A 44,367-nucleotide genomic window follows, 5' to 3' on the forward strand; every position below is an offset into this window, starting at 1 on the left:
TGCCAGTTCCACGTATCTGCCGTCATTTCCGCAACACTGCGCGTCGCTTTCCAACCGAGGTCTCGCTCCGCTTTATCTGTACTTGCCCAGCATTCTGCAATGTCACCCGGGCGACGAGGACAAAGCTCGTAAGGCACTGGATTACCACAAGCCATTGCGAACGCTTCTACCATCTCAAGCACGCTAGAGCCTTTGCCCGTGCCTAGGTTGTAAATGTGCAAGCCGGCTTTTTCACCTACCGATTTCAGCGCTGCGATATGGCCATCAGCCAAATCCATCACGTGGATGTAATCACGCACGCCTGTGCCATCCGGCGTTGGGTAGTCATTGCCAAATACCGACAGTTTTTCGCGGCGGCCTACTGCCACTTGCGCGATAAACGGCATCAAGTTGTTCGGGATGCCCTGAGGGTCTTCACCCATGGTGCCCGATGGGTGCGCACCAACTGGGTTGAAATAGCGCAGCAAAGTCACGCTCCAGTCGTTTTCTGCATTGAACAGATCACTCAAGCACTCTTCCACCGTGTACTTGCTGCGACCGTATGGGTTAGTGGTCGCCCCCGTTGGAGAGTCTTCCGTAATCGGCACAATGTCAGGATCGCCGTAAACCGTTGCCGATGAGCTAAATACAATGCTTTTCACGCCCGCTTTACGCATGCTGCGCGCCAACACCAGTGATCCATTAACGTTGTTGTCGTAGTACTCCAATGGTTTCGCGACGGATTCGCCCACCGCTTTCAGACCAGCAAAGTGAATCACAGCTTGAATGTCATGTTTGGCAAATACTGAGTCCAAAAAGGCTTCATCACGAATGTCGCCTTGGTAGAAAGTTGGTTGCTTACCGGTTAGCGCTTCAATGCGGCTTAACACTTCCACTTTGGCATTACACAAATTGTCGACAATGATTGGCTCCATACCCGCTTCAATCATCTGTACACATGTGTGACTGCCGATGTACCCCATACCGCCTGTGACAAGAACTTTCACTATTGCTTCTCCACGATTGCTGCTTATGCTCAGTTAGATGCCCATGGTTAGCAAAGCCTAATTAACCAACCACTAGCAAAACCGTCCATTTCTTAACTGGCTAGAAGTCTACCAATCAAATCCGATCTAATTCCGTGATCAGTTTCAAATAGTGTAAACGTTTCCACCAAATAATAAAGAAACGTAGCAAGAAGGAATGAGTTTAGTAAAACCCCCTTCTGTTAGACCAAACTCGGCTCTTGAAAGGCGATGAGATTTCGACGAAGGACCAGAGTAAACCGTTTTACTAAACGTTTGTGCATTCGTAACTAGCTGTTTAAAATAGTTGAATTTCTCACTGGGACAGTGAGGCCTGCCTACGGGAAGTACACATGGCAACATTAAAAGATATCGCTACCGAAGCGGGCGTTTCACTTGCAACCGTATCACGCGTGTTGAATGACGACCCGACGCTAAGCGTAAAAGATGCAACGAAACACCGAATCTTAGAAATTGCTAGAAAGCTCGAATACCGTACCAGCAGTTCCAAGAAAGCCACCAAAGAGGCGAAGCAAAACCACCACTTTTTGGCCTTGTACAACTACAAGCAAGAAGCGGAAGTGAATGACCCATACTACTTATCAATTCGCCACGGAATTGAAACCCAATGTGACAAACTGGGGATCACGCTAACGAATTGCTACAACAGTGACATTGACGTTGAAACACAAAAGATCACCGGGGTCCTATTAGTCGGCAAAATCGAAAATGCCATCATCAGCAAACTGCCAAAGCGTCTTGCTGACAGCATTTGCTACATCGACTTCTCGGATGATAACAGCACTTACGACTGCATTGATGTCGATCTTGACCATATCAGTAAGCAAGTGATCACATTTTATATCCAGCAAGGCTATGAACGGATTGGTTTTATCGGTGGTCAACGTGAGACTGGCACAACAGACATGCGTGAAAACGCATTTGTTGAATATGGCAAACTAAAAGGTGTGGTATCTGAAACCGATATTTATCGTGGTGACTTATCCAGTTTATCGGGTTACAACTTAACAAAAGCAATGCTCGCCAAAGGTGATTTCCCGAAAGCGCTATTCATTGCTTCTGATCCAATAGCGATTGGCGTGTTGCGCGCTATTCATGAATTTGGTTTAAACATCCCACAAGATATTGCGTTGATCAGTCTCAATGACATTCCAACAGCACGCTTTACTTTCCCTCCTCTTTCCACGGTCCGTATTCACTCTGAAATGATGGGCGCACAGGGCGTGAACTTATTGGTCGAAAAGTATCGAGACAAAAGAGAAGTACCACTTAAAGTTTACGTATCAAGTAAATTAAAGCTGAGAGGCACGACCAAGCCACAATAAAGACTGGAATACTCTTTTCTTTAACGCACTGTAATTTCAGTGCTTTTTAACATTTCATTTTCAACGTCTCATTTATTCCGCGCAGCTATCTCGATATACAATTTGACTACGCTTAAGTTAAACGTTTTCACAACATTTGTATGAGAGAAGCATTTACGATCCGAACTATTTGGAGGTCACAATTTCTGCGACTAATTCCCGCAGCCATAATCCTTTATCTTCATTATTTCGACTGGTGTGCCACAACATCGCAATGTCAAAATCAGCGACAGCAATAGGTGGCTTCACAGTAACTAAATCGTCAGAAAAACCATCCGACAACGCCATTTTCTCTGGAACAATCGCAATCAGTTCACGCTGTTTGAGTAAATTTCGAATAGTAAGAAAATTGCGCGAGGCAACCGTTACCTTGCGGCTCAAACCATGTTCGGCGAGCTTTTTGTCTACTTGTGTACTTAAACTGCCGTCAGGGCTCACTAAGGCTTGTTCAATATTGGCAAAAGCCGAAATCGACAACTCGCTTTCTCCTTTCAATACCCGCTTGTCACACAAGCAGACATGCTTTTCTGTGTACAGGTACTGGCTATCAAAGTTGTCATCAAGCACTGGCATGCTGCCAATGATGACGTCCAACTTGTCGTTCTCAGTAATCGTGACATAGTTACTGCGGTTGACATTGATAAAACTGATTTGCGCTTCTGGTGCGCGTTTGCGGATCTCATCATAAAGCTGTGGGGCGAAGATGAACTCGGCGTAATCCGTCAGACCAACCCGACACACTCCAGTGTAGTTTTCTGGCTGAAATACCGACTTAGTCAGTAAGTCTTTGGCAATCGAGTCGAGCAAATGATGCACGGTCGGAGCAATGTGATGCGCATGCTCGGTCGGATCCATCTTGTGGCCCTTGCGCTCAAACAACGGATCATCAAACAACAATCTCAAACGCGATAAACTATGGCTCATTGCCGACTGACTCACGAAACTCATTTCTGCCGCTAAACTGACGCTGCGATAACGATAAAGATAAGAGAACGTCACCAACAAATTTAAATCGATATTGCGCCACTGGATATCATCTTTCACTCAACACACCTAATCCCATTTCATTCATAGATGAAATTAAAACTATTAATTTGAGTCATTTTAGAGCATTCGATAAATTAGCAACAATGCTTTTAGATAATCAGGCTCAACATGTTTACCATTTTTAAAACCTTTTTTTGGCTTGGTTGGATCAGTTTCGGTGGCCCTGCGGCGCACATCGGTTACTTCCGCCAAACGTTCGTTGAAAAACTCAAATGGATCGAAGACAGCGAATACGCTCAAATCGTGGCGTTAAGTCAATTTCTACCAGGCCCTGGCTCAAGCCAAGTTGGCTTTGCGCTAGGCTACAAGCGTGGTGGTCTGGGTGGCGCGTGCATGGCGTTTCTTGGTTTCACGCTGCCTTCAGTGATGATTATGTTGGCGCTTGCGATGGTGAGTAGCCAAATTACCGATACCGCACTGTTCCAAAACATCGTTCACGGCTTGAAATTGCTTGCGGTTGTGGTTGTGGCTGATGCCACTTGGGGGATGTACAAAAACTTCTGCCAAAGCAAGCTGACCGCTGGTTTATGTGTGGCAACCGCCATTGCCCTTTTGCTGGCACCAAGCATCATGACGCAAATGCTCGTGTTGGTTGTGGCCGGTTTGATTGGTACTCAATACCTAAAGAAAGAATCAGCAGCACCGGTTGAACCGTTTAAACCAACCATCGCCCCACTCGCTCTGTTCGCGGTCCTATTGATTGGTCTGCCGTTTGTGGCGCACACCATGCCGATGCTCGGTTTGTTCAGTGATTTCTTCCAGGCAGGCAGTTTGGTATTTGGTGGCGGTCATGTGGTGCTTCCGCTGCTGCAGAATATCGTTGGTGACCAACTCAGCCAAGATGCCTTTCTAACGGGGTACGCAGCTGCGCAGGCGGTACCAGGGCCGATGTTTACCTTCGCCACTTACATTGGTTACGAACTCTCCGATGCGCCAATTCTAGGTGCACTAGTGGCAACGTTAGGGGTTTTCCTGCCAGGCTTCTTGTTACTGCTTGGCGTACTAAAGAACTGGCAAGCACTGGCGGGTAAACCGGTCATCTCTGGCGCAATTAATGGCGTCAACGCATCGGTGGTGGGCCTGCTACTAGCAGCACTTTACCAACCCGTATTCAGCAGCGCGGTTATCGCCCCCATCGACATCGCCCTAGTCATTGCGGGTTTCTATCTGCATAAGAAGCTCAACTTGTCTGTGCTGTGGATGATTGTTTTCTTTGTTGGTGCTGGCATTGCTCAAGGCATGATGTAAAAGGATTTGCAGCAAAAAAAGCGCACACGGGTATTCCCTTGTGCGCTTTTTTATTCTTGATAGCTTTTTGCTCATTATTTAGTATAAAAATGAAAGACCGAAAGCAAGCTATAGATAAACTTGACATAGCACACAGTTACCAAAAATAGTTCCAAACATTTACATCAAACAATGGAAAAAAACAAACATAACAATAAAATAGTTAGAAGATATGAGGTTGTAGAAGCTACTATCAAAACACAAAAAAGATAAAATGCAGCCTAACTATTTATCGATAAAGTAGCTTAATTTAACTTTATCAAACCTTAAAGAACAGTCACCAACCAGATTAATTCACACCATATTTAACAGAAATGAATTCTTGAGTACAGAACCACTATGAAAAATTATAACAAGGTTGATATTAGAATATTGGTCGGTATGTTTCTAGCAGCATTCATCAACTTCAACAAGCCATTTTATGGATCCTTATTTTTACTTTTCTTTGAGCTATCAATTCTTCATATCATTTACTCTAACCCAAAATTAATAAAACAACGTGTAAGCACTGCATTTAACAAAAATCAACTCATCGCACCTACTGCATTTGTCTTGCTTGCAACCATATCAACTCTCATTCTATTAATGAGCAATGCAAGTAATACTCAACAAATTCTTGGTATCATAAGGTACTTCAGTATTATTGCTCATATATTTTTTACTCTCACACTTTCGGTATACTTCCTTACTCAAGAACAAAACAGAAAAATATTCACGCCTCTACCAGCATCCATTATTACAGTAGTGATATTCATCTTCATTGATTACCACTTTAATCCTTACAGTGTAATGTTTAGCGAACCAAATAGAGTAATCGTTGCTTATAACATCAGATACTTAGGATATATTGCAATGTTGGGTTGCCTCTACTGTGCAATAAAAATGCTTCAATGCCGAATTATGAGCAAGAAACATTTATGGATTAGTATCGTATTTTCTATCAATTTCTCCCTATTAATTTGGTTAGGAGGGAGGGGGGCTATCGTTGCCTTCATCTTTTCATTTTTAGTATCACTTATAGTTATAAACCAAAATTCACTTGATAAATATAAGCACTTAACCGCTATTTTGGCTCTTATAGCTTTATCATACTTAATCTCGATTCCGCTTAGTGTTTTTCCTTGGAATGGTCCAAATCGCTTCATGTTTTTATCTCAAGTACATGATGCATCAATAAATCAGGTATCTAGTGGTCGTATAGCCTTATGGCTAGAATCAATTAGCCTTATCATTCAAAAGCCTTTATTCGGTTATGGGCCAGAGGCTCATGTATTCGAAACAAAGATCGGCTTTCTACAACCCCACAACTTCCTACTTCAATCGCTATTAGAGTTTGGCCTTCTAGGCACAGCACCGATTTTACTTATGCTCTACTACATTACAAAAAGCGCTATCATCAATGCATTAATAGACTCTACAGCTAATAACCTATATGCCTGTGGTCTAATTATCGCAATAATTTCCCATAGCTTTTATGATGGAACTCTTTACCATGCCCCACCTTTACTCATAATGTGTATCGCATCTTCTTACGTTCTTTCCGTGACGTTGAAACGCAATATCCCTTTAACAAACCACCAAATCGCTAACGTTGCGAAAAATGAGACATAACCTAAAGAAAGAATCAGCAGCACCAGTTGAACCGTTTAAACCAACCATCGCCCCACTCGCTCTGTTCGCGGCCCTATTGATTGGTCTGCCGTTTGTGGCGCACACCATGCCGATGCTCGGTTTGTTCAGCGATTTCTTCCAGGCAGGCAGTTTGGTATTTGGTGGCGGCCATGTGGTACTTCCGCTGCTGCAGAATATCGTTGGTGACCAACTCAGCCAAGATGCCTTTCTAACAGGATACGCAGCGGCGCAGCCGGTACCAGGGCCGATGTTTACCTTCGCCACTTACATTGGTTACGAACTCTCCGATGCGCCAATTCTAGGTGCATTAGTGGCAACGTTAGGGGTTTTCCTGCCAGGCTTCTTGTTACTGCTTGGCGTACTAAAGAACTGGCAAGCACTGGCGGGTAAACCGGTCATCTCTGGCGCAATTAATGGCGTCAACGCATCGGTGGTGGGCCTGCTACTAGCAGCACTTTACCAACCCGTATTCAGCAGTGCGGTTATCGCCCCCATCGACATCGCCCTTGTCATTGCAGGTTTCTATCTGCATAAGAAGCTCAACTTGTCTGTGCTGTGGATGATTGTTTTCTTTGTTGGTGCAGGTCTGCTATTAGGCAGTCTATAAGCCCCTATCCATTAAAAAAGAAGAGGAGCTTTTTAACAAAGCTCCTCTACTTTTATAGACTAAAGACTAACGTCCATTTTTAATCACTGACTGCCTATCTCGTGATAGGCATGGACTCTGAGTCTGTTCTTAGTTGCATCAATGCTCGTTCCAAGTTTTCATTGGCCACTTTGTAGTAGTACGGCTTTTTATCGATGGCTTGCTGGAAATAGGTGACGGCTTGTGCCGACTTTCCTTGTAGCATCATGAAATAGCCAACATTATTAAGGGCTTCTGGTGCTTCCATAATTCGCATGAACACATTTAAAGCGCTCTTATCATCGTTTTGTGCTAGGTATATTAACGCTAAATTATTCTGAGCTTTATCATTGTTTGCATCTAGCTTAATGGCTTGTAGGGTATAATGCCTAGCTTTTGCATAATTTCCTTCCATATAGTAGGAATAGCCCATATTCATCATCGCTTTGCTTGATCTTGGCTTAATTTCCAAGGCATAACGATAAAGTGCCTGTGCTATTGAATGCTGAGCATCTAAGTCGTAGAGGATGCCTAGCCCTAAATAAGCTAATGCTGGAGAGTTCTCATCACGTTTTAAACTCTCCAACTGTTTTATTGATGTGTCGTAGCTAAATGAAAAACGGCTATTTAAACGAACCTGATCCGCATTAATCGCTCGAGAAAAATAAATAAGCCCATTTTCCACATCGCCTTTCTTACTATAGTCTCGACCAAGCTTTTCTAAAACTTCAACATTATTGGGGTTCGTTTCAAGAGCTAAAAGTAGCGCTTTCTCGGCGAGTTCATGATTACCACGAGCCGAGTGTATTTGACCAACCTTTAATAACGCTTTATCTCGATATACGCCATTAACAAACTCCAGAGCCGATATATAGTGATACAGAGCCAAATCGGTGTTTTTTAGGCTTAATGCTGCATCGCCACGTTTAATCGCATCTAGCTCGGATAAAGGTTTCTCCTCAATATTTAGAGTATCAATCGGCCTTCCTTGATAGAGTTCACTATAAAAAGGCGCTTTATGCTCACTGCTAGAGCACGCCGCCAAAAAAAACAAAAAGGAAATAATAATACTTTTTTGCATAATACCTCTTCCTTATAAATTAATAGACTTAAAAGCATCGAAGATAGCTAGTAATGCAGGTCCAACGACAACAATAAAAAACGATGGCCAAATGCAAACGATCATAGGAAAAATCATCTTCGTCGGTATCTTAGCTGCAATTTCTTCAAGCTCTTGATTACGTTTATCTCTGTAATCTTCAGTATAATCACGCAAAGTTTGCGCAATGCTACCACCAAGCTTAGCTGCATGAGAAAGCATGCTGACCAACCCGGTTAGCTCAATAACTCCCGTGCGTTCTACAAAGTCTCTGAACGCTAGCGGCATTTCATAACCTGATTTGATTTTTACACACACAATATCTAGTTCTTCCGCTAAATCGGGATGAGATAAACTTAACTCTTGACTCACTCGGTTTAGCGCCATATTCAGCCCTAACCCAGATTCGGTACACACCACTAATAAATCAAGCGCATCAGGGACGCCTCGTTTAATTCTTTTCTGACGGTCATTTACCAATCTATCCAATACGATATTAGGTATGAACATACCTACCCCAGCGCCAAGGGTACCAATAATAAACACGTTTTGTTCAGTTCCTGAATACAGATAGTAAAGTGCAGCACATAGTAAACCAAAGAACATAACCACTATTTTTATTGCGTAATAAAACGAAATGGCGCTTTCATGGTGAAAGCCTGCTCGAATCAAACGCAAACGGGTACCTTCACGCTCCTTACTATTACTGGGGACGAGTAATGGTGAAACAGCCTCTAACTTTTTGTGAAAGTTACTATATTTTCTTTCTGGCTTAAGGCCGTCTATTGATAAGGTATCAAGTCTTTTTTGTAGCGAACGCTGGCTGCCCGTAATGACAAAGAAAATGGCCGATACTACACAAATGGTCGACACCAAAACCATTAGCAGTATAAGGTTTTCTGAGCCAAACCAACTCTCAATTAATGGGGAAAGCGTCTCCATGCTCTACACCTCTATATTAATAATTTTCTTTATCCACAACGCACCTAGAGTGATACCACCTATCCCATACATAATAAGTTCAATACCCCTAGGATCACTTATCAAAGGTTTGGTAAAGTCAGGATCAACAATATTTAGCATTACAAACACTACAAAAGGAACTAATATCAAAATCCACGCTGACATGCGGCTCTCTGCTGATAGCGTTCTAATTTTACGCGCCAATTTAAAACGGGCACGAAGCACGGAAGATACTTTATCTAAGTTTTCAGCTAAATTACCCCCGGTCTCTTTTTGCAATAATAGTGCACTCGAAAAAGCGAGCATTGATACGGTAGGGTTGCGCTCAACCATTTGTATAATCGCCAACCGGATGTCATAGCCAAAGTTTAATAAATTGAATGTTTGGCGAAACTCACTGGCAATAGGATCACTAAGCTCATTGCCTACTTCATAGAAAGCTTGATTAATTGGATGACCCGTCAGCAACATTCGTTTCATCACATCCAATGCATCAGGGAATTGCTCTTCAAAAGCAGACAAGCGCTGTGCGGCGCGCTTTTCAATCACAAAATACCCAATAGGCCACCAAATGAATGGAAGGAAAATGATCATATAAACAGGCTGTTTAAGAAATAACATCACGAACATTGTCATTAACTGGATCAACATGACAACTATCAAGACCTTACCTAACGTCCAGTTAATCGATGCTAACTCGAGCTTTTTCTTTATCTTGGCCAAGAAACTAATCTGAACAAGTTTACGATCCAATGGTGAAAGTGACGTTAAATAATGCTCATTGAGCAAATTAACACTTTCTGGGTCTAAATTGGCTTGACTTTGCTTTAAGCGCTCAGCGATCGCAGAGTGCTTGGCTTTCTTTCCGGCTGAGGGCAGTAGCAAAGCCTGAGAGATAAGAAATACCGCGACGAACAACAAACCAAGAAAATAAAAATAGTGCTCTTGCATAACGCCTCCTAGCGGTTAGACTCGTTAAACAACTCAAATGGCAAGTGATAACCGCGTTTTGATAGAGCATCATGACATTGGGGAATGACTCCCGTTGCAGTGAAATAACCTTGAACATTGCCATCCTGATCAACACCGAGACGTTGAAATTTAAAAATTTCCGACATGGTGATCACTTCTCCTTCCATGCCATTAATCTCTGTCACGCTAACCATACGACGTCGACCATCTTCTTGACGCTCCATCTGAACCACCAAATGAATCGCAGAACAAATTTGCGCTCGGAGGTTTTTAGTGGAGATATTCCAACCCGCCATAGAAAACATATTCTCAACTCGGCTCAACGCATCCCTAGGCGTATTCGCGTGAATGGTGGCCAACGAACCATCATGACCCGTGTTCATCGCTGCCAGCATATCCACCGCTTCGCTTCCCCTCACCTCACCAAGCACTATTCGGTCAGGTCGCATCCGCAGTGAGTTTTTGACTAGCTCTCTTTGGGTGATCTCACCTTTGCCCTCTAAATTCGCCGGGCGAGTTTCTAACCTCACAACATGGGGTTGCTGAAGTTGCAGTTCTGCTGAATCTTCAATGGTAATGATTCGGTCTTCCGCTGGAATAAACCCCGAGAAAATATTTAATGTTGTGGTTTTCCCTGATCCGGTTCCTCCAGAAATGAGAATATTGAGCTCACCTTTCACGGCCGCCTCCACAAAACGCGCCATAGGTTCAGAAACCGATTCAAACGCCAGCAGGTTTTCCATGGTTAATTTATCAACAGCAAAACGACGAATCGATACCGAAGGGCCATCGAGTGCAAGGGGGGGAATGATGGCATTGACACGCGATCCATCGGCTAAACGAGCATCAACCATAGGTGACGCTTCATCAATGCGTCGTCCTACTTGGCTGACAATTCGGTCGATAATATTGCGCAAGTGACGATCATCAAGAAACGTATACGGCGTGCGTTCTAGTTTCCCTTTACGCTCAACATACACGCTTTTAGGGCCATTCACGAGAATGTCCGAGACGGTAGGATCATGCAACAAAGGCTCTAATGGGCCTAAGCCGAAGACTTCATCTTCGATCTGCTTAATGACTCTTTTACGCCCCTCTACGCTTAAAGCATGCGTGCCATCTTCCGCCATCAACTGCAAAACGGCTTCGTTAAGATCTCTTTTTGCACGCTCGTGTTCAAGGCTAGACAACAACGTTAAGTCAACGGTTTCTAACAAGCGTTGATGGTAATAGTGTTTCACGCTTAACTCGCTTTCTAACTGTTTGCGAGCCTGTTCCATCTCCCGTTGTTTCTGTTCCAACCTTACATCAACGTCCGTCTTTTCTCGGTCTGCCGACAATGAATCGCTAGTCCCTACAGCTGAGCTAAGAGGCTGCTGCTCATTCTTAACTTCCTGAAGTTGAAAGTCTGAATGTAAATTTTTTCTTTTGAAGAACATACCCACTCCTAACTCTAAGGACACTCTTAATTCTTGGAAAACAGACTCTTAAACCAACCTTGCGGTGCGTCCGTTTGAGGTAATAATTGTTGTGTGAGTTGAACGATCCCTTTCGACATTGCACTGCGTTTCTTCCCAACCACAAAAGGTTTGCCTAAATTGGCACTATCAATCGCCGCCTTAAAGTCATTCGGTATGCTGTGGATTTTTTTATGTGGGAAGGTCTTTTCGATATCACTCAATTTGATTTGCTGTTTTTTATCAAATCGATTCACAATTAATTCGATTTGATCCTTTGTAACACCATAATCAAAAGTGAGAGCCTTCAATATACGAGTGGTATTTTTCACGCTGACTAAATTTTGCTGCAGAGTGATAAACACCTTAGAGGCTTGGAAAAGTACCGGTAATACGTTGCGATCCACACCTGTCGACAAATCGACATACACATAGGGGTAAAATTGACGCAGTGTGGGAAGTAACTTGCCAAGTTGACCAAGTTTGTCAAAGTTATCGTTATTATTATCTTGCTTAAATGTCAGAATATCTAATCCCGTTGCATGCTTAGTGACTAAAGAATTTAACGACATCTCATCAAGGTCTGATAAATTATCTATGATATCAGTAATGCTATGCTTTGGCACAACATTCAAGTAGTCCGCCACTACACCATAGTGAATATCGAGATCAAGCAACAAAACTCGATGCTGACGTTGCGCCACTTCAACTGCAGAATTTAACGCTAACGTCGTCGCCCCCGCCCCCCCTTTCGCATTGACGAATACAAATAACTCACCAACCTGGCTTGTGGCTTGTTTTTCGTTCGCACATTGGTGTAACAAGGGCAAAAACTCATCTAACGGAGCATAACGAGAAAAGAAGTCTGTTGCGCCTAACCGCAATGAGGTTTTAAGCGCAGCGCTATCTGTCTCATCCCCGAACACCACTAATGACGTGCGATTTTCAGCATTAGACTCTACGGAGATTTGTTGCTGCAGCAATTGCTGAGCCTGAGTGATGATCTCTACCCACTGTGGTCCTGTTTCAACAAAGATCAAGTCCGGCATTGGCATTGGGGTTTGCTCCAACTGCTTAAGTTGACCAACACTCATCACTTGGAGCTGAACGCTTAGACAAGACATTAACTCTGTTTGTATATGTTGCTTAAAGATTTCATTCGCATGCAGTAACCAGACAACCAGTGTGCTCTCAAGCTGCGTATTGCCTCTTATTCCTCGCGGCATTGGGATGGCTTCACCCATAGTCTACCTCCTGTAAAGTTTGCTCTCTTTTCACCTACATCCATCTTGATTCCCTATTACTTGGATCAATTACTGCTTTAGATACTTTCAAGGCGCGTTTTTGATGTCACTTCACGCAATGCGACTAACAGGCCGTTTTTTCATCTGGGTCATCGGATCTAAGCACCCCTAATGACTCAGCGGGCAACACTGTTCTAAAGTCTTGTATCGGCACGATGCCGTTTTCCCCTAAAAATTTTAATAACGGTGTAAACCCATAATTAAAATCAATAATTCTTGCCTGCACGTATCGAATATCTGCGTGGTTACCCACCGGATCCAATATTGCTAAACCGTTTTTATTTAAGTAATCCAGTTTAATATTTTCAGCCGTAAATCCAGGAGGAGCCCCCTCACTTAATGCTAACGGCTTTATATCTGTATCATTCACCACGCATACAGCGGCTATTCTTGCGGTTCGTCGGCTAATATCGTTCATCGACTGAAGATGAAACACAAAAATGGCCAACTCCAATATCGCGAACAGTAATAATAAAAACAGTGAACCAACGATGGAGAATTCCACCATGGTAATACCCGTTTGGTGACGCTTTAATTTATTCATGGTGCCACCCTCATCACCGAAGAGGCTTTTAACGTAAGCGTTGAAGTCAGGATGTTATCGAGTAAAGGCGCGAGAAGTGCTTGGTAAGGGTACTCGGCAGTAACCGTCACTGAATTACCATCCTGAGAGATAGTAATGGTTATGGCATCTAATACTGGCTGCGCCGAATCAAGTGGGGCGGTGCTGCCATAAATAACCGCATTGGAAATGGCTAAGTCTGATGCAATCGCGTCGGGGTTGGCGGTTCCATACACTTCAGTCACCGCAATGCGGGCACCATTTTGCACCGCTTTGCTTAAGGTATTGTATTTAATAAGAATATTTCCAAACTCTCCTACCGCCGCGATAAAAAACAGCAACAGCGGTAATAGCAACGTAAATTCAACCGCAGCAATTCCTGCTTGTTTACTACGCTTACTCGTGCGATCCACACCACCTTCCTGAAGTCGAGAATGATGTGGATATACCAAATGACAATAATGTTGGGCTCTTTTCATTTAGGAATCCTCATTAAAAGGATCTTTATAAAGCACAATACGATAAGGACCATTTCTGGAACTTTGGCCATGATTAAAGCTATTATCGACACTGCACTCGCTGACGTATTCTCCGGTCACATCTTCTCTACCAGAATTATCGGTCGGTGCTTTATTGACCATGAAAAAACACCCTAAAGAGGCGACCGGAAACTCCGACTTACCATTGGCGTTGGTCACGGGGTTCTCACAGTCAAGCATAGGGATAACCAACATACGGCGATTGTTATGCTCCCCCGCGGTATAGTCTGAATGGGTGATATCCTCTGTTATATTGAGGTCTGATTTGTACTCACCTTTAAGTGCGTTACTAAAATCACCGAAGCGCGTATTTAACCCCTTAGCAACAGAGCCAACAGTATTACCGGGCTTAGTAAAAATAGTCCCTCCTAAAGATGAACAACCAACATAGCCACCAGCGAGTTGTTCACGCAAATGGTCATTTTTTTCGTTCTGAGTTGAGCCTTCCAGCTCATCATCAAAGTCAACCAGTTGAAAATTCCCTGGCCCTATATCTTCGCTAGTTGAAGCCACCTTGATTGGATATTGCTCTCCATCAACAAAACCACCATGCTGATTATCCGGATCATTTGTACACACCGTCAAAGGGGCCAGATTACATACCATCCCCGCCCCCGCACTAGGCCCCGCTACCGCACTGGCGGCGATCTGCTTAGTATCGGTAAATAGCTGCATAAAAAAGCTTTGCAGATCAAGGTTATTAACGACCACCCTGACATAACAATCACCTCCGGAAGTGCATGCGCCCCCGTCAAACGTTGAGTTACTGTTATAAGTGACACTCACCGAAGCCGATGCGATATCTAATTCCGCATTACCCCCAGCAACTACCAGTTTTTCCAAGGTGTCATTGACGGCCGTTGTGGCATTGGCTTGTGAGCCACTATTATCCAATATGACCGCTGCGGCTAAGGCGGCCGCATCGACACCATTTTGCAACTTAGTGCGATTCATATACATATGATTGACATCGATCGCCAATGCGGTTACTGCTAACAATGAAAGCATGGCGACCGTCATAATGATCGCCACTATACCTCTCTGCTTGCGCATACTCGTATTCATACATTGTGTGCTCATAATAACCTCGGAATCTTAAAATCCGTTCAAGACTTGGCTTTGCCCTGTCCCCTGCAAAGTTTCGTTCTTCTTGCCCGTGTAAATGCTATAAGCGTCTTCCATACGCTCACCGTTGCCATCGGGAATAAAATCTTGGTTTTCTTGCGTAGCATCCGGGTTATAGGTTTGTAAGCGCTTCATCTTCGCCACGTGATGGCCAAGAGCAGGCTCGTTGGCGCAGCCCGCTAGCATCAAAGCCAAGCCCAATATCCCTGCCGTTAAGTTCACTTTCATTGCAGCTATCCTTTCATCATGAGTTAAGTCAGGTTAGAGACCATGACCAAATGTGCCTTCTGCCCCACCTCGCTCAGAGAACGTGACCTGATCTTCAAACGCGGTATTTGCTCGCATGGCGTTTCCATGTTCCGCGATGGATGCGCCGACCCCTAGCAAGTAATAACTCACATCATTAGGCTCTACAAACGCATCCGTTGGTAATGAAACCTTATCTCGGTCAATAGGCTTGGCTAAGCGCGGCGTCACCAAGATAACTAACTCGGTTTCTCCCGAAATATAGGACTGACTACTAAACAGTTGCCCTAGAACGGGGATGTCCCCAAACCCGGGTAAAGTAGAGACCGAATCGCGAACATTTTCACTAAGTAACCCGGCAATACCTATGGTTTGACCATCCGCCAACTCTAGTGTTGAAGAAGCACTTCGACGGGTAATGGGGGGAATAAAGTACGCTGCATTAGATCCTGAAGGCGTGATATTTAACGTTGTAGAAGCCGCAACCTCACTAACATCCACTGCTAGATTCAGATTGATTTTTTTATCACTAAGCACGGTCGGAATAAATTTCAGTCCCACGCCATAAGATTTATACTCAACAGTAACACCGTCTTCACTCGGCACAGGGATTGGAAATTCCCCACCTGCAAGAAACTCCGCTTTCGCACCACTCAATGAGGTTAGATTCGGTTCTGCCAAAATTTTTGCTACGCCATTTTCTTTCGCGATGTCCAATGCCAAGGTAAATAGAGTATTGCTATCAATGAACGTTGCAAGAAGACCAGTGCTTTCTATCGTTGGAGGGGTAAATATTGGACCAATAACCCCATCGGTAATCCCATCAATTACCCCACCAGCTGATGTGCCTCCTAGCCCCCAATTGCCATCCACATTAAAGAAGTGGAAATTGGAATCGAAACGACGCACCAAACTACGCTGAACTTCTGCCACCGTCACTTCAAGCATCACTTGCTGAGCACCACCAATGCTCATCATGTTGATGACGCCGGTTTCTTGTGCTTCTTCATTGCGAGAGCCTGTTTCATCATCCGCTGCTTCTCCCGCGGCAAAAGTTTCCGCTAAACGCAATGCGAGATTCATATTTAACTGTGAGCTCACTTGGCCACTTAGAATCAAACGATTTTGCGAACTGTGAACCGCAATTGACTCGTCAGGTAAAAATTCATGCAGTTTCACTTTCAAACTATTGAGGTCGTGAGTCACCTCAATATTGATCGATTCGAGCAAGTTTCCGCTACGATCCCACGCCATTAAATTGGTTGAACCCAATTTTTTACCGATCAGAAACAGCTGATCAGATTTGATCATCACGATATCCAATACTTCTGGATCACCAAGGGAAACGCGTTTCGCCTTGCCTTGCAATTGAACAAAAGCCGATTTATGTTGCGCAACAGTGACCGTTTTACCGCTCTGGACAGCAGCCGTCGCCAAAGTGCTAGAGACAAAAAACAGTACCCACAATGTCATTAATCTTTTAATCATGTTCTTCACTCCCTAACACGAACACTAGAGGTATCCGTACCTCGAATAACCGTCACCCTCGGTTGAGGCACGTATTTACGTACGACTTTTTGCTCAATCGCATGTGGGTTACGCAAAGCCAGTTGAATATCCCCTTTGCTTTTTGCCGTCAGTAATTTCTCCGCATCCTTTGGCGACACCTCTAACGTTACCGCTCGAACAATAACCGGTTTGTTGTCATTGGTGCGCGCAGTTTGATCGACTGCGAGCACTTTTATCTCTTTCAAAACGGTGCTGGTGTTCGCGGAATTTTTGCCATACTTAACCGTATTCAACACATCTACCTTATTACCCGGCAGCAAGAACCCCGCAACACCGATCACATCATTAACCCGAATGGTGATGGCTCGCTTATCTTCAGGAATCAGTGCGGCAAGGGTTGCCCCTTCACCAGGAATACTCAAACGTTGTTCAAGAAGAATTTCATTAAGAAAAACGGTGGTTGAAGCCACTCGCCCAATCGCCAATTCTGTTTCAGAAAAATGATTTTCATCCACCCAATCTTTTTCTAATAATCGCGTCGTTAAGTGTTTGTCTTCAATCACGGTTCCGGGCAGGATTTCCTGCGCTGCGACCACGACTGGAAAACGCTCAACCACTTCCACTTCAGTGGTTGGTTGTGTTTGGTTATCTATCCATTGCTTGGCAAAAAACACCGCGCCTAAACCAAATAGGGCGGATAACAATACGAGTAATAAAACTTTTCCACTGCTCATCGAGCACCTCCTCCTGTTCCATCTGCTGTGAAGTACACTTCCCACGACCGTTGCAGTATTTCCGGATTCACTTCGCTGGTTGACTGCTCAAATGCAATGATGTCTCGACAGATCCCGGTTAAATCCTTTGGTAAACATGGGAAAAATCCAACCTGATGCATTTGATGCAAGCGGTATAAGTGCTCAAACGTTTCATCTTGTAATGTGATGCCCTTGCTTTGTGCCATCTCTTGCCACAAAGCGTGATACTCACTTTGCTGCAAAGGGTGGAACTGAATTTTGTAACCAAGACGCCGCAAAAAAGCCGGGTCACTGATTTTTTCTGGGTTTAAGTTGGTTGAAAAAGCCAGAGTAAGAATAAATGGCACCGTAACTTGCTGGCCGTTAGGCAATGACAAGTGATCCATACTGTACTCCATGGGAACGATCCAACGGTTTAAAATACTGTCTACCGGCATTTTCTGGCGGCCTAAGTCATCGATAATGAGCACGCCGTTGTTGGCCATCATTTGCAATGGCGCCATCCACACGCGGCTATGCTCACTATGGTTGACCTCCAACATATCCATGGTCAGCTCACCGCCAACCTGAATGCTTGGCCTTTCACATAGCACCCAACGTTTATCACATTGCGACTTGTATTCGAGTATTGGGCCAAACTCTTCTCTCGCCACCGGTTTATGGTGCTGCTTGGACATCACTTGAATAATGTTACCCGAGGTATACACCGCATGAGGAATGTAAACAGCGGTGTTTAAGGCATTATTCAGACGAGTTGCGACATAGGTTTTACCGGTTCCGGCATCGCCATAAAGCAGTAGTGCGCGGCCAGAGTTAATCGCCGGGCCAAGCACATCAATCATGCGATCTGCGCCATACACATCCGTCATTGCTTTGGTGACGTCTTGGCGGGTGATGAGCCGCGCGCGCACATCTTGCGCCTCGATCATCGCATTGTAGTCACTTAATGCGATGGGCACTGGGCCTAAATAGGCATCGCGCTTAAATGCCGCTTCCGCCTGTTGGTTTCCTGCCTCGGACAAGCCATAGCGCACCCTTGCGCCGATATTAGTCGCCTGAAAACTGCTGGTTTCCGCTTGATACACCTCGACCAATGATTTTTGACGCAGTGTCGCAATCACCTCCTCGACCAAATGGCTACTGATTGCCATCAGTCGCGTAAGGTGCAACACATCGGTTTTGGGTAACACAGAAAGGTGCTTAAGAAGCAGATGCTCCAGCACCGCGTAGGGAACGTTCAGCGCTTCAACAGAAGTAGGGACCTGAGGCGCAAACACCTGAGAGGTTAAATCTGAATTGTTGGGTGCTACTTGCCGCTTGCCATCCATAGCCAACTCCTTTGTTGATCGCTCAACTTGTTTATCGTTATTCATTTTTAGTGATTCGGAGTCATTTGAGTTAACGCTTGTCACTCAAGTTTTGTCATTCCTTCTTCATCAACACTTTACTCTTTTGCCCTCAGAGTAAGAGAAAATTACGCATAATATTGCTGCAGCGCTAACCCCATGATTAATATTGGTGCAAAGGGCATATAGGTTAAGCCTTTCCCTGTGGATACAGTGTGCTTTAACTGCTGTTTGCCGATCTCCATCTGCACCGCCATGCCCGCGAGACTATAAACACTGGAACCCATCGGTTCGGCACTGATATGCACTTGCTTTGCTTTTTCGAGCCGATTCAGCGCCCAATACATAGGCCCAACAAATACAATCATCAAACAGACATAAAATAGGTAATCCGTCAGTTGGGCGGTTCCTAACCAAAAGCCCAACACCGCGATGAGTTTGACATCCCCCGGAGCCATGACCCGAATAAGATACAAACCTAAGCTCACCAAAAAACAGATGAAAAAAGCGGCACTCTTATTCAGTAACACTGGAATAAGTAATTCGCTCGGGCTATCAGTAATACAACTGACTAAGATGGCAACTAATAGTACCAGTAACCACTGATTAGGTATCCGATGCGCCTTGGCATCGGATACACATATCATTACTAGTCCAACCCAAATGGGAGTACTTGTTAACATGACTTACGCTTAAGGCTTAGCTGCTGATGTAATGTTGGTTTTTAATTTATCGAGAAGTGTTGAAGCTGCTCCTCCAATATCGCCAAACAACGCTACCAATCCAGCAGTTACCACACCACCAGCTACCGCATATTCCACCGCCGTCAAGCCTTCTTCATCATTCCAAAAATCTTTGAGTACTTGTGTGAACTTTTCCATTTGAATTCCCCTATAATCCTGTACAAAGGTTTAATAACGCAAATTACATCACCCGAAAGAGTGATGCTCCTTCTTGAGCTTAAGTCAGTAAAGTGCCAACTCGTTAGGACTTTTTTGCCTTTAATTGAGACTTTTTTGACAAACTGATATACATAACATTAACAACCATCAAAACAGTGACTACATTCACAAATCAAATGGTTACTTTCCTTTTCATTTCTTACCAGTCATCTAAACTAAAAGTGCTACTCATTTATTAGATTAGAGTTCTAAGCAGTAATAAAAATATCAACATGTGTGCTTATAAGCTTGATGACGTAGCTTTCTCTTTTATAACGCTGCAATCTGGTAAGAATTATCATGAAGACAAGGATGGTTTGGCTAGGAAAGCCTGTAAGTGATTTGCCTGTAAGTTGCGCGAAGCAACTCACCGACGTATTCGACGTACAGGAATGTTTTGAAGACATCTCAATTATCAGTGAGCCTGATGTGGATATGTGCGTATTATTTCTCGGCAATAGGGAAACACGCTACTTAGGCACGTTGGGCAAGCTTTGTGATAACCTCGGGAAAAAGCTGTTCGTTCTTCTACAAAGCCCACTTCATGAATCTTTACCCGCTTCGTGCGATAGCTTGGAATTAAGCCTTTTGGATGAATCCTTTTTTCCAGCTTGGCTGGAACGCCTCAAGTTACGGTATTTGATCTCAGCAAAAGCAAGTTCCAAGGCGATTATTATTCCTCGCCCATTAACGATGCCTTCGCCCTCAGCCTCTATTTCCGACGAGTTGAAAAGCGTCATTCGCTTTATCGACGACAATTTTCACCAAGAAGTAAGAGAAGAAGAGGTCGCAAGTTTATGCCATTACTCTCCGAACTATTTTTCTAAATACTTTCATCGGGAGATGGGGATATCGTTTCGGAACTATCTGACATCCAAGCGGCTGTCCCAAGCTCAACGTCTACTCAAAGAGCAACCGAAATCGAAAATTGCTTACATCGCGTATCAGTGTGGGTATCACGATGTGTCCTATTTTTCTCGGATCTTCAAAAAGAAAGTCGGTATTTCTCCTGCTACTTATCGGCATCAAGTTTAAGTCGTACTCGCCGTGCGAAATTTGTTTCATGAACGCTATCTTCGCCACAGAATTGTGCAAAATTCATTCACACCGAATGGATTAATATGCTAAGTTTTACAATAGGTTAACAACTATAAGTACAGCAAGATAACACATGGAGTCACTGACAATGAATCAGCCGAATATCAATAGTACTGCAGGTTGCGCTCTCCCGCCGCCAAATGAAATGATTCTTAAGTGGGCCGAAGTGCGCCCAAATGAGGTTTATTTAAAGCAAATTATCGACCGACAGTTTGTCGAATTCACCTTTGCTGAGGTGGCCGATCAAGCCCTCAGACTCGTCAGTGCGTTGCGCAGTTTGGGGCTTAAACCCGGCGATAAGGTGGCGTTGGTATCGAAAAACTGTGCAGAATGGTTTATCTGCGATCTCGCCATGATGTTGGGTGATTATGTCAGCGTGCCAATCTTTCCGACGGCAGGTACCGATACCATTGAGTACTGTATTACACACAGCGAAAGTAAGGCCCTGATTGGGGGTAAATTAGATGACCCTACCGCCACGCAAAAAGTCATTGATGGGCTAGCCGATATTATCAGCATCTCACTGCCTTATGACTCGGCTCCACAGTGCCAATATCAATACAAGCAATTGATTGCGAGCGCCGCACCTAGTGAAGAGCGCCCGCAGCATTACGATGACAAGTTGATGTCCCTTGTCTATACCTCTGGGACATCCGGTTTACCAAAAGGGGCAATGCTCACTTACGGCGCCTTCAGTTGGTCTGCACAGCAACTCATTGACCACATCGGTATTCAAGAAGGTGACCGCCTGTTCTCATACCTCCCACTCGCTCACATTACTGAACGAGTGTACATTTTTGGTTCCTCTATCATGGGAGGTGTGCAGACGGCATTTCCTGAGTCTTTGGATACCTTTATCGAAGATGTAAAAATGTACCGCCCAACGTTGTTTATCTCGGTTCCTCGCCTTTGGACCCTATTCCAACAACGCATTCAGGATAAACTGCCACAGAAAAGGCTCAATATTCTGCTGAAAATTCCATTTGTGAACACCTTGATCAAGAAAAAACTGGCAGAAGGACTTGGTTTAGATCAAGCGCGTGTTTTAGGCTGTGGTTCTGCCCCTGTCTCTCCCGCTTTACTCAAATGGTATCATTCCGTCGGCTTAAATATCACCGAGGCGTGGGGAATGACCGAGTCTTTCGCGTACAGCACGCTCAATTATCCATTTAACGCTGAAAAAATTGGGTCGGTTGGTAAAGCAGGGCCAGGCATCGAACTGAAGATCGCCGACGACGATGAGATCATGGTTAAAGGCAAGGGGTTGTTCTCTGGCTATTATAAAAATGATATCGCAACGCAAGAATCATTTGATTCCGAAGGCTGGCTGCATACTGGCGACATTGGAGCTATCGATGCAGAAGGTTATCTGACGATCCAAGGTCGTAAAAAAGACACATTTAAAACCGCCAAAGGTAAATTTGTTGCGCCAGTACCTATCGAGAAAAAGCTTTTCGAATACAGCCGTGTTGAGATGATGTGTTTGATTGGTTTAGGTTTGCCTGCACCGATTCTCTTGGTGGTTCCGCATAATTTCCCGAACTTCGATAAAGAACGCTATGCACGTACGACTAGCAAAGTCATTGCAAAAATGAATCAGGAGTTAGAATCACATGAGCAGATCAAAGGAGTGCTCATGATCCAAGATCCTTGGAGTATCGAAAATGGAGTGCTCACGCCAACGTTGAAGATAAAGCGCCACGTGCTTGAGCAGAAATACCATGATATTGGCCACAATTGGCCGAAAGGGAAGTTAGTATTGTGGGAAGGTGATCTTGCCTCAAAATAACATGGTGGCCAATGAAAAATAGTCAAAACCACTCTTATATTAATTAGATAACAGGGCTTATAAAAAACCAACGCTTTCATTAGCGTTGGTTTTTTTATCGCAGAATTTCTATTGACTCGGCGTAAATCAGTTACAAATTAATTACCAATATTTCTTTCAATTTTAATTTCTAACGTCTTGACACTTCTTAAACCAAAAACAACATTACTAGCTTATTTGAGATTCAAACTGCCTTTGAGTAATCATCAGGGACATTTTCCATATCAATACCGTTAGTACTATGCTCACTAAACCATCACTAAAATAGTGCCAGCCTAAAGCAACAGAACCTACAAGTATCACTCCACCATAAAGGCCAAAAACTAGTCCTAGCGTTCGGTTTACAGAATTCATCCCCAAAGCCATAAGCACAGACATCGACACATGCATACTTGGCATCGCAGATATCCCACCCCCTAACATTTCTTTACCATTGGCGTAGGAGTCCCAAAGTTCATCTTGTGTGTCTAACGCAAAAAGTCCATGGTAGCCGTTGGCTATCAACCAATCATGCTGTTGATGTAGCAAATTCATCAACTCATCATAATCATGGATATTTGAGTCGAGTCTAGAAAGAAATGCAGGTCCTGCACTAGACAATATAGTCGCAGCAATCATGCCCAACAGCAACCAACACAATATCCAACTGACCAGATAGCAACTTCTCTGCTTCGAGCGTGAAGCGAGTATGAAGTAGCATAAAATTCCCCATTGGAGCAAGAACCATATATTGTAACAGTAATTTATAATCATGGTTAAGAATGGGGAGTCTAATACTCTATGCACTATAGTCCACGGTGCTTGACCTCCAAAAATCCATGCATCAATATCATGAAATAGTGCATCATATTTAAATGGATTCACTAATGGGATCATAGATTTGGCTGTAGTGAAACTTGATATAAATAAACTCAATGCGGTTAATAGCATAAATGCAGAAATGATTTTTGCTCGATAATTAAAAACTCTTTTTATTTGATACCAATAACACAATAGCGGACGGGGTTCTTTATTCTTGATCAGAATAAAAAAATAAATAGTCGCGAGCAAAACTACCGTAAGCCAAATGATAATTGGTAATGCATTAGCGTAAGCAAAAAATGAGACCTTATTCTTATAGCCATGAAAGTAAGAATATGATGTAACTGACAAGCAAATAATGCTTATTATCGCATAAATCAAGCTGTCTTCTTGTATATGCTTGAGAATATTAGTTGCTTCTTGCCTTAGAAGCCCAGGTATACAAAGTAAATTTCTATATAGTATTACTAGCATATTGTACAACCATTCATTTTTCATCACATATCAATTTACAATAACAACAAACACCCAGCAATTAATAAGTATTTTTTCACGATATTTTCCAATCAAAGTGTTACCTATCCCTCTAATTACCCATTCAGATTGACTAATTCATTTTAAATGTATTTTTTGTAAGGATTCTATCACCATAAATCTTCATCACTGCTAATCTTCAGGCATAAAAAAGCCCCGCACTAGGCGGGGCTTTGATGTCTTAGCGTTAACTTAAGAATTACTTCTTAGCGTTGCGCTCTTTAACTTCTGCAATCACTTGTTCTGCCACGTTGTTTGGACATGGGTTGTAGTGAGAGAATTCCATAGAGAATTGACCACGGCCAGAAGTCATCGTACGTAGAGTACCGATGTAACCAAACATTTCTGATAGAGGTACATCACCCTTGATACGTACGCCAGTAGTACCCGCTTGTTGATCTTTGATCATACCGCGACGACGGTTAAGGTCACCGATTACGTCACCAACGTGGTCTTCTGGAGTGAACACGTCAACTTTCATGATTGGCTCAAGAAGTTGCGCGCCAGCTTTAGGCATAGACTGACGGAATGCGCCTTTAGCCGCGATTTCGTAAGCGATAGCTGAAGAGTCAACTGCGTGGAAGCCACCGTCGAATAGTTCAACTTCTACGTCTAGAGTTGGGAAGCCAGCTAGAACACCGTTGTCCATCATGCTAGCGAAGCCTTTCTCTACTGCAGGCCAGAATTCTTTAGGTACGTTACCACCAACAACTGTTGATTTGAACGTGAAGCCAGAACCAGCTTCCCCTGGGCGGATGCGGTAGTCGATCTTACCGAACTGACCAGAACCACCAGACTGTTTCTTATGCGTGTAGCTATCTTCAACTGCTTGAGTGATAGTTTCACGGTAAGCTACCTGTGGAGCACCTACTTCTAGCTCAACGCCGTAAGTACGCTTCAGGATGTCTACTTTGATGTCTAGGTGAAGTTCGCCCATACCTTTAAGGATGGTTTCGCCTGAATCTTCGTCAGTTTCAACTTGGAATGATGGATCTTCTGCAACCATTTTACCGATCGCGATACCCATTTTCTCAGAACCGTTTTTATCTTTAGGCTTAACAGCGATAGAGATTACTGGTTCTGGGAAGATCATTGGCTCAAGAGTACATTCGTGCTTAGGATCACATAGAGTGTGACCAGTCTTCACGTTCTTCATACCAACAACTGCGATGATGTCACCAGCTTGTGCTGAATCGATCTCGTTACGCTCGTTCGCGTGCATCTCAACCATACGGCCGATACGCTCAGTCTTACCAGTAGCAGAGTTAAGGATCGTGTCACCTTTCTTCATCTTACCAGCGTAGATACGGATGAACGTTAGTGCACCGAAGCGGTCGTCCATGATCTTGAACGCAAGCGCTTTTAGTGACTCGTCTGCAGATACTGTTGCAACTTCGCCAGTTGGCTCACCAGTTTCTGGGTTAGTTAGTGGTTGAGGATCTACTTCTGTTGGAGAAGGTAGGTAGTCAACTACTGCGTCAAGAATAAGTTGGATACCTTTGTTCTTGTACGCTGAACCACAGTAAGTTGGGAAGAATGCTAGGTCACGTGTACCTTTACGGATACAACGTTTGATGTCTTCTAGAGAAGGCTCTTCGCCGTCCATGTAAGCCATCATTAGGTCATCGTCTTGCTCAACAGCAGTTTCGATTAGCATTTCACGGTATTCAGCAGCTTGGTCTACTAGATCAGCTGGAATATCTTGAACTTCGTAGTTCTCTGGAAGACCTGAGTCATCCCAGATGTAAGCTTTTTGGCTTAGTACGTCAACAACACCACAGAAGTCATCTTCGATACCGATTGGTAGAGTCATAACTAGTGGAGTAGCACCTAGAACGTTTTGTACTTGATCAACAACTTTGAAGAAGTCAGCACCCATACGGTCTAGTTTGTTAACGAAGATTAGACGAGATACGTGAGACTCGTCCGCGTAACGCCAGTTAGTTTCAGACTGAGGCTCAACACCACCTGAACCACAGAATACACCGATACCACCGTCAAGTACTTTTAGAGAACGGTAAACTTCGATTGTGAAGTCAACGTGTCCAGGAGTATCGATGATGTTTAGGCGGTGATCGTTCCAGAAACAAGTAGTAGCAGCAGACTGGATTGTGATACCACGTTCAGCTTCCTGCTCCATGAAGTCAGTAGTAGTTGAACCGTCGTGAGTGTCACCGATCTTGTGGATTTTACCAGTTAGCTTAAGGATACGCTCTGTAGAGGTAGTTTTACCCGCGTCTACGTGAGCAAAAATACCAATGTTTCTGTATTTTGATAAATCAGTCATTGTCTTACTCTGTTAATAAGGTATAAAGTGCGCGCAGAGTATATCACATTCTGTCAAGACTGATACCCTTGCGTGCGGCTATGGATAAAAAATATTTAGCGGGGGAATCTACCCCAAAACAATAGCCAAGTGTAGTATTTTGCGGTGAAAAATCCCAGTTTTTCGCCATCCAACGGTTACGAGTGCCCAACTTGATAGCAACTCACAACTCATCAAACGCTTCTATCGCCTCTGAAAGCTTCTTCACGCCGTGGATTTGCATTCCTAGGATGCCACCTTTCGGCATATTGGCGGCTGGTACGATGGCTTTCTTGAAACCGTGCTTAAAGGCTTCATTCAAACGTTCTTGACCGCTTGGTACCGGACGAATTTCACCCGCCAAACCAACTTCACCGAATACCACTACATCTTTGGGTAATGGGCGATCGCGGAAGCTGGATAAAAGCGCCATGACCAACGCAAGGTCTGCACTGGTCTCTGTCACCTTCACACCACCAACCACATTCACAAACACATCTTGGTCTGCCATTTGTAAACCGCCGTGCTTATGCAGGACCGCTAATAATAAAGAGAGGCGGTTTTGTTCCAGACCTACTGCAACTCGACGTGGGTTTGCTAATTGAGAATAATCCACCAGCGCCTGAATTTCTACGAGTAGAGGGCGAGTCCCTTCCCATACCACCATAACCGAAGAGCCTGACGTTTCTTCTTCACCACGTGATAGGAAAATAGCGGATGGGTTACTGACTTCTTTTAGCCCTTGTCCTGTCATGGCAAACACGCCTAACTCATTCACCGCACCAAAACGGTTTTTATGGCTGCGTAGCGTTCGGAATCGACTGTCTGTTCCGCCATCTAATAAGACGGAACAGTCAATGATGTGTTCAAGTACTTTAGGCCCCGCCAGCGTACCGTCTTTCGTTACATGACCAACAATAAAGACGGCAACGTTATTCTGCTTTGCGTAACGAGTTAGCGCGGTTGCGGATTCACGGACCTGCGCGACACTCCCTGGAGAGGATTGAACGTCAGAAACATGCATAACCTGAATCGAGTCAATCACCATAATGCGAGGCTGTTCTTTCTCTGCGATTTGGCAAATGCTATCTACATTGGTTTCCGATAGCATTTTTAAATGCTCTTTTGGCAACCCTAAACGAGACGCTCGCATCGCTACCTGCTGCAATGATTCCTCACCCGTGACATATAACGTCGGCATTTGTGACGATAATAAACACATGGTTTGTAATAGTAAGGTCGACTTACCGGCCCCCGGACTACCACCAATCAAAATGGCCGCTCCTGGGACAACACCGCCGCCAAGTACTCGATCTAACTCTTTAAAGCCGCTGGTAAATCTAGGCACTTCTTGCAAGTCAATCTCAGATAGCGTCTGTACTTTTGACTCGGTTGCAGAACCTGCGTAACCACTCAAGCGCTCATTGCGAGCAACGGTTGGCGACGCTGCAATTCGAACTTCAGTAATCGTGTTCCACGCGCCACACGCATTACATTGCCCCTGCCAACGTGGAAAGTCTGCGCCACAATCATTACAAACATACGCTCGTTTTGCTTTCGCCATGATGCCTCGATTTTTAAACACTCAATATTTTCAACAAATGTGACCAAACACTGTTACGCCAGTGCCTACCTAACGATAACTATTGATATACTCAAGCTTTGCTAGGTTTAGCCGATACAAATTAAATAACGACATACTCTAACAGAAATCATGCAGCAATCTGAAATACTCTCGCTCGCTGAACGACTGATTCCCACTTACGGTGCCGATGACTTCGATTTCGTTCTCAGCCAACTGACAGAAGGCGAACCACCATCAACAAAGTTACTGGTGAAAATGGAACTCAATCGTGTGATGGCGCCGTGCACCAAAAGCATCGACCTTCGAGGCCGCGTGAATGGTGAGTGTCGTAAATATCTTTTAGATGGCATCTCGCATTGGCTAGATGACGTTGCCTTTAATGCCTATCACAGAAACATCGAGAAGTTCGGTGGTTACACTGAAGGTATGTGGGAAGCGCTAATCAATACACGTAATAGCTTTCGCGCATTGAATAAGAACGACGACATAGATGACGCCAAATCACTTACCGACCCCAACAGTCCCTTTTTGGCAGAGCCTATTCATCTAGGCTACGATTTAAAGCGTCAGGAAAAGCGTCTCAAGGTTCAGTCTCAAGTCGAAATTATTCGCTCAAATGGCCAAACTCTCCATGCCCTAAGCATCGACCTTTCCTGTTCGGGTGCCAAATTTAAAGTTCCTAGCGCATTCAATTACAGTTTGGGCGAGGTGCTTCAGGTGACCTTTACTGAATTGGCCAATAAATCCCAAGTCATCGGCATAGAGAAGGCGCTTGCGTACCGCGTACTCGCAGTGGACGATTGCTATGAAAATAACGCTGTCCGTTATCTGCGCACTATTCGTCTAACCAAAACGAACATTGTTGCACAAGTCATTGATGAAGCTTTAAATAGTGCGACGAAGCGCGCTCGCCATGATAATCAGGACAAAATCATTCGATTACGCACTCGCGGCTACGAAAACATTTCATTAAAACACACCAGTAATTTACCGCTGTTCTTTGAAGGCAGCGAGCTGAAGCTGGCCATGTTGACAGAAAATAACCAAAAGTTATGGCAATACTGGCATGATGAACGTAACCAACAGGTATTTGGTTCCTTATTTCATGAACAAAGAATGGCATCACTGATTACTCCTGGTGTAAAAGGCACCACCAATGTCATTTACTCTTTCACGCACGAGCACGAAAACAAAACGTATTTCTATTCGATGCTGAGGCCTGAAGCAAGCAGAGAGCAACGCCAGCTGTTTTGGCATCTTGGCGCAAAAAGACCAAGCTGGCGGGCATTTTGCCTCTCCATTTTTGAATTATCCGAACAAGAGAAGCATGACCTCGCGACATTCTCGGCAGAGCTGGCAGACCGTTCACACTCATTGACTCACATCGGTATTTTACAAGAAATAGCCGATCAGGAATCGGGGCAAGATTACCTATTGACCGAGAAGCCTCGCTTACTGGCGAATACACTCAATGTATTTCGTCATCCTCGCAAAATCATCGGAAATCCAAAAGGGATCTATTTTGACGCAAAGTCACGTCGAAAGGAGCCCCGCTACCGATTTAAAACTCCATTGGAGTTCAAATACGACACGATAAAAACGGCTGGTTTTACTGCTGATATCTCTAAGCGCGGCCTAAACATCAGGTTAGATGAACCCGCATTATTGCGCTCCGGACAAGAAGTACTGATTAACTTTCGTGAGCTTCAGCTTTATGACAAAAAGTTACCTTTAAGCGCTGTACCTTATCGCGTAGTCCGAGTGAGCCCTGACGGCCTCAATGTTCAATTGGTGATTGACGAATATAGCAAAACCATGCGAATCATTGCGTTTCTTAACAGTATCATTGAGCACAACCAAGATAAGCTTATTCCACAAAAAGAAGTGCTGCCAAACCATGATCTTTTAGAGAGGTTGCATAGCCTGCTTCTATCACGCACGTTGAGTACGCCTATCTTTATCGGTAAGAGCGCCGCGTCTTCCGTGAGTACACCAGTCATTGGGGTAAATTTTCCGTTACCAAAGCACCTCGAACTCTATGCTCGCTTAGGTCACAACCAAATGTTTTCATTGGAACCTCTGTTTAAAGGCCGCTCGAACACGTTAATTGCAGATCCAATCAAGCGTATTGACGGAGCGGAAGCAAAACATCAGGATATCTATACGAGCGTGACAAAAATCGGTACGACAATCACCGCCGTGGAGTCAAAGTTACCGCAAGAGTTTGCCAATTTGAAAGAGCGTATCCTCTTCATCAAAAAAGCTCGTATGATGGGCGATTTTTATGCCACAAGGATATCAACCGCACCAATCTTTGATCCTATCACTAGCTTGTTGCGTCAGGATTTAGAGGACTTATCCCAATTTAGTATCCACCAAGCAAATAAACTCGAAAAAGAGTTAACCGCATTAGTCGGCTATAGTGAGTTTGAAGACATCACCGAAGAAGTCATCGTGAGATTAGAATTGACCGAATAGCAAAACACCGCCAACTTGGCGGTGTTTTATTATCTTACTGTCCATTCCATTATGGCTTCGACTTCCAGCTGATTTTTTGCTGCTTCACCAACGCCCCCGAAAGAATACACAACACGCCACCTAACCCAGCGAATCGCACCGAAGCTTGAGCCTGCTCCTCCACCTTTGGTTTCGCGTGGTAGGCAATACCTAACCCAGCAACGGACATCATCAGCAAGTCATTTGCGCCATCGCCAACAGCGACGGTATTGTGCAATTCAATATCGTACTCTTGGGCCAACTCGACCAAAATATCCGCTTTAGTCTGGGCATTCACCACATCGCCTAATACTTCACCGGTGAGCTTGCCTTTAACAATATCCAGTTGATTCGAACGCGCAAAATCCAGCCCTACGCACTCTTTTATATGGTCAGAGAAATAAGTAAAACCACCTGATGCAATCGCTGTTTTCCAGCCTAACGCTTTCAATGTGGCGATCAAAGATTCAAAGTCTGGCATGAATGGCAATTGACTACGCACTTGTTCGAGAATGACTTCATCCGCCCCTTTCAACTTCCCAACGCGCTGACGCAAACTTTGTTCAAAATCTAGCTCACCTAGCATGGCGCGCTCTGTCACCTCAGCCACTTCCTCTCCGACACCGGCTAGCTTGGCAATTTCATCAATACATTCGATTTGAATCGCCGTGGAATCCATATCAAATACGATAAGCCCGGGAGCAGAGAGATCCGGTACTTCATTCAGCGAGGCATAATCAAGGTTGAGGCTTTTCAGAATAGTTTGATGCTCCGTGGTGAGTTCTCCCCCCATCAGAGCCACTTCATACTGCCCCACTTTCCAAGTATCTAAAACTGGAGTGTAAAGGCCTGTAAAAAAGTCGATATCTTCAAACAGGCCGGGAGTAAGGCACGGTGCAAAAACAATCCAGTTCGCTTTGGCTTTATCCCGCTGAGTCGCAAATCGAGTTTCAGGTAGTCGTTTTAAAAGAGTCGTGTGCCTTCTGATAGGCAAGCTTTTTGACGCATCCATGTATATAATCCCTTATGACTTTGCTAAAACGTTACCTCAACAAACTAAAAAGGCAAGTCTTTGTTTTATTTTGAATGGACGAGTAAAGTGCATGAGTGAATCTTTGTTCTCAGTAAAGAATGCCTTACGAATTTTAGCGTTAATCTTGCTGGGTTTGATGCTATTTTTCACATTTAAAAATAGCGTAGTGATAAGTAAAGGCAACGAAAAGATTCAAGCACAGCAGCTTGAGACTCTGAGTCGAGTGTTGATCTCTCAGGCTTCGTTATCTGCCAGCGAAATGATTTTGAATAAAGATCAAGAGCGGCTTCTTAAGCTGACCAACCAACTCGCGCAAGATCGCTTAGTATTCGATGCGACCATTTATAATGCACAGGGCGTAAGATTAGCATCGAGTGAAGGCGCACTATCCGTGCGAGAAGTCTTGGGGCTAGATACGCCACTGGCTACCGCATCAATTGGCCGCCAACAATTGGTTGAACCAGTATTTTCAGATGACGCGATCATCGGTTTTGTCCGCGTCACGTTTGAAACTGGTCGCGTAACCGCCATCTCCGATCATCACTATCGCAAAAGCGATCGTTACATGTACATGATGGTATTGATGAGCTTTGTGTGCGGCATGTTGTTTATTATGATTTTACGTAGACAGTCGATCCGCCGTAAGAAAGGTGAGAACCTGCTTTTGACCAAATAATAGCAATCGTAACAAAGAGCTGGTCATTATTTCGAATAAAAAAACAGCCCGCTTTGTGCGGGCTGTTTTATTTACGTATTGCTTTAACTAAAAAGATGACTCTACGTCGCTTATTCTTCGTCACCAAGCAGTACAGAATCTAGTGCGATCAACATCATGTCGTTGAACGTATTTTGACGCTCTTCCGATGTGGTTTGCTCACCTGTTTTAATATGGTCAGAAACCGTACAGATCGTCAGTGCTTTTGCACCGTACTCTGCTGCAACGCCGTAGATGCCCGCCGCTTCCATTTCCACACCAACGATGCCGTACTTGTCCATTACGTCGAACATGTCTGGATCTGGCGTGTAGAACAGTTCAGCTGAGAATAGGTTACCTACTTTTACGTCTACGCCGCGCGCTTTTGCTGCTTCTTCTGCTGCGCGAACCATTTTGTAGTCAGCGATGGCTGCGAAATCATGACCTTTGAAGCGGATACGGTTGACTTTAGAGTCCGTACACGCGCCCATACCGATCACAACATCACGTACTTTAATGTCTTCGTTTACTGCACCACAGCTACCTACACGGATTACTTTCTTCACGCCGAAATCTTTGATCAGCTCAGTCACGTAGATTGAACATGATGGGATGCCCATACCGTGGCCCATTACAGAGATCTTACGGCCTTTGTAAGTACCTGTGTAACCAAACATATTACGAACATCACATACTTGAACAACATCATCTAAGAAAGTTTCAGCGATGTATTTTGCACGTAGCGGGTCACCTGGCATTAGAACGACGTCTGCGAAAGCACCCATTTCTGCGTTGATATGTGGAGTTGCCATGTTTTATTCCTTAACCTGTCTCTAGCGTTCTCCTCTGATGGAGGAATGGACTAGATTGATATGATTTTGACAAGCAGTATTCTAATGCCTATCTAGATAAGTAAATGGTCCAATTATTTAGATAGGTTTAGCACTGCGAACATAAAACGAGGAGCTATCATGCTCCCTGTTTTCAATAGTTTATCTATTATAGAAAGTTCTTACCGTATTCCATTGGAGAAGTACCGAAGTACGTTGCCAATGTTTGGCCGATATCTGCAAAGCTATCACGACGACCTAATGAGCCTGCTGGCACTTTCTTACCGTAAACGACCACTGGAATGTGCTCTCGTGTATGGTCAGTACCTGGCCATGTTGGGTCACAACCGTGGTCCGCCGTTAGGATAAGTACGTCGTCTTCTTCCATTATATCGAGAACTTCGTTGATACGGCCATCAAAGTATTCAAGTGCCGCAGCATAACCAGCCACGTCACGGCGGTGGCCATAAGCTGAGTCGAAATCTACGAAGTTCGTAAATACGATGGTGTTATCACCCGCCTCTTTGATTTGCTCTAGCGTTGCTTCAAACAATGCTGGAATACCTGTCGCTTTCACTTTCTTAGTGATACCACAGTTTGCGTAAATATCTGCGATCTTACCTATAGAGACGACGTTACCTTGCTTCTCTTCTACTAGCTTTTGGAGAACCGTTGTCGCCGGTGGCTCAACAGACAAATCACGACGGTTACCAGTACGCTCAAACTGACCTTTACCCGGGCCAATAAATGGACGCGCAATCACACGGCCGATGTTGTAATCTTCCAGCTCTTCACGCGCAATTTGGCACAGCTCAAGTAGACGCTCTAGACCGAATGTCTCTTCGTGACACGCGATTTGGAATACTGAATCTGCAGAGGTGTAGAAGATCGGCTTACCCGTCTTCATGTGCTCTTCACCCAGATCATTCAGTACTTGCGTACCAGATGCGTGGCAGTTACCTAGGAAACCGTCTAGGCCAGCACGCTCAAGGATGCGGTCAGTCAGCTCTTTCGGGAAGCTGTTCGCTTTATCAGTGAAGTAACCCCAATCAAAAAGAACAGGTACACCTGCGATTTCCCAGTGGCCTGAAGGCGTGTCTTTACCTGATGAAAGCTCAGCCGCATGACCATAAGCACCGATGATTTCAGCTTCTGCGTCTAAGCCCGGTGCGAAGCGACCAGTTGACTCTTTGTGTGCCATTGCCAGACCGAGTTTCGATAGGTTTGGAAGACGAAGTGCGCCTTGACGCTGCTCGTTATCCGCTAAGCCTTGCTCACACTGGTCAGCGATATGACCTAGCGTGTCTGAACCTACATCACCAAATTGCTCAGCATCTGCGCTTGCACCAATGCCGAATGAGTCTAGTACTAAAATAAATGCTCTTTTCATTGCTCGTTCCTTAGGCCCACTCGGTGTCTTAGCTATAATTGAGCAGGCCTACGTAATTACTTAATCGATTAGATGTCTTCTGCACGGATTTGGCGGTAAACCTCTGGCGTTGGTGTGTATTCCCCCCCCACCTTAATGGCGTTACGAAGGGCTTTAGCGGCCTCTTCCCACTGCACTTCGGTGCGAGCGTGGATAACAGCAAGAGGCTTATCACCGTCTGCGACTTCACCCAAACGAATGAAGTTGTCGAAACCAACCGCATAGTCGATTTCGTCCGTCGCAACGCGGCGACCACCACCCATAGAAACCACAGCCATACCGATAGCACGCGTATCCATTGCTGAAACGATGCCCGTTTCTGTGGCGTAAACAGGCTTGATGATTTCGGCTTTCTCTAGGTAGTTATCGTAGTTTTCTACGAAGTCTGCCGGTCCGCCAAGTCCAGCAACCATCTTACCAAAGCATTCAGCCGCTTTACCGTTATCAAGTACTTCCATCAGTTTCGCACGAGCATCTTCCGTATTCTCAGCAAGCTTGCCAAGTACCAGCATTTCTGCACATGATGCCATGGTCACTTCAAGTAGACGTGGATTGCGGTATTCACCCGTTAGGAAGCGAACCGCCTCACGTACCTCTACTGCATTACCCGCAGAAGAAGCCAGCACTTGGTTCATGTCTGTCAGGATAGCGGTTGTCGTTGTACCAGCACCATTTGCTACCGCAACGATAGATTTTGCTAGCTCTTCAGACGCTTCGTAAGTTGGCATAAATGCACCAGAACCTACTTTTACATCCATCACTAAAGACTCAAGACCTGCAGCAAGCTTCTTCGATAAAATCGACGCCGTGATCAGTGAAATGTTATCGACCGTTGCCGTGATATCGCGAGTTGCGTAAACGCGCTTATCCGCTGGCGCTAGATCACCCGTTTGACCAATGATCGCCACACCTGCGTCTTTGGTTACTTGACCAAAGACGTCATTGGTTGGTGTGATGTTGTAGCCAGGAATTGACTCAAGCTTGTCCAGTGTACCGCCAGTGTGGCCAAGGCCACGGCCAGAAATCATGGGTACGAAACCGCCACATGCTGCCACCATAGGGCCAAGCATCAGAGAAGTCACGTCACCCACGCCACCTGTTGAGTGTTTATCGACAATTGGACCACCAAAGTTCATGTGGCTCCAGTCGATGACCATGCCCGAATCACGCATTGCACAAGTCAGTGCGATACGCTCTGGCATCGTCATTTCATTGAAGAAGATAGCCATAGCAAATGCCGCGATCTGACCTTCAGATACGCTGTTATCTGCTACGCCTTGAATGAAGAAATTGATTTCGTCAGCAGTAAGAACTTCGCCGTCACGTTTTTTACGAATGATCTCTTGAGGTAAATACATTAGTTCCTCCCAAGCTCTTTATGAGCCATGGTAATAGTAGGGTAGAAGAGGTTGGTAGCACCGAAGCTGGTGCTACCATTCAGACGCTTTATTTGGAATTAGTACGCTGATGGATCAGCGACTTGGTCCGATACTTCTAATGTATTTAGTAGATTTGTTAGCAGGCTAGACGCACCAAAACGGTAGTGACGAGCATCAACCCAATTGTCACCTAGGATTTCATCAGCCATTGCTAGGTATGCAGCCGCATCTTCAGCCGTACGCACACCACCTGCTGGTTTGAAACCAACTGTCTCAGCAACACCCATGTCACGAATAACTTCAAGCATCATGCGTGCGTATTCTGGTGTTGCGTTAACTGGCACTTTACCCGTTGAAGTTTTAATGAAGTCAGCACCTGCTTCGATACAGATTTGAGATGCTTTCTTGATTAGCGCTTCTTCTTTTAATTCACCCGTTTCGATGATCACTTTAAGAAGGATGTCACCACAAGCTTCTTTACATTGCTTAACAAGTTCAAAGCCCACTTTCTCATCACCAGCCATTAGAGCGCGGTATGGGAAAACCACGTCTACTTCGTCTGCACCGTAAGCAACTGCCGCTTTTGTTTCAGCCACTGCGATTTCAATATCGTCGTTACCGTGTGGGAAGTTGGTTACTGTCGCAATGCGAACGTCTGGCGTGCCTTGCTCACGAAGTGTCTTCTTAGCAATAGGAATAAAGCGAGGGTAAATACAGATTGCAGCTGTGTTACCTACTGCTGATTTCGCATCATGACATAATGCGATCACTTTTGCATCAGTGTCATCATCATTCAGCGTCGTTAGGTCCATTAGTTTAAGTGCACGTAGTGCTGCTGCTTTTAAATCGCTCATTTCTATCTCCGATCAATATTCAAAAAATTCACTGCTTAACCTCATATCAACTATCTAACTATAATCAAGAAGAAGACAGTGTGTAAAAATTTGGCTAATCAGTCTATTAATGAACGGACTTGGTTCCCTGAAGACTCGGCATAGTCAGCGAAAAATTCATATGCCAATTGCTATCCTTGTCACCGCACAGTACCAGTTTGGCCTATGGCACAACAATCTATGATTGCGGTGTCTTTAATATCACATCACAAAGAAAAACGCTTGTAAGATGTAACATGAAGGGCAATTCATTTGCCCATTGAGTATGTACTATTCACTCAGTGATTATTTGATAATCATAACCACGACTTTGTAATTACTACATTATAGAGTTTCACCGCAAAACTGTAGCACCAAATAGAGCGCAAACGGTTTGTATCTCAAAATTTTCCAACCCCTATTCCACCGACTGCGTAAGCGACTCTCGTCGTCCTACATGCGGTTAAATTTTTTTGGGCCAAAAACGAAAAATGCCCCGCAGCAATTTCTTGCTACAGGGCATGATTTAAAACGGCGTCTATATATTAAGAACCGATTCTAATTAAAGTGCTGCAAGGCTAAGGCAGAAGCCTGCAATCGTCGCTGCCATTAGGTTAGACAACGTACCAGCAAGAACGGCTTTAATACCCATGCGAGCGATATCGCTGCGACGGTTTGGTGCAAGGCTACCTAGACCACCAAGTAGGATCGCGATAGAAGAAAGGTTCGCGAAGCCACATAGTGCGAATGAGATGATAGCCGTTGTCTTCTCAGACATTACTTCACCCGTTGCCGCAACCACTTGAGCGCCTTCACCTAGGTAAGGAGTGAAGTTCAAGTACGCAACGAATTCGTTGATAACGAGTTTCTGACCGATGAATGAACCAGCAACAACTGCTTCGTCCCATGGAACACCGATTAGGAATGCTAGTGGAGAGAACGCGTAACCTAGGATTAGCTCTAGAGTGAGTTCAGGCATACCGAACCAACCACCAATGCCACCTAGCATACCGTTGATAAGAGCAATCAGACCAACGAAAGCGATTAGCATTGCACCTACGTTTAGCGCAAGTTGTAGACCAGAAGCCGCACCGCCTGCTGCTGCGTCGATTACGTTAGCTGGTTTATCATCGCCACCGTCCATTGCTTCTTCGAAATCTTCGCGAGGCTTGTCAGTCTCTGGGTGAAGAATCTTAGCGAACAGTAGACCACCTGGTGCTGCCATGAATGATGCTGCTACTAGGTATTCTAGTGGAACACCCATTGATGCGTAACCTGCTAGTACACCACCAGCAACAGAGGCTAGACCACCACACATTACTGCGAATAGCTCAGATTGAGTCATTTTTGGAACGAATGGGCGAACAACTAGCGGTGCTTCAGTTTGACCTACGAAAATGTTAGCAGCCGCTGACATTGATTCCGCACGAGAAGTACCGAGCGCTTTTTGTAGTGCACCACCAAGAATCTTGATAACCCACTGCATTGCGCCAATGTAGTAAAGAACAGAAATCAGTGCTGAGAAGAAGATCAGAGTAGGAAGAACGCGGAATGCGAAGATGAAACCGCCGCCACCGAACACTTCGAACATCTTGTCAGAAACAAGACCACCGAATAGGAATGATGAACCATTGTTACCGTAGTTGATAACGTTAGAAACACCAGTAGAGAAACCGTTTAGTAGATCACGGCCCCAAGGTACATAAAGAACAAATGCACCTAATGCGAATTGGATAGCAAATGCGCCACCCACAGTTCTTAGATTGATAGCTTTACGGTTATTAGAAAATGCAAATGCAATAGCAAGAAGCACTACCATACCGACTAGGCTCATAAACAGGCTCATAGTTTATGACTTCCTTATAAGTTATTTATTGGCGTGTTACAAAATGGAGCTATAAAGCGGGGGCAATTATACTCATGCAGCATCAATTAAAGTAATGCCACCTTCACACTTTCCTATAAGATTCATCATGGATTCACCCCCATTTGTGAGGCATGTCACAATAGGAAGGAAAACGTTTTCTATTTTAAACAGCATATTTCGATTTTATTCACATATTGAGAATACTGAATTGCTATTTTCCCACATCTGGCACGCAATCGTTTGCCATTGCTGTGAATGCAAAAGCGCAAGTTCATTCAACACATGAATAAGTTTACTTGGGTGGTTGGGCTTCCCTTGATATCCAAGTATGGGCATATCCGGCGCGTCCGTTTCTAAAACCAGATGTTCAAGAGATAGTCTTTGAATCGCGTCGCGCGTTTTGTTCGCTCTTGGGTAAGTAATTGTGCCGCCCACCCCAATGAAAAAGCCTAATCGAACCCATTCCATCGCTTGTTGATAGCTACCAGAAAACGCATGTAACACGCCACCTTTAGGCAGTTTTGCCGTTTTGACCATTTGAACGAGTCGATTGTGCGCTTTACGACAGTGAAGAATAACGGGCAGTTTGAATTTTCGCGCAAGTTCAAACTGCAACTCAAGGGCTCGTTCTTGAAGTGCTACAGGAACATTGATGGAAAAATCTAAACCACACTCACCAATTGCCACACAGTGCTTACCCGCTTGTGACAACTGCCGTTCCAATTCAGCGACGTGTTGATCAAAATCAGGCTGAAGAAAGTAAGGATGAAAACCCAAAGCGTAGTAAAGACCCGGGTATTGGCTGGCTATAGTTTGAATGCGAGACCAATTGCTTGGTCCTACTGAAGGGATCAAGATACGTTCTATACCTTGCTCACGAGCAAGCTCAAACTGATGTGCAAAATCGTCTTGGAACACATCAAAATCGAAGTGACAATGGGTATCAAACAGTTTCATTATTCGGCTTCTCTTGTTCTTCTTTATTAGAAGAAGCGTCATGAGCAGGGTCTGGTTTATACGGTACACAACTGCGCCTTTGATCTGGTGTTAGTCCCATCTCTTTACACCAATCGTCGTAACGTTTGAGTCCTTTCTTAAACCAATTCATTTCACACCTTTCTGTACACCAAATAAAAAGCCGCCGTTAGCTAAGTGTATAGCTAACGGCGGCCTATAATCCAGTGCTCAATGTAGAGCGGCTTAGATGCGATTAGTGCTCACGCGTTGCACGGAAATCGACATCAGGAAAACGTTCTTGAGCAAGGTTCAAGTTAACCATCGTTGGGGCAATGTACGTTAGGTTATCACCGCCATCTAGCGCTAGGTTCGCTTGGTTCTTACGTTGGAACTCATCCAGTTTCTTCGCATCACCACACTCAACCCAACGCGCAGTTGCAACGTTAACCCCTTCATAGATCGCTTCAACGTTGTATTCTGACTTCAAACGAGCCACAACCACGTCAAACTGAAGTACACCGACCGCACCAACGATCAGATCGTTATTTTGTAGCGGACGGAATACCTGTACCGCCCCCTCTTCAGATAACTGAACCAGACCTTTTAGCAGCTGTTTCTGCTTCAATGGATCTTTTAGACGAATACGACGGAACAACTCTGGAGCAAAGTTTGGAATACCAGAGAACTTCAGCGACTCACCTTGAGTGAAAGTGTCACCAATTTGGATTGTACCGTGGTTATGTAGACCGATAATATCACCCGCGTAAGCATTTTCCGCACGTGAGCGGTCACCCGCCATAAAGGTTACCGCGTCAGAAATGCTCACTTGCTTGCCAAGACGAACGTGGTTCATCTTCATACCTTGCGTGTACGTGCCTGATACAATACGCATGAATGCAATACGGTCGCGGTGTTTTGGATCCATGTTTGCCTGAATTTTGAATACGAAACCAGAGAATTTCTCTTCGGTCGCTTCAACATCACGCTCAACCGCTTGACGAGTTTTCGGCGCTGGCGCCCATTCAGTCAGGCCATCTAGCATGTGATCAACACCGAAGTTGCCCAAAGCCGTACCGAAGTAAACTGGCGTTAACTCACCGACAAGGAATGCTTCGTGATCAAACTCAGGGCAAGCGCCCATCACAAGTTCAAGTTCTTCACGAACACTTGCCGCTAGGCTTTCACCTACTTTTTCATCAAGTTCAGGGTTGTCCAGACCTTTGATGATGCGAACTTCTTGGATCTCATGACCATGACCAGATTCGTACAGAATCGTCTCATCACGGTGAATGTGGTAAACACCTTTAAACTCTTTACCACAACCGATTGGCCATGTAATTGGTGCACACATCATGCCCAGTTCGTTTTCTACTTCGTCCAATACTTCCATTGGATCACGAACATCACGGTCAAGTTTGTTCATGAAGGTGACGATTGGTGTATCACGTAGACGCGTCACTTCCATCAGTTTGCGAGTACGATCCTCGACACCTTTCGCTGCATCAATCACCATCAGACATGAGTCAACCGCCGTTAGTGTACGGTACGTATCTTCCGAGAAATCTTCGTGTCCTGGCGTATCCAGTAGGTTTACCAGACAATCATTGTAAGGGAACTGCATCACAGAAGTGGTTACCGAGATACCACGTTCCTTTTCCATTTCCATCCAGTCTGATTTTGCGTGTTGTGCGTTACCACGACCTTTAACCGTGCCGGCTTTTTGGATTGCGTTTCCGAATAACAGTACTTTTTCAGTAATGGTGGTTTTACCCGCATCCGGGTGAGAAATAATAGCGAACGTTCTACGCTTAGAAACTTCGCCTAGAAAAGGTGTATTTGACATGAAAATCGTCTTCTTTGATGTCTATTGCTTACCCGAATCTCGAACAAGCTTTTTTGATTCAATATTACGCGGTATTGTCCCCTATTATTGCGCTAGGGGCAACTTTCCTTGAGGTTTGAGCGACAGTAATTAATAAAAGAACAGGTAGCTCATGATGATTGCATCTTCTTTGCCATTACCGGTTTTAGCTGGGTAATAGTTGTAACGGCGATCCACTTCATTAAAACCGGCTTGCTCATAAATATGAATCGCTGGCAAATTACTTTCACGAACTTCTAGCCAAGCACTCTCTGCTTTGGCTTGCTCACAGTAACCTAGAAATGCGTCAAGCAACTTTTGACCCAATCCTTTGCCTTGCTGGCTCGGTGCAACGGCAATATTAAGTAGCGTCACTTCACCGACAATGTTCTGCCCATAGAAATAACCCACAACCTCGTCGGCGTCGGTCATCACATGATGACATGCACCTCGGCTAGACAAGTCACGAACGATCGATTCTGCCCAAGGGTGAGAATGGGCTTGTTGTTCAATTTGCCATACTTGATCTAAGTGTTCAGCACTCATCGGCGTAATTTCAATCGTCACGCGTTTGCTCCATTAAGAATATGAACAAATCTGCTGCCATAAGGCGCGGCGCTGTTCGTTGTTACCATCAATGTCTTTTAATAGCGGCGAAGTCAGCTGCTTAGCATTAATACTCGTATCGGCTTCACAGCCAGCAAACCACACCCAATCCAACTCATGTTCACCCAATGATGATAAACGCTCTGGCTCTAGATGCAGCGCATCATCAAGTGTGAGCTTGATGCTTTTTAGCACCCGCTCAAACATCAATGCTGTCTCATTTTCTGGACACATTGGTGAAACCAATAGGAGTTTACAAGAACTTTGCAAACGTAACATTGGCACTTGATAGTTTTCCAACCTATCTGGATGGATCAACTCCCATGTGCTGATCCCCATTTCATTTAAATACTGTTTCTCGTTTATTGACATTTTTTGTCACCTAATTGAACGAGGCAATGCTACCAAATAATCGCAGGTAAAGTCAGAGGTGTTATGAAGCTTTTCCAATCAATCCCTATTGCACTGCTAATCTCGGCCACCAGCTTTGTTACCTTTGCTAAGAGCAGCCATGATAACTGGCAACTTATCGATCAAAAACCGTTAACTTCCAAACCGAGACTGATACCGTAGAACCGAACGGTTTATTGAAAAACCGCCAGTTTAGCAAAATCAAAATTAAAATTAAGTGCACTCAGGCAAGGTGAACTTCAAAAACATGAAAATCACCATGACCGATGGTAGCGAGAAAGAACTTAAGACCATGACGAGTACGTTAACCAAAGGCATGTCAACACGAGCTTAGACTCTACCAGGTTCTGAAAATGTCAAACTCAAACGTCTTGGTATGGCATACAATGGTTAGGGCAACATGGTACTCATGTGGCCAGTGTAAGTAAAAAAGCAAAAATCGAAATTTGGGGCAAAAAGCGCGTCCAAGAACAAGAACAAGATTAAATCATTTTTCTTCGTCACTTCATAAAAACAAAGCCCGCTTTTTACAGCGGGCTTTGTCATTCAATCTCAATGATTATAGCTCAGAAAATTCTGGTGCATAATCGATGCGCCCAGAACGTCCATCGCACTGACCTTCCACCAATTCTGCTACGCGGAATGCTCCTTGGGGCACTTCCCATGCGCAGTCAAAGCCCATCTCTTCACCGGCTTTAAAACCTTGACGCGCGTAGTAATCCGGCGCCCCCAATACGACACAAACTGGGTAACCGAAATCACGCAAAAATTCAAAACCTTCCTTAATTAACTCAGAAGCAATGCCTTGGCGACGGTAATCTTCATGTACGCTTAACGGTGCTAGACCTTGCCATGATAAATCTTCGCCGTTCAAAGTTACTGGGCTAAATAGAGCATGCCCGATCACTTCACCATCATCCGTACACGCTACGAGCGACAGAGTAAGCTTGCCATTTTCACGTAAACGCATCACCAAATTGGCTTCGGCCTCCGTCGGAAATGCGTGCTTCAATAGGCCGTCAATCTTGAGAATGTCTGCGGGCGCTTCAGTTCGAATAAGCATTCGTCACTCCGGTTTCTTGTGCTAGCTCTTGAACCCCTTTTTGAACAAAGTCCGCTAGTTGACTCAATGCAACCTGCATCGCTTTTGGCAACTGCTCTAAATCGACACTGTCCATTAAGTTTTTTACTTCCAAACCAAGCTCAGTATCGCCTTCAATAGAAAGGCGGCGTTGAAAGAACAGCGTGTCAGGATCTTCTTTACGGCCAGCAATCAACACCAAATCATTAAGGTGACCACTAAAGCTAACGTCTTCCTGAACTGGTTTCTCCGCAACCACTAACTTTCCGTCCTGGTAGCTGATGTACCATGCTAAGTTCAAGTCTTTAATCGCAACTTTTAACCACTTATCTTCAAGGAATTCAAAGTCGCCATCTTCTAACGCTTCCTTGAACACCATTTTCAGTCCTTCTAACAAGGCTTTTTTCTGAACAGCTTGTGGTAATAACTGGACTGGAGATCGCAAAATTGATGCTGCGTTGTTTACTAGTTGACTGCGAATCTTGTTTAACACGCTAATTATCCGTTACTTTGTCATAAGGTTGTCTATTTTACGCAATAGAGTAATACCTGTACCTGTCATTTATCAAGAAAACAGTTTGTTTATACTCCGTGACTTTCAAGCCCAAAATGCATAACGTTGTCTTAACTGGCTAGCTTAATGGGTAGTATTGATTTTAAAAGACAAATCGTCGCACCATGGCACATATACACAAGAACATTCTTTCAGAATCAAGTGAAAAGTGGTTATCTGGGCATAAAACCGCCATGTCTCAAACAAATGCGTCATTTTTTTGACCTTCGCTGTATTATCGATGCTAAGACATTGATAAATTCTTTAATAACTGGTAAGACCCCAGATCTCTATACACTTTCAAGCTTCTGAAAATACTGTCTTTCATACTCATTTGGTGACAGCCCAC

Annotated in this window: 39 protein-coding genes and 2 pseudogenes (1 of these 41 cut by a window edge); 9 read left to right on the top strand and 32 right to left on the bottom strand. The window is 44.5% G+C overall.

The window, feature by feature from the left end; all coding sequences use genetic code 11:
- Positions 1 to 986, bottom strand: partial view of a UDP-glucose 4-epimerase GalE gene (gene galE, locus ACVA54_RS13320; protein ID WP_446649673.1) — the 5' portion only. 25 nt of this gene lie to the left of the window's left edge; only the first 986 of its 1,011 coding nucleotides appear in the window; the start codon lies at positions 984 to 986; its stop codon lies off the left edge, out of view.
- A 371-nt stretch (positions 987 to 1,357) separates the two neighbouring features.
- On the opposite strand from galE, the gene ebgR reads away from it, so the two are divergent.
- A complete protein-coding gene (gene ebgR / locus ACVA54_RS13325) occupies positions 1,358 to 2,350 on the top strand; it encodes a transcriptional regulator EbgR (RefSeq protein ID WP_446619715.1) in 993 nt (330 codons plus the stop codon).
- 165 nt (positions 2,351 to 2,515) lie between these two features.
- Here ebgR and ACVA54_RS13330 read toward each other — a convergent pair whose 3' ends face one another.
- Positions 2,516 to 3,433, bottom strand: coding sequence for a LysR family transcriptional regulator (locus ACVA54_RS13330; RefSeq protein ID WP_446641288.1), 918 nt, complete (start codon positions 3,431 to 3,433; stop codon positions 2,516 to 2,518).
- A gap of 111 nt (positions 3,434 to 3,544) precedes the next feature.
- Between ACVA54_RS13330 and chrA the strand changes: the two genes are divergently transcribed.
- The 3 genes and pseudogenes from chrA to ACVA54_RS13345 all read left to right on the top strand — a co-directional run.
- Positions 3,545 to 4,684 (top strand): chromate efflux transporter, encoded by a 1,140-nt coding sequence (gene chrA / locus ACVA54_RS13335; protein WP_446649674.1) that lies wholly within the window; start codon positions 3,545 to 3,547, stop codon positions 4,682 to 4,684.
- 378 nt (positions 4,685 to 5,062) lie between these two features.
- Complete coding sequence (locus tag ACVA54_RS13340; protein WP_446649675.1) at positions 5,063 to 6,334, top strand: O-antigen ligase family protein; 1,272 nt, start codon at positions 5,063 to 5,065, stop codon at positions 6,332 to 6,334.
- Position 6,335: 1 nt separating this feature from the next.
- A pseudogene (locus ACVA54_RS13345) lies at positions 6,336 to 6,962 on the top strand (chromate transporter); the annotation flags it as partial.
- 94 nt (positions 6,963 to 7,056) lie between these two features.
- Here ACVA54_RS13345 and ACVA54_RS13350 read toward each other — a convergent pair.
- The 14 genes from ACVA54_RS13350 to ACVA54_RS13415 form a co-directional block, all read right to left on the bottom strand.
- On the bottom strand, positions 7,057 to 8,061 hold the full coding sequence (locus ACVA54_RS13350) for a tetratricopeptide repeat protein (protein WP_446649676.1): 1,005 nt from the start codon (positions 8,059 to 8,061) through the stop codon (positions 7,057 to 7,059).
- A gap of 12 nt (positions 8,062 to 8,073) precedes the next feature.
- Positions 8,074 to 9,021, bottom strand: coding sequence for a type II secretion system F family protein (locus ACVA54_RS13355; RefSeq protein WP_446649677.1), 948 nt, complete (start codon positions 9,019 to 9,021; stop codon positions 8,074 to 8,076).
- Positions 9,022 to 9,024: 3 nt separating this feature from the next.
- Complete coding sequence (locus ACVA54_RS13360) at positions 9,025 to 9,993, bottom strand: type II secretion system F family protein (RefSeq protein ID WP_446649678.1); 969 nt, start codon at positions 9,991 to 9,993, stop codon at positions 9,025 to 9,027.
- Between the two features lie 8 nt (positions 9,994 to 10,001).
- The gene (locus ACVA54_RS13365) at positions 10,002 to 11,453 is read right to left on the bottom strand and encodes a CpaF family protein (RefSeq protein ID WP_446649679.1); all 1,452 of its coding nucleotides are present in this window, start codon (positions 11,451 to 11,453) and stop codon (positions 10,002 to 10,004) included.
- 26 nt (positions 11,454 to 11,479) lie between these two features.
- Positions 11,480 to 12,715 carry an AAA family ATPase gene (locus ACVA54_RS13370; protein ID WP_446649680.1) on the bottom strand — a complete coding sequence of 412 codons (1,236 nt, stop codon included), beginning with the start codon at positions 12,713 to 12,715 and terminating at the stop codon, positions 11,480 to 11,482.
- Positions 12,716 to 12,839: 124 nt separating this feature from the next.
- Positions 12,840 to 13,319, bottom strand: a complete 480-nt coding sequence (locus ACVA54_RS13375) for a TadE/TadG family type IV pilus assembly protein (protein WP_446649681.1) — start codon at positions 13,317 to 13,319, stop codon at positions 12,840 to 12,842.
- The gene (locus ACVA54_RS13380) at positions 13,316 to 13,816 is read right to left on the bottom strand and encodes a TadE/TadG family type IV pilus assembly protein (RefSeq protein WP_446649682.1); all 501 of its coding nucleotides are present in this window, start codon (positions 13,814 to 13,816) and stop codon (positions 13,316 to 13,318) included. The genes ACVA54_RS13375 and ACVA54_RS13380 overlap by 4 nt, the downstream gene beginning before the upstream one ends.
- Positions 13,817 to 14,908, bottom strand: a complete 1,092-nt coding sequence (locus ACVA54_RS13385; protein WP_446649683.1) for a pilus assembly protein TadG-related protein — start codon at positions 14,906 to 14,908, stop codon at positions 13,817 to 13,819. It lies immediately after the preceding gene.
- A gap of 63 nt (positions 14,909 to 14,971) precedes the next feature.
- Positions 14,972 to 15,229, bottom strand: coding sequence for a hypothetical protein (locus tag ACVA54_RS13390; RefSeq protein ID WP_446649684.1), 258 nt, complete (start codon positions 15,227 to 15,229; stop codon positions 14,972 to 14,974).
- Positions 15,230 to 15,262: 33 nt separating this feature from the next.
- On the bottom strand, positions 15,263 to 16,735 hold the full coding sequence (locus tag ACVA54_RS13395) for a type II and III secretion system protein family protein (protein ID WP_446649685.1): 1,473 nt from the start codon (positions 16,733 to 16,735) through the stop codon (positions 15,263 to 15,265).
- A gap of 5 nt (positions 16,736 to 16,740) precedes the next feature.
- Positions 16,741 to 17,490, bottom strand: coding sequence for a Flp pilus assembly protein CpaB (gene cpaB, locus ACVA54_RS13400; RefSeq protein WP_446645384.1), 750 nt, complete (start codon positions 17,488 to 17,490; stop codon positions 16,741 to 16,743).
- The gene (locus ACVA54_RS13405; protein ID WP_446649686.1) at positions 17,487 to 18,839 is read right to left on the bottom strand and encodes an AAA family ATPase; all 1,353 of its coding nucleotides are present in this window, start codon (positions 18,837 to 18,839) and stop codon (positions 17,487 to 17,489) included. The genes cpaB and ACVA54_RS13405 overlap by 4 nt, the downstream gene beginning before the upstream one ends.
- Before the next feature lie 146 nt (positions 18,840 to 18,985).
- Positions 18,986 to 19,540: a prepilin peptidase gene (locus ACVA54_RS13410; protein ID WP_446649687.1), complete on the bottom strand. Its 555-nt coding sequence runs from the start codon at positions 19,538 to 19,540 to the stop codon at positions 18,986 to 18,988.
- A 9-nt stretch (positions 19,541 to 19,549) separates the two neighbouring features.
- Positions 19,550 to 19,738, bottom strand: coding sequence for a Flp family type IVb pilin (locus ACVA54_RS13415; RefSeq protein WP_446649688.1), 189 nt, complete (start codon positions 19,736 to 19,738; stop codon positions 19,550 to 19,552).
- A 360-nt stretch (positions 19,739 to 20,098) separates the two neighbouring features.
- On the opposite strand from ACVA54_RS13415, the gene ACVA54_RS13420 reads away from it, so the two are divergent.
- Together ACVA54_RS13420 and ACVA54_RS13425 are read left to right on the top strand one after the other, a co-directional pair.
- A complete protein-coding gene (locus tag ACVA54_RS13420; protein ID WP_446649689.1) occupies positions 20,099 to 20,833 on the top strand; it encodes a helix-turn-helix transcriptional regulator in 735 nt (244 codons plus the stop codon).
- Positions 20,834 to 20,984: 151 nt separating this feature from the next.
- Positions 20,985 to 22,685, top strand: coding sequence for an AMP-binding protein (locus ACVA54_RS13425; protein WP_182852560.1), 1,701 nt, complete (start codon positions 20,985 to 20,987; stop codon positions 22,683 to 22,685).
- A gap of 207 nt (positions 22,686 to 22,892) precedes the next feature.
- Here ACVA54_RS13425 and ACVA54_RS13430 read toward each other — a convergent pair whose 3' ends face one another.
- The 3 genes from ACVA54_RS13430 to radA form a co-directional block, all read right to left on the bottom strand.
- Positions 22,893 to 24,023, bottom strand: a complete 1,131-nt coding sequence (locus ACVA54_RS13430; protein ID WP_446649690.1) for a phosphatase PAP2 family protein — start codon at positions 24,021 to 24,023, stop codon at positions 22,893 to 22,895.
- A 235-nt stretch (positions 24,024 to 24,258) separates the two neighbouring features.
- The gene (gene fusA, locus ACVA54_RS13435) at positions 24,259 to 26,346 is read right to left on the bottom strand and encodes an elongation factor G (protein ID WP_099080208.1); all 2,088 of its coding nucleotides are present in this window, start codon (positions 26,344 to 26,346) and stop codon (positions 24,259 to 24,261) included.
- A gap of 202 nt (positions 26,347 to 26,548) precedes the next feature.
- A complete protein-coding gene (radA, locus tag ACVA54_RS13440) occupies positions 26,549 to 27,928 on the bottom strand; it encodes a DNA repair protein RadA (protein ID WP_099080207.1) in 1,380 nt (459 codons plus the stop codon).
- Between the two features lie 150 nt (positions 27,929 to 28,078).
- Here radA and ACVA54_RS13445 point away from each other — a divergent pair, with 150 nt between their 5' ends.
- Positions 28,079 to 30,427, top strand: coding sequence for a PilZ domain-containing protein (locus ACVA54_RS13445; RefSeq protein ID WP_446649691.1), 2,349 nt, complete (start codon positions 28,079 to 28,081; stop codon positions 30,425 to 30,427).
- Between the two features lie 49 nt (positions 30,428 to 30,476).
- Here the strand turns inward: ACVA54_RS13445 and serB are convergent, their stop codons facing one another.
- On the bottom strand, positions 30,477 to 31,457 hold the full coding sequence (serB, locus tag ACVA54_RS13450) for a phosphoserine phosphatase (protein ID WP_099080205.1): 981 nt from the start codon (positions 31,455 to 31,457) through the stop codon (positions 30,477 to 30,479).
- A gap of 91 nt (positions 31,458 to 31,548) precedes the next feature.
- Between serB and ACVA54_RS13455 the strand changes: the two genes are divergently transcribed.
- The gene (locus tag ACVA54_RS13455; RefSeq protein WP_099080204.1) at positions 31,549 to 32,154 is read left to right on the top strand and encodes a YtjB family periplasmic protein; all 606 of its coding nucleotides are present in this window, start codon (positions 31,549 to 31,551) and stop codon (positions 32,152 to 32,154) included.
- A 110-nt stretch (positions 32,155 to 32,264) separates the two neighbouring features.
- On the opposite strand, the gene deoD is transcribed toward ACVA54_RS13455, so the two are convergent.
- The 10 genes from deoD to ACVA54_RS13505 all read right to left on the bottom strand — a co-directional run bounded on the left by deoD (position 32,265) and on the right by ACVA54_RS13505 (position 42,345).
- Positions 32,265 to 32,984, bottom strand: a complete 720-nt coding sequence (gene deoD, locus ACVA54_RS13460; RefSeq protein WP_099080203.1) for a purine-nucleoside phosphorylase — start codon at positions 32,982 to 32,984, stop codon at positions 32,265 to 32,267.
- 187 nt (positions 32,985 to 33,171) lie between these two features.
- Complete coding sequence (locus ACVA54_RS13465) at positions 33,172 to 34,392, bottom strand: phosphopentomutase (protein WP_099080202.1); 1,221 nt, start codon at positions 34,390 to 34,392, stop codon at positions 33,172 to 33,174.
- Between the two features lie 68 nt (positions 34,393 to 34,460).
- Positions 34,461 to 35,789, bottom strand: a complete 1,329-nt coding sequence (gene deoA / locus ACVA54_RS13470; RefSeq protein WP_119463508.1) for a thymidine phosphorylase — start codon at positions 35,787 to 35,789, stop codon at positions 34,461 to 34,463.
- A gap of 98 nt (positions 35,790 to 35,887) precedes the next feature.
- A complete protein-coding gene (deoC, locus tag ACVA54_RS13475; RefSeq protein ID WP_099080200.1) occupies positions 35,888 to 36,664 on the bottom strand; it encodes a deoxyribose-phosphate aldolase in 777 nt (258 codons plus the stop codon).
- 580 nt (positions 36,665 to 37,244) lie between these two features.
- Positions 37,245 to 38,528, bottom strand: a complete 1,284-nt coding sequence (locus ACVA54_RS13480; RefSeq protein WP_099080199.1) for a NupC/NupG family nucleoside CNT transporter — start codon at positions 38,526 to 38,528, stop codon at positions 37,245 to 37,247.
- Positions 38,529 to 38,732: 204 nt separating this feature from the next.
- Complete coding sequence (locus tag ACVA54_RS13485; RefSeq protein ID WP_119463509.1) at positions 38,733 to 39,506, bottom strand: TatD family hydrolase; 774 nt, start codon at positions 39,504 to 39,506, stop codon at positions 38,733 to 38,735.
- Positions 39,493 to 39,657 (bottom strand): DUF5363 family protein, encoded by a 165-nt coding sequence (locus ACVA54_RS13490; RefSeq protein WP_172438154.1) that lies wholly within the window; start codon positions 39,655 to 39,657, stop codon positions 39,493 to 39,495. The genes ACVA54_RS13485 and ACVA54_RS13490 overlap by 14 nt, the downstream gene beginning before the upstream one ends.
- 102 nt (positions 39,658 to 39,759) lie before the next feature.
- Positions 39,760 to 41,349 (bottom strand): peptide chain release factor 3, encoded by a 1,590-nt coding sequence (prfC, locus tag ACVA54_RS13495; protein WP_099080197.1) that lies wholly within the window; start codon positions 41,347 to 41,349, stop codon positions 39,760 to 39,762.
- A gap of 129 nt (positions 41,350 to 41,478) precedes the next feature.
- Complete coding sequence (rimI, locus tag ACVA54_RS13500; RefSeq protein WP_446616952.1) at positions 41,479 to 41,934, bottom strand: ribosomal protein S18-alanine N-acetyltransferase; 456 nt, start codon at positions 41,932 to 41,934, stop codon at positions 41,479 to 41,481.
- A gap of 12 nt (positions 41,935 to 41,946) precedes the next feature.
- Positions 41,947 to 42,345 carry a DNA polymerase III subunit psi gene (locus ACVA54_RS13505; protein WP_099080195.1) on the bottom strand — a complete coding sequence of 133 codons (399 nt, stop codon included), beginning with the start codon at positions 42,343 to 42,345 and terminating at the stop codon, positions 41,947 to 41,949.
- Positions 42,346 to 42,408: 63 nt separating this feature from the next.
- Here ACVA54_RS13505 and ACVA54_RS13510 point away from each other — a divergent pair.
- A pseudogene (locus ACVA54_RS13510) lies at positions 42,409 to 42,870 on the top strand (hypothetical protein).
- 73 nt (positions 42,871 to 42,943) lie between these two features.
- Here ACVA54_RS13510 and ACVA54_RS13515 read toward each other — a convergent pair.
- A complete protein-coding gene (locus ACVA54_RS13515) occupies positions 42,944 to 43,447 on the bottom strand; it encodes a GNAT family N-acetyltransferase (RefSeq protein ID WP_099080194.1) in 504 nt (167 codons plus the stop codon).
- Positions 43,431 to 43,958: a ubiquinone anaerobic biosynthesis accessory factor UbiT gene (gene ubiT, locus ACVA54_RS13520; RefSeq protein WP_182852562.1), complete on the bottom strand. Its 528-nt coding sequence runs from the start codon at positions 43,956 to 43,958 to the stop codon at positions 43,431 to 43,433. Before ubiT ends, ACVA54_RS13515 begins: the two co-directional genes overlap by 17 nt.
- Between the last annotated feature and the right edge of the window lie 409 nt (positions 43,959 to 44,367).

It is taken from the genome of Vibrio sp. PNB23_22_6 (assembly GCF_052877535.1).

What these genes read in the sequence shown, in the direction of transcription:
- ebgR (WP_446619715.1), top strand. Translation starts at nt 1,358, where the DNA reads ATGGCAACATTAAAAGATATCGCTACCGAAGCGGGCGTTTCACTTGCA.
- chrA (WP_446649674.1), top strand. Translation starts at nt 3,545, where the DNA reads ATGTTTACCATTTTTAAAACCTTTTTTTGGCTTGGTTGGATCAGTTTC.
- ACVA54_RS13340 (WP_446649675.1), top strand. Translation starts at nt 5,063, where the DNA reads ATGAAAAATTATAACAAGGTTGATATTAGAATATTGGTCGGTATGTTT.
- ACVA54_RS13350 (WP_446649676.1), bottom strand. Translation starts at nt 8,061, where the DNA reads ATGCAAAAAAGTATTATTATTTCCTTTTTGTTTTTTTTGGCGGCGTGC.
- ACVA54_RS13355 (WP_446649677.1), bottom strand. Translation starts at nt 9,021, where the DNA reads ATGGAGACGCTTTCCCCATTAATTGAGAGTTGGTTTGGCTCAGAAAAC.
- ACVA54_RS13360 (WP_446649678.1), bottom strand. Translation starts at nt 9,993, where the DNA reads ATGCAAGAGCACTATTTTTATTTTCTTGGTTTGTTGTTCGTCGCGGTA.
- ACVA54_RS13365 (WP_446649679.1), bottom strand. Translation starts at nt 11,453, where the DNA reads ATGTTCTTCAAAAGAAAAAATTTACATTCAGACTTTCAACTTCAGGAA.
- ACVA54_RS13370 (WP_446649680.1), bottom strand. Translation starts at nt 12,715, where the DNA reads ATGGGTGAAGCCATCCCAATGCCGCGAGGAATAAGAGGCAATACGCAG.
- ACVA54_RS13375 (WP_446649681.1), bottom strand. Translation starts at nt 13,319, where the DNA reads ATGAATAAATTAAAGCGTCACCAAACGGGTATTACCATGGTGGAATTC.
- ACVA54_RS13380 (WP_446649682.1), bottom strand. Translation starts at nt 13,816, where the DNA reads ATGAAAAGAGCCCAACATTATTGTCATTTGGTATATCCACATCATTCT.
- ACVA54_RS13390 (WP_446649684.1), bottom strand. Translation starts at nt 15,229, where the DNA reads ATGAAAGTGAACTTAACGGCAGGGATATTGGGCTTGGCTTTGATGCTA.
- ACVA54_RS13395 (WP_446649685.1), bottom strand. Translation starts at nt 16,735, where the DNA reads ATGATTAAAAGATTAATGACATTGTGGGTACTGTTTTTTGTCTCTAGC.
- cpaB (WP_446645384.1), bottom strand. Translation starts at nt 17,490, where the DNA reads ATGAGCAGTGGAAAAGTTTTATTACTCGTATTGTTATCCGCCCTATTT.
- ACVA54_RS13405 (WP_446649686.1), bottom strand. Translation starts at nt 18,839, where the DNA reads ATGGATGGCAAGCGGCAAGTAGCACCCAACAATTCAGATTTAACCTCT.
- ACVA54_RS13410 (WP_446649687.1), bottom strand. Translation starts at nt 19,540, where the DNA reads ATGTTAACAAGTACTCCCATTTGGGTTGGACTAGTAATGATATGTGTA.
- ACVA54_RS13415 (WP_446649688.1), bottom strand. Translation starts at nt 19,738, where the DNA reads ATGGAAAAGTTCACACAAGTACTCAAAGATTTTTGGAATGATGAAGAA.
- ACVA54_RS13420 (WP_446649689.1), top strand. Translation starts at nt 20,099, where the DNA reads ATGAAGACAAGGATGGTTTGGCTAGGAAAGCCTGTAAGTGATTTGCCT.
- ACVA54_RS13425 (WP_182852560.1), top strand. Translation starts at nt 20,985, where the DNA reads ATGAATCAGCCGAATATCAATAGTACTGCAGGTTGCGCTCTCCCGCCG.
- ACVA54_RS13430 (WP_446649690.1), bottom strand. Translation starts at nt 24,023, where the DNA reads ATGAAAAATGAATGGTTGTACAATATGCTAGTAATACTATATAGAAAT.
- fusA (WP_099080208.1), bottom strand. Translation starts at nt 26,346, where the DNA reads ATGACTGATTTATCAAAATACAGAAACATTGGTATTTTTGCTCACGTA.
- radA (WP_099080207.1), bottom strand. Translation starts at nt 27,928, where the DNA reads ATGGCGAAAGCAAAACGAGCGTATGTTTGTAATGATTGTGGCGCAGAC.
- ACVA54_RS13445 (WP_446649691.1), top strand. Translation starts at nt 28,079, where the DNA reads ATGCAGCAATCTGAAATACTCTCGCTCGCTGAACGACTGATTCCCACT.
- serB (WP_099080205.1), bottom strand. Translation starts at nt 31,457, where the DNA reads ATGGATGCGTCAAAAAGCTTGCCTATCAGAAGGCACACGACTCTTTTA.
- ACVA54_RS13455 (WP_099080204.1), top strand. Translation starts at nt 31,549, where the DNA reads ATGAGTGAATCTTTGTTCTCAGTAAAGAATGCCTTACGAATTTTAGCG.
- deoD (WP_099080203.1), bottom strand. Translation starts at nt 32,984, where the DNA reads ATGGCAACTCCACATATCAACGCAGAAATGGGTGCTTTCGCAGACGTC.
- ACVA54_RS13465 (WP_099080202.1), bottom strand. Translation starts at nt 34,392, where the DNA reads ATGAAAAGAGCATTTATTTTAGTACTAGACTCATTCGGCATTGGTGCA.
- deoA (WP_119463508.1), bottom strand. Translation starts at nt 35,789, where the DNA reads ATGTATTTACCTCAAGAGATCATTCGTAAAAAACGTGACGGCGAAGTT.
- deoC (WP_099080200.1), bottom strand. Translation starts at nt 36,664, where the DNA reads ATGAGCGATTTAAAAGCAGCAGCACTACGTGCACTTAAACTAATGGAC.
- ACVA54_RS13480 (WP_099080199.1), bottom strand. Translation starts at nt 38,528, where the DNA reads ATGAGCCTGTTTATGAGCCTAGTCGGTATGGTAGTGCTTCTTGCTATT.
- ACVA54_RS13485 (WP_119463509.1), bottom strand. Translation starts at nt 39,506, where the DNA reads ATGAAACTGTTTGATACCCATTGTCACTTCGATTTTGATGTGTTCCAA.
- ACVA54_RS13490 (WP_172438154.1), bottom strand. Translation starts at nt 39,657, where the DNA reads ATGAATTGGTTTAAGAAAGGACTCAAACGTTACGACGATTGGTGTAAA.
- prfC (WP_099080197.1), bottom strand. Translation starts at nt 41,349, where the DNA reads ATGTCAAATACACCTTTTCTAGGCGAAGTTTCTAAGCGTAGAACGTTC.
- ACVA54_RS13505 (WP_099080195.1), bottom strand. Translation starts at nt 42,345, where the DNA reads ATGTCAATAAACGAGAAACAGTATTTAAATGAAATGGGGATCAGCACA.
- ACVA54_RS13515 (WP_099080194.1), bottom strand. Translation starts at nt 43,447, where the DNA reads ATGCTTATTCGAACTGAAGCGCCCGCAGACATTCTCAAGATTGACGGC.